Genomic DNA, 56,394 nt, shown 5'->3' with positions numbered 1-56,394 from the left:
GCGCAGCGCGGCCTCAGCGTGTTCGATGGCATTGCGTTGAGCGCGGAAGGCGGCATCACCCAAACGAGGCAAGGCCGGGCCACGCGGTTCGCGATCAAAACGCTCACCACCCCTGCCCTCACGCCCCTCCCCACGCGCACCGAAACCACCCCGCGCATCTCGGCTGTCGCGGCCCGCGGGGCCACGGCGGTCGTCTCGGCCAGCGGGCTCGGTTTTCTTCATGCCTGGGCGATCATCGCCGCGCACGGCCACAATCTTCTTCGGTGGAGCAACGGGTTTGGCAGGCACCACAGCTTCGGCGGTGGTTGCCTCAACTGGCACCGATTCGCCAGCAGCCTCGTCCATCAGTGACTCATCAGCAGATGCTGCGATTGGCTCCGCCGCAACAGCCTTGACGGCGGCCTCGGGTGCCGGCGCAGCAGCCGCAGCCAAAGCCTGCCCCCGCAACGCCGCTTCCAGCGCGGCCATCGCTGCACGGATCTGCGGGGCGTCGCCACTGGCAATGGCGGCATCCACAGCTTGCGAAGCATCCAGCACACTTTGGTCGTGCGCGTTCAGTGCGGTTGCGGCCTTCTCGCGCTCACTGCTCTTGCGGGCGAAGGCCTCGTCGATCGGCTGGCGGAAGGCCTCCCAGAGCTTTTGCTCCTGTTTGCGCTCCAACGGCACAGCATGGGCTTCGGCCTGCCAGCGCTGCTGCAGTGCCTTGACGGCATCGATTCGCAACTGCGGCGCAGCGCCCATGGTGGCGGCCTCTTCGATCAGTGCACGGCGCCGTGCGACGCTCTGCGCTTGTGCAGCTTCCAGCCCAGCGTGCGCCGTGTGCATGGCGCCTTTCCAGAGCGGCTGCATCTCGGCGAACGCCTTCTCGCTTAGGTGGCCGGCTTCTCGCCAGCGCTCCGAGAACGCATGCAACTCACGCACCTGGGCCTTCCAGTCGGTGTTGTCCGTATGAGCGTCGGTCCAAGCCTTGAGTTCTTCGATGATGGCCAGGCGCTGCGCCCTGTGCGCGTCGGCCTGCTGGCGCACCTGGATGAGCCAAATCTCGACCACTTTGTGAGCCTCGGAGCAGGCTTCGTCAAACCGTTTCCACAGCGCGTGATTGGCTTGGCCACCTTGGTCGGTGGTTTTCCATTGGTCGCGCAGGCTGCGCAGGGTCTCCTGCATCTTGCGCCCGCCGATGCGCTGGCCTTCGGGTGCCTGCAGCAAGGCTTCGGCTTTTTTCACCAGTTCCTCGCGCAGCTGGTCGGCGCGCCAGCGCTGCCAGTCCTCCAGATCGCCGGCCTGCGTGAGCGCGGCGTGGGCACGGGCTTCAAGTTCAGGGCCGATCAGGCGGCTGTGCGACTTGAGCACCGCACGCACATCGGCTGCGGCCTTGGGCGTGGCCTTGCCATGCCCTTCGGCGAGCTCGCGTTCCAGCACGCCCAGGGCGCGATCAAGTTCGGCCAGCACCTTGGCACGGCGCTCCTGAGCGGCCTGCGCATCGTGCGCGGCCTTTTCGGCCGGAACCGCAGCCGCCTCGCCCCTCGCCAAACGCAACTCGTCGGCCCACACAGGCACCGCAGGCAGCGGAGCCTTGGCATCGGCGTCGGCCGCCACGGCCTGGGCCAGTGCGGCTTCAAAGGCGTCCCACACCAGTTGGAGCTGGTTGCGCGAGGCGTCGAGCATGGGCGGAAACTTGGGTTCGACGCTGGGCCACTGGGCATCGTCGGCCAGACCGCTGGCCTGGCGCTGCCACTCCACCACATCGGCCTGCAAGGACGGCGCGCTCGCCAGGGCTTCACGCCATGGCTTTGTGGACAGCACTTCAATGCGCTGCGCCATCAACACCGCAGATTCACGCTCAACTTGTACCCGGTGCTGCAGATCTTCAATCGCTTTGACCCGCTCGGCGAGCGAGACCTTGAGCCCTGCCAGGGGCTCACGTGACAGCGGCGCACCCGCCCTTGCAGCGTCTCGCTGCCAGGCCATGGCATCGGCGAGATTCAGGCGGGGCTGCGCGATCAGGCTCTCGGCCTTCTGAGCCCATTCCACCGCGATGTGCTCCTGCGCCTTCTGACGCTTGTATTCATCCAGTTTCTCTTTCAGGGGCTTGGCGGCGCCCCGATCTCGCTGCGACAGCTCTTTGAACACCTCGTTCATCTGCTCCAACCCTGGCTCGGTGACCAGCCACTCACGGATGCGGGCAGCCCGCTCACCGGATGTGGGCGCCGAGAAAGCCCCGCCCGTCACCGCATCAAGGGGGTGTGGTTGAGAGGAAGAAGCACTTTTTGAGGAGACAGACGTGTTCACAGCAGGGGCGGGAGTATTGGACTGAACAGGGTTCTTGCGCAGAGAGAACAGCGACATACAGGTGGTTCGAAAAGAGAGGATGTGTCAGCACCGGGCCGGTGTCATGGACAAACCACTCTATTGTCGCTGGTGTTGCCAGGAACGCCCTTTCCGCCCGCGCACCCCCAAAAAGAAACCCCGGCGGGCAGGGCCCTCCGGGGTTGACGGCGGGCAATTTGCACTTGCCGTCGGTTTTGGCGGAGGGAGTTGGATGTCTCTCCAGCCTGGAAGCAAGAGATTGCTCCCGTTGGGGGCCAGTGAGCGGCTGCACCGCGTTGCTGGCTGAATGCCGGTCGTGATGACCGACAACCGCAGACTACGCTCGAATCCCTTGAACATCAAGCCTTCACCCTGGTCGTTACATTGGGTTGCGCCCACTGACAGAGAACATCCCTCAATACATCTGAACCCAGAGGAAACTTCAACCTCCACCCGATCAACGGTTCGATCCTGCCCTCGCCCGGCAAAGCCCAGCCTGACTAACGACCCTGCTAGAAAACTGCGACCGGACAGTCAACAACCCCTCCATATAACCAATTATTGTTTTAAACACCGTTTAAAACATTGACTTGGCATTAACCTGCACCTACCATTCGCTCCGCTTACCCATCCAGGGTAAACCCGCATCGCCATTGAATCCGTTTCAACCGACCGCGCGCCCCAAGGGTGCGTCGCCGATGGCGCCCCACCCAGTTGCCCCACCTCACACGGTCGGCGCAGCCTTGCAAGGAGCGAAAGCATGACAACGCAAACCTTATGGCCCTCCAAGAGCAACTCAGTTGCCACGGCCACCACCCTCCGCACCGCGCTCTCCGACATGTACCGCGGTTTTGTGGAGTTCACCCACAACGGCATGGCGCTCCTTGGCTGCGCGCTGGCCATCGCCGCCATTGCCTTGGCCGCACGCGGCGATCTACGCGACAGCGTCGAGCAAAAGGCCCTGGGCTGGTTGCTTCAGCGTCAGGACATGGGCATTCCAGTTGATCCGGTGGCGGCAGCCGAGCCGGAGTTGGTAGAGCGCGTCACGGCGGTCACCCCCAATCAGCTGCCGAAACAGCAGGCCAACGTGGCTCAGTGGCTCAGCCGAAAGTACCGGGTGGCCCCCGAACCCTTGAGCACCTTGGTGGCTGAAGCCTTCACCGTCGGTGAAAAGGTTCACATGGACCCCACGCTCATCCTCGCCGTGATGGCAATTGAGTCACGCTTCAATCCCTACGCCCAGAGTCCTGTGGGCGCTCAGGGGCTGATGCAGGTGTTGACCCGTGTGCACTCAGATAAATACGAAGATTTTGGCGGCCAGATGGCGGCGTTCGATCCCCTCTCGAACTTGCGCGTGGGTGTCAAAGTCTTGCAGGAGTGCATCAAGCGGGCCGGCTCCATTGAAGGTGGCCTGCGCTTGTACGTCGGCGCGGTGACCACAGACGGCAGTGACTACATCAACAAAGTGATGGCAGAACACCTGCGGATCCAGAGCGTGGCCCTGGGCAAACCCATGCCCACCACGTTTCCCATCTACTCGGCCATGCCTGTGCCGGCACCCGTCGAGCCCGAGCTTGCCCACCCCACACAAACCGGGTTCTTGGAAACAGCGCCAACAGAGAGGAACGTTGTTCATCCACAAACACCCGCTGTGGAGAACGACCTGTCCAGCTCCTGATTGCTTGGCAGCCCCCAAAGTCTCGGGGCCGGCGTGCAGTGCAAGGTGCCTCTCGGATAAACTCTCCCTGTACGCAACTGGCGATAGGCACATTCCAACATTGGAAGCAACGTGCTGACGTGGCCCCCCTGCCCTGCGACATCGCGGCGGCCGGGACAACCACTGGGAAGCGTACCGCCCATCGAAGGGCGTTCAGCCGTTCGCCTGGGCAGCCCCCATCCACCGGAACCGCCGGGCCATGGGGATCCACGTTACCCAAGACTGCCACCCATGTACGACCGCAACATCCTCATCGAGCAAACCGATCCCGAGCTGTTCAAGGCCATCCAGCTGGAAAACGCGCGCCAGGAACACCACATCGAGCTGATCGCCAGCGAAAACTACGCTTCGCCAGCCGTCATGGCCGCTCAAGGCACCCAACTCACCAACAAATACGCCGAAGGCTACCCGGGCAAACGTTACTACGGTGGCTGCGAGTACGTGGACGTGGCCGAGCAACTCGCCATCGACCGGGTCAAACAGATCTTTGGCGCTGACGCGGCCAACGTGCAGCCGCATTGCGGCGCATCGGCCAATGAGGCTGTGTTCCTGGCCTTTCTGAAGCCCGGCGACACCATCATGGGCATGAGCCTGGCCGAAGGTGGTCACCTTACCCACGGCATGGCGCTCAACATGAGCGGCAAGTGGTTCAATGTGGTCTCCTACGGTCTCAACGACAAGGAAGAGATCGACTACGAAGCCATGGAGCGCAAGGCCCAAGAGACCAAGCCCAAGCTCATCATCGCTGGCGCCTCGGCCTACAGCCTGCGCATCGACTTCGAGCGCTTCGCTAAAGTGGCCAAAGACGTGGGCGCCATCTTCATGGTGGACATGGCTCACTACGCCGGCCTGATCGCCGCTGGCGTCTACCCCAATCCGGTACCTCACGCCGACGTGGTCACCTCTACCACCCACAAGAGCCTGCGCGGCCCGCGCGGCGGCATCATTTTGATGAAGGCCGAACACGAGAAGGCCATCAACAGCGCGATCTTCCCCGGCCTGCAGGGAGGCCCACTGATGCATGTGATCGCCGCCAAGGCCGTCGCCTTCAAGGAAGCGCTGCAGCCCGACTTCAAGGTCTATCAAGAACAGGTGCTGACCAATGCGCGCATCGTCGCTGAAACCCTGGTTTCCCGTGGCTTGCGCATTGTCAGCGGCCGCACCGAGAGCCACGTCATGCTGGTCGATCTGCGCGCCAAAGGCATCACCGGCAAGGAAGCCGAAGCCGTGCTGGGCAGCGCCCACATGACGATCAACAAAAACGCCATCCCGAACGACCCTGAAAAGCCGATGGTCACCAGCGGCGTGCGCATCGGCACCCCCGCGATGACCACCCGCGGCTTCAAGGACGAAGAAGCCCGCCTCACCGCCAACCTGATCGCCGACGTGCTCGACAACCCGCGCGACCCGGCGAACATCGAGGCCGTGCGCGCCAAGGTGAACACGCTGACCGCCCGCTTCCCGGTCTACAAGTGATACCGGCTGGCCACGCTGCGCGATGAAATGCCCCTTCTGCGGCCACCTGGAAACCCAGGTCGTTGAGACCCGGGTTTCCGAAGACGCGGACTTCATCCGCCGCCGTCGCCAGTGCGGCCATTGCGAGAAGCGCTTCACCACCTACGAGCGGCCGGAAGTCAGCTTTCCGGCCGTGGTGAAGAAAGATGGCCGGCGCGTCGATTACGTGCCGGCCAAGTTACGCGCATCCTTTGCGCTGGCGCTGCGCAAGCGCCCCGTGAGCACCGAACAGGTGGATGCCGCCATCGAGCGCATCGAAGAAAAGCTGCTGAACCTCGGCGTCAGGGAGATACCCGCCGCCCGTTTGGGCGAAATGGTCATGCGCGAACTCAAGAAGCTCGACAAAGTGGCCTACATCCGGTTCGCCAGTGTTTACCGCAGCTTTGAAGACATTGATGAATTCCGGGCGCTGGTGGACGAAGTGCGACGCTGAATTCAGTCGAGCTTGTGGGATGCGCAGATCTGACAAGAGTACTTTTTGCCGCTTGTCGTATCTTTCCCAACCTTCATCGGAAGCATGCCAATGCTCTCGATTAAGACGATGCACACTCTTGTCATGTCGTCGAAATCCATGCACCCCAAAACCTCGCCGAGAGCACGCCAGGCTGGCTTCACGCTGATTGAGCTGATGGTCGTGGTTGCGCTCGTGGCAATTCTCGCGATGCTGGCAACGCCAAGTTGGACAGAAATGCGCATCCGCAACGCCTTGCGTTCATCGGTCAACGATTTCACCTCTTCACTTCAATTTGCAAGGTCGGAAGCCGTTCGTCTGAACAATCCCGTCACGATCTGCCCCAGCTCGGACGGTGTCAACTGCACCAACACTGGCTACAACTTGGGTTGGATCGTTCGAACCGGACCTCAAGCCAATGCTGCGGGACAAATCATTTTGCAAGACACGCTGCCAAACGCGTTGTTCCGGCTTGACGCAACCACGGCAGCCACACGCATCTTTACCTTTTTGCCAAACGGCCTTCCCGCCAGCAATTTCGCTGGTGCGACGATCCAAGCATGCCCAACTGACACCCATTTTGCAGCCATGACCCGGGCCATCACCATCAATCGGGCAGGAAGAATTACCCTTTCCACTCCAGGTAGTTGCTCAATATGAAGAAGACCCGGATTTCAGGCAGGCAATATCCCACTGCAGAGTCAGGGGCGATGCTGATCGAGGTGCTGATCACCATGTTTGTTGTGGCGATCGGCTTGCTTGGCGCCGCAGGGCTTCAACTCGCATCCACCCGTTTCCAGCAAACGTCATCCGCGCGAACTGAAGCGCTGCTCCAAGCCGATTTCATCATTGAAAAAATGCGGGTCAACAGTTCCATTTTGACCCGCACCAACCTCGCAGCCGCCACCATCACTCCTGAATCGGGGTATTTGGCCGCAGATGACTACGACAACGCGGATGACCTGCCTGCAAATCCAGGGTGTGGATTGAGCGGGCAACTTGTTTGCACCGCGGCCCAGGCAGCCCAACGTGATCTCCGCGAGTGGCGCGAGTCCTTGGCGCGCTCATTACCAGGAGGTCGGGGGTCCCTGTTCCCAGTGACAGACGGCGCTGCGGCGACCGAGGCAAACGCAAGACGTGTTGTCGTGATGTGGAGAGAGAAGGCGCAACTCGAAACAGACACACAGGCCAATTTGAACGTGGATCCCACCGATCCCTCTTGTCCTCCCCCTTTGGTGGATGGGGTTCGATGCCTCAATCTGTGGGTGACACCATGAACAATATTTCACGGCGCTCGCTTCAATCAGGCACTTCTCTGATTGAAGTCATGGTCAGCCTGGCAATCGGATTGATCATTCTCACTGCGATTGGAACGGTGTATGTCAATTCAAACAATTCACTTCGTCAACGCGAAGATCAGGCGCAACTGAACGATCCCGCGCGGATTGTGATGCGCCTTCTCCGGCAAAATTTGATGCAGGCCGGCTATGTTGATCTATTTGACTTGGATCTGGCGGGCAACCCACAGGCCGAATCATTGTTTGACGCGAAGAAAGTTTCTCTGTCAAACATTTATGTCAGGGATCCCGCCATTGGCACCATTGCCACACCCATCTCTCGTTTTTATGCTGGGTTGACACCTGTGTATGGTTGTGATGGTGCCATGAACAACACGCCTCAAGGCATCACATCAGCGGCTCCGCCACTTGTGCAAAGCTGTGGCGCGGCCAATGCCACACAGCACACGTTGCGCGTCGCATACCAAGGTGTTCCCATCACTGCGGCCAACGCAACCAACAGCCTGCTCCCCGCCGACACCAACACTGGCGATGGACTGGATTGCCTCCAGCAGGCCCCAGCAACACCCGGTTCCGCCGACGCAGGAACCACGGATGGCGACAGCTTGGTCATCAATCAATTCTCGGTGCGAGTGACAGGTGGAGTGTCCCAGTTGGGCTGCAGAGGATCCGGAGGCGCAGCTATTCAAGACATTGCCTCCGGCGTTGAAGAATTCATCCTTAGGTATCAGATGGCGGCTCCTGGACTTGCAGCCAACGAGGCGGCCGCTGGGGGCGCTCAATCGCAGTACATCAACGCCGCCCTGGTGTCAGCCAGCACCCAAGGGTGGGCGGGTGTGACGGCGGTTGAGATTTGCATCGTTTCTGCGACCGATCAAGTGAACCGGGGGCCGGCTGCGCAAGGCACCACCGTGCTTCAACCCACACGACCCACCTGCCAAAGAGACGGGGTAGGAGCCTTCTTGCCCAACATCGACCGGGTCGCGGGCGACACCCGTCTCTGGAAGCGCTTCACGTCCGTTGTCTCTCTCCGCAATGCGGTGTTTGCCACTCCGCTCTAGTTCGCCATGAACCACTCCCACCAACAAAAAGGGTTCGTGCTGGTCACGGCCTTGATTTTTCTTATCGTGTTGTCATCGCTTGGCGTCATGGCGCTGCGCGGATCCTTGTTTGAAGAGCGCATGTCCGCCAACGACAGAGACAGGGCGCTCGCCCGGGAATACGCCGAGATGGCGTTGCGTGATGCAGAGCGAGACGTTTTGGGTCTGCGATTTGACGGCCAACTTTGTGCGCTCGTCGCATGCAATCCGCTCCGACCCGATGGGACTCGTCCAAAAACAACGTCTGAAGCCGCTAATTTCTGGAATACAGATACAGCGACCAATCCAGAAGTAGCCTTTGCAGATGGGGGGCGGGGCCAAACCACTCCCTTTCAAGGCGTTTTCACATACAACGCTTCCACTGAATGCGGGCAACCCGTTTGGACCGGTGCTGATTGGCTGGACAATGCGGCGCCCGCCCGTGCGTGTGCGGGCACGATTGCGGCAGCCGTTCCCACAGTGGCATACGGCCAATTCACCGAAGCTCCATTCGTTGGACCGGATGGCAACGCCCCTCAAGGCGTGACGCCTCCTCGCTACCTGATTGAAGTCTTCCCCGCACCCAGCTTGTTGCAATCGAAAAGTCAAAAGGTGTTTTTCCGCATCACGGCCGTGGGATTTGGCCGCACATCCGGGCCCAACGGTCGAACTTCGGTCACGCTGCAGTCCATTTTTTCACCTGCATGACGTCTACACAGAGCACATCATGAACACCTCAGTCTTGCACCGCTCCAGCATCGCCTTGCTGACCTTGTTAATGGTCACGGCTGCGTCCGCCTTCACGCCCAGCACCCAACCGCCACAGAGCACCGCGGTTCCGGGCAATGTGATGCTGGCATTGTCGGTTGAGCATCCCACTGGTCTTCAGGTGTCGTACAGAAATCAAGACTACGTGGCATTGCAAAGTTATGACGGCTACTTCGACAACCGAAAGTGCTACACATACTCAACAGCCAATGAAGTGTTCAACCCTGCGAGTGCGGCGAACGCAGACCGATCCTGCCCGGCGAACACCCAATGGAATGGAAATCTGCTGAATTGGCTGACCATGACCAACCTGGACCAATTCAGGTCGGTCATGACGGGTGGCACGCGTGATGATTTCTCCACCAAGTCGGCCACACACCCTGGCGACAATACCACCCGCACCGTTTTGATCCGGTCTTTCAGTGACCGGAATGAATACAACGATATCAAACGGATCCTGACCACCACACCCGGCGTACCGGCTGCCATGAGGACAGTGAACAGATGGGTTCGGTCTGGGGGGTACGGTTCGAAGTTCGTCATCAACAACCGCAACGACAATTGGGCGAACTGGGATGCCACCGACCAGCGGGACACCTGTGCCAACTCACCGCTCCCTGGCGCTGCCAATACCAGCCAATGCTTCAACATCCGGGTTGAGGCCTGTATCGCTGTCGGTGGCGTGGCGAGGGAAGCCAACTGCCAGGCCAGATACACGGGTGTTGCCAAGCCCGAGGGGCTGATCCAGGAATACGCCAATGCCTTGCGCTTCGGCGCGTTTGGCTATCTCAATCAATCAGGCAATGACCGGAACGGTGGCGTGCTTCGCGCCGCCATGAAGAGTGTCGGCCCTTTGGCGGCCACCCAAACAGGTGTGATTACCAACCCCAATCCCGAGTGGAACAGCACCACCGGTGTCATTTGGGGTGATCCGGATCCTACCGATTCGGCTGCCAACGGTGTAACCAACTCAGGCTTGATGAATTACCTGAACAAGTTCGGCTACGCAGCAGGCTACAAAGGCAACGACCCAGTCAGTGAACTTTTTTATGCCGCTCAACTATATATGCGCGGATATGCCCTGCCCGCCGAATACACGAACAATCTGACACCTGCGCTCTTGGACGGGTTTCCGGTGATCACGGGCAATACATTGTTGCGCGGCAACAGCCGTGATCCGATGATCAATACCTGCCAGAAGAACTTCATGCTGGCGATCGGTGACATCTACACCCATTGCGATGGCGATCTGCCGGGCTCCACCAATTCCGGCTGTCCCGGGAATTTGCCCGCAGACCCCAATAACCTGAATGTGCAGAATCTCTGGAACATCACGAGAGGCTTGGAAAACATGCCGGATGCACGGGATGGATCCGGCGTCAACGGCTGGGCAGGTGGCGCTGGAACACCGACACCATATGTTGCTGGCCTCGCCCATTGGGCCAACACCAACGACATCCGCAGCGATTTGGCCGGTGACCAACGTATTTCCACCTATTTTGTGGACGTGCTCGAAAACGGCAACGGAGTAGGCGGTATGCCGAATGCGGGTACTTTGCGTTCACAGTATTGGCTGGCCGCCAAATACGGTGGCTTTGATACGACAGCTGTAGCCGGCAACAATCCCAATACGGCCGCTGCATCGTGGGATGCGAACGCAGACGGCGTGCCCGACACATGGTTTGCGGGCAGCACACCCTCCCTGATGCGGGCCGGGCTGTCTGCTGCGTTTGCAGACATTGCCACCAGATCCAGCGTCAACTCCGCATCGAGCGCGGCAGTGAGCTCCAGCCGTCAGACATCGGACAGCCAGATTCTTTACGCCGGCTACAACCCTCAAAACTGGAGTGGCACGCTGCGGGCTTGTGGTACTGCACAAACAGCCAGACAGTGCACAGACAACCCAGCATGGGAGGCATCAAGCTGGTTCAAAACCACTGCGCCCACGCTGCAGACCACTCCGTTGACCGCCACCACAAGAAAGATATTCACCTCCTGGCGCACCTCCGCCAGCTTTTCGAAGATGGCGTTTCAGTGGAACGATCTGAACACAGCCCAGCAGGCAGCGCTGCAACCCAGCGACACCTTGGGTCAAGACCGCGTCAACTACCTCAGGGGTGATCGGACCAATGAAAATGCCGGTGTTTTCCGCCGGCGCCACGAAAAGCTGCTGGGAGACATCGTCAACTCGGGTGTTAACTACGTTTCCGGCCCCGGGCCTGCGTTGTTCGGTGCGACATTCAACGGCCACGCTGCCTATCGGCTGACCAACAAGGACCGCCCGCCGGTTGTTTATGTGGGAAGCAATGATGGAATGCTCCATGCATTTTCGGGAACCAATGGCAAGGAACTGTTTGGCTACATTCCCAGCTCGGTGTATGCCAACCTGTCAGGCCTGTCCAACCTCAATTTTCAGCACAAATTTTTTGTCGACAGCACGCCCATGACCGGCGACTTCCAGAAAACAGCAAGCACATGGGGCACCATGCTCGTGGGCGGTCTCGGCGCTGGTGGCAGGGGGTTCTATGCACTGGACATTACCGATCAAGAGGACTTTGCAACTTTGACAGAGGCCGCGTTGAGCGCGATTCCGATGTGGGAATTCACGCCAGCCCAAGACGCTGATCTGGGGTACACCTTCAACGAACCTTCGGTAGACCCGGTCTCTGGTGCCTATCAGCAAATCGCCAAAGTGGCCGACGCAACCGTGCCGGGCGGCGTGTGGCGGGTGATCGTGGGCAATGGCTTTGGGGCGACCACTGGTGACGCCGTTCTGTTCATGCTGAACGCCGTGACGGGAGCGAGCGACATTAAACTGCAAGCCGCCAACGGCACCGACAACGGACTTGCCACGCCAACGCCTGTGGACACGGATCGGGATGGCTTGATCGACACGGTGTACGCCGGAGACCTCGAAGGCAACCTGCACAAGTTCCAGTTTTCCAAGTTGCAGGGTGGTGCCTACGTGGTCGCGGACCCTGCCGTTGCGGGCGGCGCCTGGCGCTATCTCGGGGTTTTGCTGGCCACCGGTCAACCCATCACCACGGCACCATCCATAGAAAAGGGCGACCAGGGCTGGATTGTTTCGTTCGGCACGGGCAAGTTGAACGAAGACAGTGACTACACCGACAGCACTTCGGTGACCGGCTTCTACAGTCTGGTTGACAACGAACCATCCACCTCTTTGACTGTTCTTCTGAACCAGTTGGAAGTGATTTCGTACAGCACCCAGAATCTTGGCGATGGTCTGATAGGAAGGAACTGGTCCAACCCCGATCTCACCGGTAAAAAGGGATGGCGCATGGCCTTCACTGGCGGTGAGCGGGTGCTGTCCAACTCGACCTTGCCGCCCGACACCGGTACCGTGCTTTTTGCCACGACCAGACCCTCGGGTGACGCGTGCGACCCCACAAACTCAGGATTCATCATGGGTGTGAAGCTGGAAACTGGAGGCGCCAGTACATTGTTGGTGAATGGTCAACTGACAGGCGGTCTGTCGGTGAACTCAACGGGTGTGGTCAAGGTCAGCAATACCTACTCGAACCCAGACAATGACCAGGTGGTGGTGTGCAATCAGGATGGATGCAAGCCCAAAGAACCTGAACCCTGTGACCCGGCGACGGATTCAACCTGCACATGCAGGGACAGCAGCAACAATCCGGTAACCTGCGAAGATCCCACCAACAAGGTCTTGGGCAGTGGTGCACCGAAAGGGCGCTACAACTGGCGTGAGATCCTGACCAAATGAACATGATGAAACATCACCGTCCCCCATCCGCCGCCAGGGGGTTCACACTGATCGAGTTGATGATTGTGGTTGCGGTCATTGGGATTTTGGCTGCTATCGCATTTCCCAGCTACAACGCCTATATATTGCGGAGTCACAGGGCGGAGGCCAAGAACTTCCTGCAGGCGATTGCACAACGCATGGAGCAAAACTACTCACTGTCTGGCAGCTACAACGCCACGCAGGATGGTGTTGCGGTGGGGGCCGCATTCATAGCGGCCACGGGAATGAGCGCAGTTCCGCTTGGCGGTGGCCCAGCGACCCGGTACAACATCAGCTTTGTCCTGGGCCAGCCAACCGCCGGCACATTCACCTTGCAGGCGGTACCAGTGGGAGCACAAGCGAGTGACACTTGCGGGACCTTGCTGCTCAACCAGCAAAACCTGAAGGGTGCCAACAACGTGTTGGACAACCGAGCGATGCTGACGATTGACTGCTGGGGTCGCTGAAAGGGCCCCTTGGACGAGACATCTCACCCATGGAATTCGGCGCTTGAAGCGGCAGCTTGCAGTCTTTCCCTGTCCAATCCCAACCCAAGAGTTGGCTGCATTCTCACCACAGCGGAAAGTCGTCACATCGGCACTGGCCACACCCAGCAAGCCGGCGGCCCTCACGCCGAGGTGATGGCCCTGCGAGATGCGCAAACGCGGGGTGAATCCACCGCAGGTGTCACCGCCTACGTCACCTTGGAACCTTGCTCTCACCACGGCCGCACACCGCCGTGCTGCGACGCCCTGATCGCCGCAAAGGTCGCCAAGGTCGTGGTGTCCACGCTCGACCCCAACCCGCTGGTGGCCGGCCAAGGCGTTGCGCGATTGCGGGCGGCGGGCATTGAGGTGGAGGTGCTCGCGGCAGACAGCGCCGCCGCTCGGGCATCGCGCGAACTCAACATCGGCTTCTTCAGCCGCATGGTCCGCAAGACCCCCTGGGTGCGCATGAAGGTCGCGGCATCGCTGGACGGCAGCACAGCGCTGGGCAAGGGCGTCAGCCAGTGGATCACCGGCGAAGCGGCTCGAACCGACGGCCACGCCTGGCGCGCCCGCGCTTGTGCGGTGCTCACCGGCATTGGCACCGTGCTCGAAGACGACCCCATGCTTGACGTGCGGCTGGTGGACACACCACGCCAGCCGCACCTGGTCATCGTGGACAGCCGGCTCGAGACGCCGCTGACCGCACGCCTGTTTCAGGCACCCGCTCACGGTTTGACCCGGAAAATCTTCATCTACTGTGCCGAGCCTGAGCCACGCAAGCAGCAGGCGCTAGAAGCCTTGGGCGCCACCGTGATCGCCCTGCCCAACCCCCAGGGCAAGGTTGATCTGAACGCCATGCTCCACGACCTGGCCAGCCGCGAGGTCAACGAGCTCCACCTGGAGGCCGGTCACAAGCTCAATGGGTCGTGGGTGCGCGAAGGTCTGGTGGACGAGCTGTTGCTGTACCTGGCCCCCACGCTGCTGGGCGTCGGCGGCATGGGCATGGCGGGTTTCGGGCCACTGCAGTCTCTGGACGAAGGCCTTGCACTGGCCTTTCAATCGGTGGACCCGGTGGGCGACGACCTCCGCGTCGTGGCACGGGTGCGCGGGCGAGACGATTTTCTGCGCGCCTGAACCCGTCTGGCGGCCCGTGAAGGCCGCCGCCATTCGTGCTTTTCATCTTTCGTTGGACGGCCCAGAGGAAGCCGGCCCAAACCCTGCGAAAATACGCCGATGTTTACCGGCATCATCACCGGCGTGGGGCGCATCGCCGACCTCCACGCCCAGGGCAGCTCTTTGGACCACGGCAAGCGTCTCTCGATTGAGGCGCCGCCTGGCTACCTGGACGACGTGTCCCTTGGCGACAGCATCGCGCTCAACGGCGCCTGCATGACTGTCACATCCCTGAACCCCGCCGAACGGCGGTTCTCCATCGACATCTCAGCGGAATCGCTCGCGCGCACGGCCGGCCTGTCTGAGCAAGGCCGCCAGGTGAACCTGGAAAAAGCCCTGCGCGCCAACGACCGTCTGGGCGGTCACATCGTGTCGGGCCATGTGGACGGTGTGGGTGAGGTCACCCGGTTCGCCCAGGTGGGCGAAAGCTGGGAACTGCGCGTGTTGGCGCCCGCCTCACTGGGCAAGTACCTCGCCTACAAGGGCTCGATCACCGTCAACGGCGTGAGCCTGACCATCAACAGCTTCGTGGACAGTGCCGCCGGCTGCGAATTCAGCATCAACCTGATTCCCCACACGGTGCAAAACACCTCGCTCGGTCAGTTGACCGATGGCAGCGCCGTCAACCTCGAAATCGACACCGTGGCGCGCTATGTGGAACGCATGCTGGGCACCCCGACCAACGCGGCCTGAAGACGGGCACCAGCCACGCCACCCAACCCTCCCATTCACTCCAACGACCACCGAGAGAGAACCACCCATGTTTGGCGCAGACAAAGGCACCTCCAACCTGCTCGACGGCAAGAAGCTGTCCATTGGCATCGTGCAGGCCCGCTTCAACGAAGGCATCACCAACGCGCTCTTTGATGCCTGCCATGCCGAGCTGCTGGCCCTGGGCGTGCTGGAGAAACACATCACCCACGTCACCGTGCCCGGCGCGCTGGAAGTGCCCATTGCCCTCAAGGCGCTGGCCGAGCGCGACGACTTTGACGCGCTGATCGCGCTGGGCTGCATCATCCGCGGCGAGACCTACCACTTCGAGCTGGTGGCCAACGAGTCCGGGGCCGGCGTCACGCGCGTCTCGCTGGACACCAACACGCCCATCGCCAACGCCATCCTGACCACTGAAAACCTGGAACAGGCCGTGGCCCGCCAGGTGGACAAGGGGCGCGACGCGGCCCGCGTGGCCATCGAGATGGCCCACCTGCTCGACGACATCGCATGAACATGACCGAACCCACCACCCTGACCCCCAAGCCGCGCAAAGCCGCCGACAAATCGGCCCGCACCCGCGCGCGCGAATTCGCTCTGCAGGCCCTCTACCAGCACATGGTGGGCCGCAACGACGCGGGGGACATTGACGCGTTCACCCGCGACCTCGCGGGCTTCCACAAGGCCGACAGCGTGCACTACGACGCGCTGCTGCACGGCTGCGTGGAACAGGCGGGTGCGCTCGACGCACTGATCACCCCGCTGCTCGACCGTCCGTTGGTCGAGCTCTCGCCCATCGAACGCGCGGTGCTGTGGATCGGCGCGTACGAATTCCAGCATTGCCTTGATGTGCCATGGCGCGTGGTGATCAACGAGTGTGTGGAGCTGGCCAAGTCCTTTGGCGGCACCGACGGTCACAAGTACGTCAATGGCGTGCTGCACAAGATCGCCGCGCAGTTGCGCCCCGATGAGGTGGCCGCGTCGCCCTCGCCAGCGCGCAAGCCCGCTTCGCGGCCCGCCTGAGGCCTGCCCAGACCGATGCGGATTTCACAACGCGCCCAACGCGTCGAACCTTTCTATGTGATGGAGCTGGCCAAGGCCGCCGCCGAGATGGCCCGCGAAGCGCGGCCCGGGCAGCGCCCCATGGTCTACCTGAACATCGGCGAGCCCGACTTCACCGCGCCGCCGCTGGTGCAGGCGGCCGCCGAGCGCGCCATCCACGACGGGCGCAGCCAGTACACCCCCGCCACCGGCCTGCCCGCCTTGCGCGAAGCCATCAGTGGCTGGTACGCCAGCCGCTTCGGGCTGGGCATCGCCCCCGGCCGCATCGTGGTCACGGCCGGTGCCTCGGCCGCGCTGCAGCTCGCCTGCCTGGCGCTGATCGAGGCGGGTGACGAGGTGCTGATGCCCGACCCCAGCTACCCCTGCAACCGCCAGTTCGTGCAGGCCGCCGAGGGCACGCCAGTGTTGATTCCTTCGGGGCCTGAGGACCGGTTCCAGTTGAGCGCCGAGCACGTGGCCGCGGCCTGGGGCCCAGCCACGCGCGGGGTGCTGCTCGCCTCGCCGTCCAACCCCACCGGCACCTCCATTGCCCGCGACGAGCTGGAGCGCATCGCGCGTTTTGTGCGCGACAAGGGCGGTGCCACGCTGGTCGATGAAATCTACCTCGGCCTGTCTTACGACGAGGCCTACGGCCACAGCGCACTCGGCCTGCCCGACGGGCTGGGCGACGAGGTCATCAGCATCAACAGCTTCTCCAAGTACTTCAACATGACCGGCTGGCGCCTGGGCTGGCTGGTGGTGCCACCCGCGCTGGTGCCCGCCGTGGAGCGCCTTGCGCAAAACCTGTTCATTTGCGCCAGCACCATTGCGCAACACGCCGCCCTCGCTTGCTTCGAGCCAGCAAGCCTGGCGGAGTACGAACGGCGACGCGCCGAATTCAAGGCGCGCCGAGACCATTTCATTCCCGCACTCAACCGGCTCGGCCTCACGGTGCCGGTGATGCCCGACGGCGCGTTTTACGCCTGGGCCGACGTGCGTGGCCTGTGCGAACGCTGGGGCATTCCACCCCAGGGCGGCCGGCCCGACGAAGGCGGCAGCTGGGCACTGGCCTTCGAGCTGATGCGCCGCTGCCAAATCGCCACCACGCCCGGCCGCGACTTCGGCCTCGCCGACCCCGGCCGCTACCTGCGCTTCTCCACCGCCAACGCCCTGCCCCAGTTGCAGGAAGCCGTGGCCAGGCTGGAGGCTGCGCTGTGAGCGAGCCAAGGCTCGCAGCACCGCCGCCGGGCCGCCCCAAGGCGGGGCCAGCCCCCTCGGGGGGCAGCGACACCAGCGCAGCGGGGAGCGTGGGGGCGATCTTCAGCTGGCCTGTGCGCATCTACTGGGAAGATACCGATGCCGGCGGCATCGTGTTCTATGCCAACTACCTCAAATTCTTCGAGCGTGCCCGCACCGAATGGCTGCGCCACCTGGGCGTGGGGCAGCAGGCGCTGCGCGAGCAGGTCGGTGGCATGTTCGTCGTGACCAGCACACAACTGCGCTACCACCGCCCTGCCCGGCTCGACGATTTACTTCTGGTGACGGCGCGTGTGACCGAATCGGGCAAGGCCTCACTCACAATCGAGCAAAGTGCGCTCTTGCAACACGAAGGCGCAACCCCCACGGTGCTCTGCGAAGGCAGCATCCGCATCGGCTGGGTGGACGCCGCCACCCTGCGACCCCAACGCATTCCCGCCAGCGTGATCCACGCGCTGTCCGCCGGGAACCTTTGACCTCTGAACCTGTCCCAACCGCAACGCCAACATGCCTCAAGAACTTTCCATTGTCCAGTTGCTGCTCAACGCCAGTTGGGTCGTTCAAGCCGTGGTCGTCCTGCTCGGGGTGGTGTCCATCATCAGCTGGGCCGCCATCATCCGAAAGGTGTTTGCCATCCGGCGCGTGAACTCGCACAACGAAGACTTCGAGCGCGAGTTCTGGTCGGGGGCCAACCTCAACGACCTGTACGCCGCCGCCGCCCAGAGCGCGCGCCACGGCGGCCCGATGGAACGCATCTTCGCCAGCGGCATGCGCGAATACCAGAAGCTGCGCGAGCGCCGCATCACCGACAACGGCTCCTTGCTCGACGGCGCGCGCCGCGCCATGCGCGCGAGCTTTCAGCGTGAGCTGGACGCCTTGGAAACCAACCTCTCCTTCCTCGGCACCGTCGGCTCCGTGGCGCCCTATGTGGGTCTGTTCGGTACGGTCTGGGGCATCATGCACGCCTTCACCGGCCTGGCCGCGTTGGCCCAGGTGACGCTGGCCACCGTCGCACCGGGCATCGCCGAAGCGCTGGTGGCCACCGCCATCGGCCTGTTTGCCGCCATCCCGGCCGTGGTCGCCTACAACCGATTCGCCACCGACATTGACCGCGTCGCGAACCGCATGGAGACCTTCATGGAAGAGTTCTCCAACATCCTGCAGCGCAACCTCGGCAACCAATCCGCCTCGGGACACTGACCATGGCCGCCACTTCACGAGGGCGCGTGCGCCGCACCAAGAACGAGATCAACATGGTCCCGTTCATTGACGTCATGCTGGTGCTGCTGATCATCTTCATGGTGACCGCGCCGCTGATTTCGCCGAGCCAGATCAGCCTGCCCAGCGTGGGCCAGGCCGACGTGCAGCCCAAGAGCTTCGTGCAGGTGGTGATCGACAAGGACGAGAGCATCCAGGTGCGGCTGGGGTCGTCGAGCAAGAGCAGCCCCAGCATCAAGATGGCACAACTGGCCAGCGAGGTGAGCCGCTTGCAAGGCTCGGCCGCCGGCGACGCCGAGCCCGCCAAGGTGCCGGTGGTGATCAGCGCCGACAAGGGCATCAAGTACGAAACCGTGGTCAAGACCATGGACACGCTCAAGCGCGCGGGCGTCGAGCGCGTGGGTCTGGCCGTCCAGTCCAGCCGCTGAACCATGCAGGTCACCGCCGACACCCTCGACCTCAAGCCGCCGCGCTCAGGCCGCTGGACCGTGCCCGTGGGGTTGGCACTGGTCGCGCACGCGCTGCTGATGGCCGCGCTCACCTGGGGCGTGCACTGGAAGAAGGACGAAGAGCCGGTCAGCTTCGAGGCCGAGATCTGGTCGGCCGTGCCGCGCGAGGCTGCGCCGCGCGCCGTGCAGCCCCCCCCGCCTCCACCGCCGCCCGAGCCGGAGGTCAAACCCGAGCTGAAACCAGAACCCAAGCCAGAACCCAAACCGGCGCCGCCCCCTCCCGAACCGGTGGTGAAGCAGGCCGACATCGCGACCGCGCAGAAGAAAAAGCAGGAAGAGAAAAAACGCGAGCTCGAAGAGAAGAAGGCCGAAGAACTGAAGAAAAAGCTCGCTGAAAAGAAACAGGAAGAGCTGGAGCGCAAGCAGGAAGAGAAGAAACTCGCCGACGCGAAGAAGAAGGAAGACGCTAAGAAGCTGGCCGAGAAAAAGAAACAGGACCAAGAGCGCAAGGCCGCTGAAGACCTCAGGGCTGATCGTGCGGCTGCGGCTGCACGCGAAGACCAGATGCGCCGCATCATGGGCCAAGCTGGCGCCAGCGGTGGCCCGGAGGCGCGCGGTTCCGCCCAGCAGTCCAGTGGCCCGTCGTCGGGCTATGGAGGACGCGTGGCTGCTCGGGTAAAGCCCAACATTCGATCACCCATTGAATATCCAAGCAATCTTGTGACAGACATTGAGGTGCGCTCTTCACCCGACGGCAACATCGTCAGCCGCCGTGTGTCCAGGTCAAGCGGGAATGATGCATGGGATGACCAAGCGCTCCGCGCCATTGACAGAATGGGATCTATGCCAAAGGACGTAGATGGACGGGTACCGTCTCCTTACACCATCGGGATTCGGCCAAACGATTGACACTCGATCATTCAATCCGTCAGCTGGCTCAAAAATGCGTCCGTCACTGCGACCTACGCACTCTGCACCACCCCCTGCAACACCCGGTCCAGTTCGGCCGCATCCACCGGCTTGTGCAACACGGCCGCAAACAGCGTCTTGAGCAGCTCGGGGCTCACTTCATCGACATGACCGCTCATCAGCACCACCGGCGGTGGTGACTGGGTGGCCCGAATGCGTTGGGCCAGCCCCACGCCATCGAGCCGAGGCATCGACTGGTCGGTGAGCACCACGTCCCAGTGCTTGCCGGTCTGCGAGAACTGCGCCCAGGCCTCTTCGCCGTCGCGCGAACGGGTCACGTGCCAGCCTTTGCGATCCAGCAGCGCGCTCCAGGCATGGCGCACCGACTGGTCGTCATCGACAAACAGCAGTTGCCGACCCTGGCCAGGCCCGCCGGGCGAGGTGGCGGGCGTGATGGCCTCGTCGCGCCGGCTGACGGGCAAGTACAGGTAAAAGCACGCACCGTCGGAGCCGCTGACCAGGCCAATGGTGCCGTGGTGGCGGGCCATGATGCCCTGCGCCACCGAGAGGCCCAGACCGGTTCCGCGCCCCTTGGCCTTGGTGGTGAAGAAGGGTTCGAACACGCGGTCCAGAAGCTCCACCGCGATGCCTGGGCCGTGATCGCGCACGCTGAGCACGAGGTAGCGCCCCGGCTTCAGCACGGCGGCACCGGGCGGCAGCGGCAACCCCTCACCAGTCGGCATCACCAGCGCGTTGAGCCTGAGCTCGATGCGCCCCTTCCCTTGCATGGCGTCGGCCGCGTTGATCAGCAGGTTCACCAGCACCTGCTGCATTTGCGTCGGATCGGCATCCACCTCGTCGTCGTCCACCTCGTAGGCCACTGAGACGTCGCACTCGCGCGCCAACCCGGAGGTCACCATCTGGCGGGTTTCCTCAATCAGGCTGGACCAATGCAGCCGCCGCAGCTTGGGTGCCGATTGCCGGCCAAACGCCAGCAGCTGCCGCATCAGACCATCGGCATAACGCGTGGCCTTGAGCGCCTGTTGCAGTGCTTCCTGGCTGGGGTGTTCGGTGGCCACGTCTTCGGCCGCGAGCCGCACCCAGCCGGTGATGGCGGCCAGCGAGTTGTTGAAATCGTGCGCAATGCCACCGGTCAACCGGCCCAGCGCCTCGGTCTTCTGGCTCTGCATCAGCTGGATCTGCAGCGCCTCATGGCGCTCATGGGCTGCGTGCTGATGCTGTGCATCGGCCCGCACGCGGGCCAGCAGCAGGTTCACCCCTTCACCCAGGCGGCCGAGTTCATCACGACCTTCCACCACCACCTCACCGGCGGCCGTCGGACCCCGTTCGGTGATGGCCTGCACCTCGCCCAGGAGGCGTTGCAAACGGCGCAAAACCCACCGGTCCAGCAGCACCACGAGCACCACACTCGCCAGCAGCCCCGCCACCAATGACAGCCCCATACCCTGCCACGCGAGGGCGCTGCCCACCCGCTGCAGATCGCGGTCCAGGCTCAGCACCAGCTCGACGACCGCGCGCCCGTCGGCGTCTTTCACCACCGCGTGGAGCTCATCCCGCTCCCCGTCCGTCGGAACCAGGTGGGCACTGTTCGTTTCATGGTCCGGGGTATCAAAAGACAGTTTCACCGGCACCATGAGCACGTCGCTGAAGCGCTGGAGCTCGGTATCGTCGAAATGACGCACCATCAGGATGGCCCCGTGTGGCACATCGCCGGGCTGGCCGGGGTCACGGATCGCGGCGGCGGTCAGCATTTCCAGACGGCCGGTCTCGGCGCGGTAGGTTTGCAGTGTGGTCTGAGCGCTCACATCGGCCAGCACCGGCGCGACCAATCCAGAAAGTTGCGTGGCCCGCTCGACTGGCACGGTCCCCAACCCGCCATCGGGCGTCAAGGTGATGCTGGACAGCAAGCGCCCCTGCGTGTCGAACACCATCACCTCTGAAATGCGCAGGTAGCCCAGGTTGCTGACTTCAAAGTTGTCATCCATGAACGTGGGGGCCCGCCCCTGGGCGAAGCGCACGGCATCCGCCCAATGGGCGTAGTCCTTGACGGTCGAAGACAGTCCCATCAGCTGTTGGTTGAGCACGCGGCGCGCGCGCTCACCCTCCCGCGTGGCCCGCTCGGATTCCAGTTGGCGGAAGGAGTCGGCGACGATGTGGCGTGCACCAAACATCGTGCCCAGGGCTGACAGGCCGACGATCACGAGCACGAGCGCCCAAGCCTTGTGTTGGAGTTTCATGGTTCATTAGATCATCGGCGTGCCAGAACCCGCCTTGAACCAGGAGATCGGCCTTCGCGTGACAGGCTTGGCGCAACCGGCCGATTTGAGGCACCGGGAGGAACCCACCGGTTCAATCGAACACGATTTCGGCCCGCCGGTCGTGGGCCTGCGCCATCCAGTTCGCCAGGGCCGCGTCGGTGGGAAAGAACAGCGCCCGGTCGTCCAGTTGCAACTCGCATTGCGCGCTGGGCCGGAGCAGCGCAAGCCGCACCGGCAGCCCGCGCGCCACCTCGCCCAGCTCGGTGACCTCGCGCCGAGGCGGGAACGCCTTGACCAGCTCGGCCACGGCGGGCGGGTGCCCGTTGACCGCCACCCGCAGGTACTTGCCGAAGCGGCAGCGCGCGGCGGCCAGGTCCCAGATGTGCTGGATCTTGAGCCGCAGGCCGCCCGAAAACCGGTCGGGCTGGGCCACCGCCTGCACCACGATCAGTTCATCGTCTTTCAGCAGGTTGCGGTGCAGATTGATCAGGTTCTCGTCGGCGCTGACCTCCAGCACCGCCGTGCGGTCGTCGATCTTGAACAGCGCGAGCTTGCCGCGCTGGCCGTTGATGATGCGGAAGTCGGTCACGATGCCGGCCAGGATCACCGGGTCGCGGCTCTCCTTCACATCGCCCAGCTCGGTGCGCGCGAAGCGCCGCACCTCGCGCCGCACCTCGTCAAACAGATGGCCTGAGAAATAAAACCCGATGGCGGTCTTTTCCAGCGTCAGGCACTCCTTCACACCCCAGGGCGTGGTGGGCACCAGATCGGGCTCCTGGGTGCTGGATCCGTGGTCGTCGCCACCCAGCATGTCGAACAGACCGCCCTGGTTGGCGTTGGCCTGCGTGGCGGCGGCGTATTCAAAAGCCACGTCCACCGAGGCCAGCAGCTCGGCACGGTTGAGGTGCAAGGCGTCGAAGGCGCCGGCCTTGATCAGCGCCTCCACCGTGCGCTTGTTCATGCGCTGGCGGTCCACGCGCAGACAGAAATTGAACAGGCTGGTGAACGGGCCTGACTCGCTGCCGTTCGGGCCTTCGCCTCGCCCTTCGCGCGCCGCGACGATGGCCTCAATGGCCTGCTGGCCCGTGCCCTTGACGGCGCCCAGGCCGTAGCGGATCAGCTTGTCGGTCACCGGCTCGAAACGGTAGCGGCCGCGGTTGACGTCCGGTGGCTCGAAGGCCAGGCCCATCTTCTGCGCGTCTTCCCACAACACCTTGAGCTTGTCGGTGTCGTCCATTTCCACCGTCATGTTGGCGCAGAAGAACTCGGCGGTGTAGTGCACCTTGAGCCAGCCGGTGTGGTACGCCAGCAGCGAGTAGGCGGCGGCGTGCGACTTGTTGAAGCCGTAGCCCGCGAACTTCTCCATCAGGTCAAAGACCTCGTCGGCCTTTTCTTCGCTGATGTTGTTCTTGGCCGCACCGGCGCGGAAGATGGCGCGGTGCTCGGCCATCTCCTCGGCCTTCTTTTTGCCCATCGCCCGGCGCAGCATGTCGGCACCACCGAGCGAATAACCGCCCAGGATCTGCGCGGTCTGCATCACCTGCTCCTGGTAGACCATGATGCCGTAGGTCTCGGAGAGCATCTCGGCCACCAGCGGGTGCGGGTACTCGATGGGCTCCTTGCCGTGCTTGCGGTTCACGAAGCTGGGGATCAGGTCCATCGGGCCCGGACGGTACAGCGCGTTGAGCGCGATCAGGTCTTCCAGCCGCGAGGGCTTGGCGTCGCGCAGCATGCCCTGCATGCCGCGGCTTTCAAACTGGAACACGGCCTCGGTCTGGCCGCGCGAGAACAGCGCGTAGACCCGCTGGTCGTCGAGCGGAAGGTCTTCGAAGCGGAAGTTTTCCTGGCCCTTGTGCCGCTGCATGATGAACTCGCGCGCGATCTCCAGGATGGTGAGCGTGGCCAGGCCCAAGAAGTCGAACTTCACCAGCCCGATGGCCTCCACGTCGTCCTTGTCGAACTGGCTCACCGCCGAATCGCTGCCCGGCTGCATGTAGAGCGGGCAGAAGTCGGTGAGCTTGCCCGGCGCGATCAGCACGCCCCCGGCGTGCATGCCGATGTTGCGCGTCATGCCTTCGAGCTTCTGCGCCAGCTCGATCAGGGTCTTGACGTCTTCTTCCTTCTGGATGCGCTCGGCCAGCACCGGCTCCATCTCGATGGCGTAGTTGTTCTTGTCGCCTTCCACCTTCGGGCTGGGCGGGTACTGCAGCGTGACGCTCATGCCCGGTTTGTTGGGGATGAGCTTGGAGATGCCGTCGCAGAAGCCGTAGGAAAAGTCGAGCACGCGGCCCACGTCGCGGATCGCCGCACGCGCGGCCATGGTGCCGAAGGTGGCGATCTGGCTCACGGCGTCCTTGCCGTAGAGGTCCTTCACGTAGTCGATCACGCGGTCGCGGTTGGACTGGCAGAAGTCGATGTCGAAGTCAGGCATCGAGACGCGTTCGGGGTTCAGGAAGCGCTCGAACAGCAGGTTGTACTGCAGCGGGTCGAGGTCGGTGATCAGCAGCGCGTAGGCCACCAGCGAGCCGGCACCGGAGCCCCGGCCCGGGCCCACCGGGCAGCCGTTTTCCTTGGCCCACTTGATGAAGTCCGACACGATGAGGAAGTAGCCCGGGAAGCCCATCTTCAGGATGGTGTTGAGCTCGAACTCCAGGCGCTCCACGTAGCGCGCGCGCACCGCTTCGCGCTTGGCTGCGTCGGGGAAGAGGTGCTTCAGCCGGCCCTCCAGCCCTTCGTGCGAGACGTGACGGAAGTACTCGTCGACCGACATCACCACTCCATTGACCGGCGGGATCGGGAAGTTGGGCAGTTGTGGCTTGCCCAGCACCAGCGTGAGGCTGCAGCGTTTGGCGATCTCCAGCGTGTTGGCGACGGCGCTGGGGATGTCGGCGAACAGCGCCTCCATCTGCGCGGCGCTTTTGAAATACTGCTCGCGCGTGAAACGGCGCACGCGCCGGTTGTTGCTCAGGATCTCGCCGTCGGAGATGCAGACCCGGGCCTCGTGCGCCTCGTAGTCGTCGGTCTCGAGGAACTGCACCGGGTGCGTGGCGACCACGGGCAGATGCAGGCGGGCGGCCAGTTGCACCGAGGCGACCACGTGGCGCTCGTCGTCGGGACGGCCCGCGCGCTGCAGCTCGATGTAGAAGCGGTGCGTGAACAGGCTGGCCAGCTGCAGGGCGATGTCGGCGGCGCGCTCGGTGTCGCCCTGGATCAGCGCCTGGCCGACCGGTCCGGCCTGCGCGCCCGAGATCATCAGCAAACCGGCGTTCAGCTCCTGCAGCCACTCGCGGTGGACCAGCGCGCCGCTGCGCCCTTCGCTGCGGGTCCAGGCGCGGGCCAGCAACTCGCTCAAGTTGAGGTAACCCTGCTTGTCCTGCACCAGCAGGATCACGCGCGGCGCGGCCGGTTGGTGGCTGCCGGGCATGGCGCCTGGGGTGTCTTCGGCAAAGCCCTGCAGCATCACCTCGGCGCCCAGCAGCGGCTTCACGCCTGCGCCGCGTGCGGCCTTGTAGAACTTGACCGCGCCAAACAGGTTGTTCAGGTCGGTGATGGCCAGGGCGGGCTGGCCGTCGGCGGCCGCCGCGGCCACCACATCGTCGATGCGGTTGGTGCCATCGACGACAGAAAACTCAGTGTGCAGACGAAGGTGGATGAACATCGGTGAATCTTGTCTCGGGGGAGGGTCTGCGAGCGGGAGGTGCGTGCGGCGTCAGAGGCTGAGAGGGAATTGGGCATGCCCGAAAGGGCGTCCCAAAGCGCTGCTGGCAAGGCGCAAAGCACAGCCGTAGCTCGGGCTACGGCGCGCATTTGCAACGCGGCTGGCGGTGGTTGGGGGCGTCAAGGCGGGCATGACCGATTTCCTCTCAGCCTCTCATCGAGCCTTGTCCGAGCGCTGGGCCTTCCAGGCGCGCACGGCATCGGCCATCGAGGCCGGCTTTTCTTCGGGCAGCACGCGGCGGCGCCAGAGGTATTCCCCCACGAACATCAGGGCGATCAGCGGACCGCCGAGCAGGTTGGCGAACGTGGACCAGACCACGATGGGGGCCAGCAGGAACAGCAGCGTGGATACCAGCGCCATGCCGGCAAAGAAAACGCACCAAGCCAGGGTGACTTTCCGGGTGTAGACGGCCTGCGCGGGCGACAGCACGCCACCGTGCACGCTGCGGGCCATGCGCGTCACCAGCGACTCTTCGGGGCCCGACAGCGTGCGCCCGAAGAACACCGACAGCAGCAGGTACACGCCCAGGTGCTCCAGGTAGTACAGCAGCGCCACCTGCCCCTTCAGAAACGGCCAGAACCAGACCAGCCCGGCCAGCACCACCGCACCCAGCAAGGTGCCGAGCCAGCGAGCGGGCATGCGCCACAACACCACCGCCAAGGCGGTGCTCATGGGCGTCAGCGCCAGCAGAGCCCCCCAACCCGAGGACTCCTGATGGGCGCTGGTGAAATGGGCCGTCAGCGCCCAGGCAACGGCCAGCACGGCCAGCCCGACCCCACGAACCCAGTGCCACACCGAGGACCTCGGCTCGGCGATCCCGTCAGGCGGCAGAACTTCGGTGACGGCAGGCAGGTGGGGTGGCATGGGTTGCGCTTGATCGAGGAAAGGGGGAGCACTCCCCGAGGTGGTGGGCGCGCGGTACGGATGCCGTGCCGGCGACTCAGAAGGTGCGCGGCAGACCCGGTGGGGAAGCTGTCGATTTTAACGAGTCCCTTGCCGTCGGCAGCAGCATCCGACGCCCGCTCCCCCGGCCGCCGTTTGAGGCGATACTTCCGCCCATGGTCCATACACCCCCTCTTCACGACGTCGTCATCCTCGGTGGCGGGCTGGCCGGCCTCACGCTGGCCCTGCAGCTGAAACAGCGCGACCCCGACATTCGCATCCTGGTGCTGGAGCGGCGCGCGCTCCCGGCCCCGGAAGCGGCGCACAAGGTGGGCGAGTCGTCGGTGGAGATCGGCGCCCACTACTTCGACAAAGTGCTCGGGCTGGGTGACCACCTCCAGAACAAGCAATTGCGCAAGTTCGGCTTCCGGTTCTTCTTTTCCGAGGGCCGCCGCGACATCGATCAGGTGACCGAGATCGGCGCGAGCCGCTTCCTGTCGGTGACCAGCTTCCAGATCGATCGCGGCATCTTCGAGAACTTCCTGGGGGCCGAGGTACAGCACCGTGGCATCGAGCTCATCGAAGGCGCCATGGTGCGGCAAATCGAGTTGACCGACGATCAGACAGGTCCTGATGCAAGGCACCAGGTGGTGTACGAACACGAAGGCGTGTCGCATACCGTCAACGCACGCTGGGTGGTGGACGCCTGCGGCCGCGCGGGCCTGCTCAAGCGCAAGCTCAACCTGGCCGAGCCCAACGGTCACGCGGCCCACGCGGTGTGGTTCCGCATCAAGGACCGCATCCACCTCGACCAATGGAGCGACAACATCGAGTGGCGCGAGCGCTGCAATCCACAGGCGCGCTGGCTCTCCACCAACCACCTCGTGGGCGCGGGCTACTGGGTCTGGCTGATTCCCCTGGCCTCGGGCTCGCATTCGGTGGGCATCGTGGCCGACCCGGCGATCCACCCGCTCGCCGCCATGGACAGCTTCGACAAGGCCATGACCTGGCTGGAGCGCTACCAGCCGTTGCTGTTCGACGAACTGGACCCCAAACGCGAGTTGCTGCAGGACTTCGCTTTCTTCAAGCGCTTTTCCTATGGCTGCAAGCAGGTGTTTTCCGCCGACCGCTGGGCGCTCACGGGGGAGGCTGGCCTGTTCCTTGACCCGTTCTACTCGCCAGGCAGCGACTTCATTGCCATCAGCAACACCTACATCACTGAGCTGATCGCGATGGACCGCCGGGGCGAGCGCCTGGGCGCGCGCGCGCAGATCTTCGACCAGCTGTTCCATTCGTTCTACGACAGCACCATGGCGCTGTACCAAGACCAGTACCCGCTGTTTGGCGACCCCGAAGTGTTGCCGGTCAAGGTGATCTGGGACTACACCTACTACTGGGGCGTGCTGGCCCAGTTCTTCTTCCACCAGCGCTTGACCGACCTGTCGGTTCTCGCGTCCCTGCGCACCGAACTGGCCGAGTGCCAGCAGCTCAACGTGGCGGTGCAGAACTTCCTGCGCCAGTGGTCCACGCTGAGCCTGAAGCGCAACCCGGCGGTGATGCTGGACCAGGCCGCGATTCCCTGGTTTGCCGAACTCAACCGCAGCCTGAACGACGATCTGGACACCGAAGGCTTCGTGGCCCGCATCCGTGGCTCCCACACGCAGCTGCAACGGCTCGCCACCGACATTCTTCAGCGGGCCCAGAGCGATCACCCGGGGCTGAAGGCCGACGAACTGGTGTTGTTGCTCCCGGCCAGCATGCTCGACGGCGGGCCGTCCGACATGGCCCGCATGCTGCCCGAAGCGGTCAACTGAACATCGTCTGAGTGGGGTCGACCACGACCCAGCTTCCGGGCCTGCCCAATGCCTTCAGCGACACCGAAGCGACTATCATTTGGGGCCATTCGCCTCGTATCAACGCCGACCGATCGGTCGGCCTTTCAGAGTCCCATCCCATGAATCCAAAGGCCCAGGGCGAACCCGGCCCAAGCTGTGACGTGCTCGTGATCGGTGGCGGCCCCGCTGGCTCCACCGTGGCCAGCCTGCTGGCCGAGAAGGGGCACCACGTGGTGCTGCTCGAAAAAGCCCACCACCCGCGCTTCCACATCGGCGAATCGCTGCTGCCGGCGAACCTGCCTCTGTTTGAAAAGATGGGCATCGCCGAACAGGTCAAGGCCATCGGCATGCACAAGCCCGGCGCCGAGTTCGTGTCGCCCGATCACGATTGGACACAGACGTTTCATTTCGCAGGCGCCTGGGACAAATCCATGCCCGCCGCCTACCAGGTGCGCCGCGCCGACTTCGACGACATCCTGTTCCGCCACGCGGCAGCCAAAGGTGCCGAGACACACGAAGGCGTCAAGGTCACGGCGGTGGATTTTCTGGCCGATGGTGGCGCCGACATCACCGCGCGCGGCGACGAAGGCCATGAGAAACGGTGGCGGGCGCGCTTCGTGATCGACGCCTCGGGTCGCGACACCTTTCTCGCCAACCGCTTCAAGATCAAGCAGCGCAACCCGCGCCACAACAGCTCGGCGGTCTACGCCCACTTCGACGGCGCGCAGCGGAGGGCAGGCAGCGACGAAGGCAACATCAGCATCTTCTGGTTCGCCCACGGCTGGTTCTGGTTCATCCCGCTGACCAACGGCACCACCAGCATTGGCATGGTCACCTGGCCGTACCACATGAAAACGCGTGGGCAGCGCAGCCTGCAGCAGTTCATGATGGACAACATCGCAACCAGCCCACAGCTGGTGGAGCGCCTCAAGAACGCCACCCAGGTGAGCCCGGTCGAGGCCACCGGCAACTTCTCCTATGTCTCGCAGAGCAACCACGGCACCAACTACCTGATGCTGGGCGACGCCTACGCCTTCATCGACCCGGTGTTCTCATCGGGCGTCTGGCTGGCCATGCACAGCGCGGTGGTGGGGGCGGACACCGTTGACACCTGCCTTCGCGAACCGAAGAAGGCTGGCGCCGCGCTCAAGCGCTTTGACCGCGTGATGCGCCACGGCCCCAAGGCGTTTTCGTGGTTCATCTACCGCGTGACCAACCCCATCATGCGGGACTTCCTGATGGGCCCCCGAAACATCTTCCGTGTCGAAGAAGCCATCCTGTCGGTGCTGGCGGGCGACGTGTTCGGCAAGACGCCGATCTGGCGTTCGATCCTGTTCTTCAAAGCGCTGTACTACACCGCCAACATCCTGCAACCCAAACGCGCGTTCATGGCCTGGCAACGACGCCGCTTCAACATCCGCCGGGTGGACGACCACGCTCTGTACAACGCATGACCCCCACCCACAGCCCTCTGCCGATGTCTTCCTTCAAACGGACGGCTGCTGGCGCCCTGCTGTTGTGCGCCGTCGGCCAGTCCGCCCTAGCGGCCGAAGAAAAGCCCCTGTGGGAGGCTGGTGTCGGCGTCGCCGCGGTCAGCTTCCCCGCCTACCGCGGGTCCGACCAGCGCCACAACTTTCTTTTGCCCTCGCCCTACTTCGTCTACCGGGGTGAGTTCCTCAAGGCCGACCGCGACGGCGTGCGCGCCGAGCTGTTCGACTCGGACCTCGCGGAACTGACCTTCTCAGTGGCGCTGTCGCCGCCCGCCTCCAGCGACGACATCCGCGTGCGCTCCGGTATGCCCGACCTGAAGGCCAACTTCGAGCTCGGGCCTCAATTGAACCTGACCTTGTGGCGCACCGAGAACCGCGCCCGCCAGCTCAAGCTGCTGCTGCCCATGCGCGCGGCCTTCACGCTGGAGAAGAATTCCAGAAGCCTGGGCTGGGTCGTGCACCCCAAGCTCAACCTCGACATCGGCGACCTGTCCGGCCTGCCCGACTGGAACCTGGGGATGCAACTCGGCCCGCTCTTCGGCGACCGCAAGCAGCACCACTACTTCTACGGCGTCGATGCCGCCTATGCCACCGCCAATCGCCCGGCCTACGCCGCTGGCGGCGGCTTCGCGGGCATGCAGTACGTCGTGGGCGTGTCCAAGCGCTACCCGAAACACTGGGTCGGCGCCTTCCTGCGCTACGACAACCTGAGCGGGGCGCGCTTCGCCGACAGCCCGCTGGTGCGCACCAAGAACTACGTCGCCGCCGGTGTGGCGGTCTCCTGGATCCTGGGTGAATCGGCAGAGCGCGTCGTGGTTGATGAGTGAGCAAAGCCTGCGCCGCAGCGGCCCCTTGTGGGCCCTGTACGAGCGCGTGGCCATGCACATCGGCCTGGGCAGCCTGGCGGCGCTCTGCCTCGCCTGGCTGCCCTTCGCGATGCTGCTCCACCCCCTGCTGCCGGCGCCGCTGGGCCAGCGTGTGGGCCGGCGCGTCATCATGCACGGCTTCCGTTTTTACCTGCGCATCCTGAGCACGCTGTGCGCCTGCCGCTTCGACCTGAGCGAACTCGACGGCCTGCGCGATCAAGGCCCGCTGGTCATCGCGGCCAACCACCCTTCCCTGCTCGACGCGGTGCTGATCATCTCGCGCCTGCCCAACGTGATCTGCGTCATGAAGGCCGGCCTGATGGACAACCTGCTGTTCGGCTCGGCCGCCCGGCTGGCGCGCTACATCCGCAACGACGGCGTGATGCAGATCGTCGGGCAGAGCCGCGAGGGGCTGCAAGCGGGCGGGCAGGTGCTGATCTTTCCCGAGGGAACCCGCACCACCGCGTTCCCGATCAACCCCTTGACGCTCACGCTGGGCATGATCGCCAGCCGCGCCAAGGCCCCGGTGCAGACCGTGATCCTGGAGTTCTCCACGCCCTACCTGGGCAAGGCCTGGCCGCTGTTCCGCCGGCCGGTGCTGCCGCTCCATGTCCGTGCCCGCCTGGGCCGGCGCTTCGACGCCCCCGCCGACTTCACCGCTTTCACCCAGGAACTGGACGCGTATTTCCGCCGCGAGATCGTCCCGCCCGCCCCACCTGCCCAAGATGACTGAGCGCACCACGCCCACCCCCTCCACCACCCACCTGGTGCTGATCCCTAGTTACAACCCCGGTCCCGGCGTGCTGGAAACCGTGCGCCAGGCGCGTGCGCAATGGGCTCCTGTCTGGGTCGTGGTCGATGGCAGCACCGATGGCACCGACCAAAGCCTTCAGGCGCTGGCACAGGGCGACCCGGGCCTCAAGGTCATCGTGCTCCCGCAGAACCAGGGCAAGGGTGCCGCCGTGCTCGAAGGCATCTCCCTGGCGGCCCAGGCCGGTTTCACGCACGCGCTCACAATGGACTCCGACGGGCAGCACCCGGCCGACCTGATCCCCACCTTCATGGCCGCCTCGCAGCGCGACGCTGGCACCATGGTGCTGGGCAAGCCGGTGTTCGGCCCGGAAGCGCCCGCGCTTCGCGTCAACGGCCGCAAGGTGTCCAACGGCTGGGCCAACCTGGAGACGCTGTGGATGGGTGTGGGCGACTCGCTCTACGGTTTTCGCGTCTACCCGATCGCGCCGCTGATCAAGGTCATGCGCGGCAACCGCTTCATGCGCCGCTTCGACTTCGACCCCGAGGCCGTGGTGCGCCTGTGCTGGGCGGGCGTGCGGCCGGTCAACATCGACGCGCCGGTGCGCTACCTGAGCGCCGAAGAAGGCGGTGTGTCGCACTTCAAATACCTGCGCGACAACACCCTGCTGACCTGGATGCACACCCGGCTGTTCATCGGGTTTGTGTGGCGGCTGCCGTTGTTGATCTGGCGCCGGTTGAGCGCGACGGGAGCTTGAGATGAGCGAACCCGAAGCGCACCGCAGCGGTGCACTCAAGGCCGATCCGCGCCTGCAGACCTATTTCCACAACGAAGACGAGCGCCGCCGCGTCACGCAGGCGATGTTCGACGAAGCGGCCACCGGCTACGACAGTGCCGAAGCCCTCACCGCCCTGGGCAGCGGCGCCTGGTACCGCCGCGAGGTGCTGCGCCGCAATGGCCTGCGTGAGGGCATGAGCTTGCTCGACGTGGCGGCCGGTACCGGCCTGGTGACGGTGGCGGGCGTCGAGTTGGTGGGACCGAAGGGGCGCGTGATCGCGCTCGACCCTTCCCCCGGCATGCTCGCCGAGCTGCGCAAGAAAGTGGCCGTGGACACCCTGGAGGGCTATGCCGAGTCGATTCCCCTGCCCGAGGCGCAGGTGGACTTTGTCTCCATGGGCTACGCCCTGCGCCATGTCGGTGACCTCAGCAGCGCGTTCGCCGAGTACCTGCGCGTGCTGCGCCCCGGCGGCAAGGTCTGCATCATGGAAATCAGCCGCCCGCGCAGCCGCCTGCTGCGGGGCGCGTTGTGGTTTCACATTTCGGTGCTGGTGCCGTTGCTCGCCCGCTTGACCGGCCGCCACGCCGACGTGAAGCGCCTCTGGGCCTACTACGGCGACACCATCGAAGCCGCGCTCGACCCCGACACCATTCTGGACGCGCTGCGCCACGCCGGCTTTGCCGACGTGGACTGCTCGGTCAGCCTGGGCATTTTTCGCGAATTCACCGGAACCAAACCTTGAACGCCACCGAACTCTTCCTCATTGCGATGCTCATCATTTTCAGCCTGCCCTGGCTGGTGTGGCGGGTGTTCAAGACCGACTACTTCGCGCCTCTGGTGGTGGTGCAGATCCTCATGGGCATCGTGCTCGGCCCTGGGGTGCTCGGCCAATGGTTTCCCGAGTACTACCAGTTCGTGTTCACCCCGCCCGTGGTGCAGTCGCTGAACGGCGTGGCCTGGTGGGCGGTGATGCTGTTCGTGATGATCGCCGGCATCGAGCTGGACCTCGGCCAGGCCTGGAAACACCGCCGCGAAAGCGGCATCACCGCTGGCCTGGCGCTGGGTGCACCGCTGCTGCTGGGCTGCGGCGCGGCGGTCGTGCTGCTGGGGTTCGACGGCTGGATCGGCCCCAAGGCGCTGGGCTGGCAGTTCGTGGTGGGCATTGGCATGGCCTGCGCGGTCACGGCCCTGCCCATCCTGATTTTGCTGATGGAGAAGCTCGACATCCTGCGTGCCCCGCTGGGCCAGCGCATCCTGCGCTACGCGAGCCTGGACGATATCGCGATCTGGGGGGTGTTGGCTCTGATCCTGATGGACTGGAGCCGCATCGGCAAGCAGGTGGTGTTTCTCGTGGGCTTCGTGGTGCTGGGCTGGGCGTTTCGCCGCCTCATGGCCTGGCTGGACGAGAAAGACCGCTGGTACGTGGCGCTGATCTGGCTGGCGCTGTGCGGCTTCGGCGCTGACTGGTCGGGCCTGCACTTCATGGTCGGTGCATTCCTCGCGGGCGCCATCATGGACGCGCATTGGTTCAACCAGGAAAAGCTCGATCAGCTGCGCCACCACGTGCTGCTGGTGATGATGCCGGTGTTTTTCCTTTCCACCGGTTTGCGCACCAACTGGGCGGTCGGGGGTGTCGAGGTGTTTGCGGCGGCTGCCTTGCTGCTGGTGGTGTCGGTGGCGGGCAAGCTGATCGGTGTGCGCATCGCCGGCAAGGTGCTGGGCTGGGGCCAGGGAGAGGCGTCGCTCATCGGCTGGCTGCTGCAGACCAAGGCGCTGATCATGATCATCTTCGCCAACATCCTGCTGGACAAACAGATCATCACCAACGAGACCTTCACCGCCCTGCTGTTGATGGCCGTGGCCAGCACCATGCTGACGGTGCCGGTGGTGGCGCCGAAACTGCGGCGCATGGGTCAGACGCCAGGCGGCTGACCCCGAACAGAAGCGGGCATCATACGGCTTTGCATTCAAGCGTAGAACAAGGCGCGAAGCCGCAGACAGTGCTACAGCACGGCAAGGCGAAGCAACGAAGTTATACGTTTGAAGGCAAAGCCGTATCAGGTGTCCGGGCAACCGACCCGCTCAACCGTGATCGCGCCCATCACCGTCACCCCCTTGGCCGCGTTGTCACCGCCCCAGACGGTGGTGCCACCCGAGGCCGAGGCCAGGCGCGCGCGGCAGTGCAGCTTGATGTCCATGCCCCCCATCACGTTGACGGCCGAACGCAGGCAGTACCAGCCGTTGGGGTTGAGCAGCTCGATCTCGGAAGCACCCATCACGTTCACCCCTGGGTTGACCAGGATCAGCGCGGGCGTGTCGGTGACCTCGCGGTCGGCGGTGCTGGGACCGCGCCCGAACACCTTCACCGAGGTGGCCAGGGTTCGGTAGGTGGGGCGGCTGCCGAAGGGGTGGTTGTTGCCCCAGGCCTGCAGGCAGGCTTCAAGCGCCGGGCTGTCTGCCTGGGCCTGGGCCAGACCGGGGGCCATCAGGCCTGCCCATGCCACCACCAGACCCCAGAACACCTTGCGTTGCTTCATGACTTGAACTCCTTGCCGCCGGTTGATGGCAGCGTTGGCGCGCTCAGATCATCGCGCCGTTGATCGAAATCACCTGCCCGGAAATATAGCCCGCCTGATCGGAGGCGAGGAAGGCCACGAGGTCGGCCACCTCTTTCGGCTGGCCGACCCGCTGCATCGGCACCATGCGCTTGACCATGTCCGCATCGAACGTGCCCTCGATCATGCCGGTGGCGATGAGCCCGGGTGCCACGGCGTTGACCGTCACACCCCGGCTCGCCAGCTCCAGTGCGAGTGACTTGCTCGCGGCGTGCAGGGCGCCCTTGGCCGCCGAGTAGTTCACCTGCCCCCGGTTGCCCGCCACGGCCGCAACCGACGAGATGCTGACGATGCGGCCCCAGCGGGTGCGCATCATGGGCATGGTCAGCGGCTGGGTGACGTTGAAGAAGCCGTTGAGCGACACGTCGAGCACGCGGTCCCACTGCTCGCCGCTCATGCCGGGGAACACCGCGTCGTCGTGGATGCCGGCGTTGTTCACCAGGATCTGGATGGCGCCCACCTCGGTCAGCGCTTCGAGCGCGGCAGCGGTCGCGGCACGGTCGGTGATGTCGAAGGCCACGGCCTCGGCACTGCCGCCCTCTGCCACGATCTGCGCCGCGATGGCCTGCGCCTTCTCCAGGCCCCGGTTGGCGTGCACGATGACGTGGTGGCCGTCGGCGGCCAGGCGCTGGCAGATCGCGGCGCCGATGCCGCCACTGCCGCCGGTGACCAAGGCGCGCCTGCTTTTCGCTGAAAAAGTCATAGGGTCTGTGCGTCGAGCACCACCGAAGCTCGGCCTTCGATCAGGCAGCGCTCACCGTGGTGGATGTGGAATTGGTAGAGGATGAGCCGCGCGTCGCCTGAGAGGCGCTCGGCGCTGATGCGCAGCGGCCCGACCTGGTCGTCCAGCCGGTCCACGTGCAGGCTTAAGGCCCGCACGCTGGTGAGGTAACCCTGGGTGGGCGCAGCGGCCGACTGCGCGAGCAAGGCGCCGTGCACCGCCATGGCCTGCGCGGCGTACTCCACACCGGTGGCCGCGCCCAGGCGGTCCGCCGCGCGCAGCGGGTTCAGGGGGTCGGTGTGGCTCAGCGCCTCGCAGACGATGCGCTGCTCGCTCCACTCGAGCACGTTCTCCAGCAGGCACATGCTGCCCTGGTGGGGAATGTGCGCGGCGATCCAGTCTCTGTTCAACACGGTTGCAGGTCCACCTGAAGCTGCATGGGCACGAGGTAGTCGAGCACCACCGGGCCGGCCGTGCCGCGCGCCAGGCGCTGCAGCAGGGGCAAGGCGCGCAGGGCCGGGATGTTCTGGCGCAGCCCTTCCATGGCGGCGTCGCCCAGCACCTCCGCTGCCACCCGGCTGGGCGTCACCGTGATCGACGCCAGCGAAGCGGCGCCGCGTTGGGCGCTCAGCAACAAGGCCACGCCGCCGCAGTCGGGCGTGTCGCGCTTGGCGTGCAGCGGTTCGGGGTACTCGCTGTCGTAGGCCACCAGCAGCACCGGTTGGCCGTCCATCGCCACCTGGGCCAATGCGTCGAGCAGGCCGGCGCCGAAGCTGGCGTCGAACGCGCCCAACACTTGGCACGGCGCCATGCTGTGCATGGCGATGCCCCAGTAGCCGGCGGCGGCGTTGTGCACCGAGTTGTGGAAGCGCGTGGGCGAAATCTGGCGGTCTTCGCCCGCGAGCTGCTCGCACAGGGAATGGCAGTTGTGGCCGTCGGCGCCAGAGGCGGCAAACACGGTGGCCAGCGCGGAGGCGTCGGCACCGGCATGCGTCACCGCCTCCAGGCCCACGCCCAGGCTGAGCCGGATGACGCGGCTGGCACGGCGGCGCTCGGCCGGGGGCAGCAGCAGCGGCACGGGCAGCACACTCGGTGCCGACACGTAAGCCGCCTCACCGCGCAGCACCGCCGCTGCGGTGGCCCAGTCGGGCAGGCCGGGCGCAATCAGGCCGATGCCGTTGATCCAGGCTTGCAGAGGTTGGGCGTTCATTCCGTGATCCCCAACACGAGGCTGCAGTTGCTGCCGCCGAACCCGAACGAATTGCTGAGCGTGTAGCGCAGTGAGGCGTCTCCCCCCTTGAGCTGGTAGCGGATCGGTATGGCCGGGTCCAGCGCGCCAGTGCCCGGGCTGCCGGGCAGTCGCCCGTCGGTCAGCGCCATGGCGCAGATGATCGCTTCGATGGCGCCCGCAGCGCCCAGGGTGTGGCCCATGTAGCCCTTGGTGGAATTGCCCGGCACGCTGTCGCCGAACAGCGCGCTCACGGCCTGCCCTTCGGCCGAGTCGTTGGCGGGCGTGGCGGTGCCGTGCAGGTTGATGTAATCGATGTCGCCAGCGGCCAGGCCCGCCGAGCGCAGCGCGGACTCCATCGCCAAACGCGCGCCCAGTCCCTGCGGGTGCGGCGCCGACATGTGGTACGCGTCGCTGGACTCGCCCACGCCGAGCAACATCACCGTGCCAGGCACGGGTTGTTCGGCACGCTCCAGCAGTGCAAAGGCCGCACCCTCGCCGATGGAGATGCCGTCGCGCGCCGCGTCGTAGGGCCGGCAGGGTTGTGACGAGGTGAGTTGCAACGAGGCGAAGCCGTAGAGCGTGGTCAGGCAGAGCGAATCGACACCGCCCACGATGGCCGCGTCGATGGTGCCCAGCGCGAGTTGGCGCGCGGCGGCAGCGAACACCTTGGCGCTGGACGAACACGCGGTGGAGATCGCCATCGCCATGCCTTCCAGCGCGAAGTGGTCGCGCGTGAACTCGGCGAGCGAGAAAGCGTTGTGCGTGGTGCGGTAGTGGAAGTCGTCGGGCAGTGTGCCGCTGGTCGGGTCGCGCCGCCGGTAGGCCAGCTCGGTCTGCAGGATGCCGGCGGTGCTGGTGCCGAGGAACACGCCCACGCGATCAGCGCCATACCGGGCAACCGCCTCACGCACACGCTCGGCAAACCCATCGGTTTCCAGACCCATCAGGGTCAGGCGGTTGTTGCGGCAGTCGTAGCGGGCCAGCGCCTCTGGCAGCGCCTGGGCATCCACACCCTGAACCTCGCCGACCCAGGTGTTGAGTTCCACCGATTCGAACGCACAGGGTGCGAGGGCAGAGCGTTCGGCGCGCAAGGCCTCGCGAGTGGCCTCCAGCCCGCGCCCGAGGGCGGTGGTCAGTGTGTAGGTGGAGAGTTGCAGAGGGGTCACGTGGGGCGGCGGGTCGTCAAAACCCGCAGTGTAGAGGAAGGGTTCAAACGAACGCGTTCAAGCCGGAGCGCGGCACACCAGCATCACGTTCGCGAAGGTCTTGCCCTCGCTCATCGGTTCGGTGTCGACCTCGAAACCCAGCCCGGTCAGCAGCGCCTGCCACTCGCCCAGGCTGCGGCAAAACAGGTGCGGCGGCTGGTGGCTGCGCGCCAGGGTCACGGCGCGATCAACCCAGTTCGACATCCTGAACGACCACCCCGCGCTGGCATCGCCCACACGGGTCAGGAACAGGCCGCCGGGCGGCAGCGCGGCGCGAATGCGTTGCAGCAAGCGCTCCTGGGCGGCGTGGTCCACGTAGTGCAGTGCATCCAGGATGGTGACGGCGTCCACCGACCCGATATCCACCTGGGTCATGTCGCCCTGCTCCACCTGCACCAGCGGGTGCCCGCCGAACGTCGCTGCCGCGCGCTCCACGTCGCGCGGCAGCAATTCGACACCGCGCAGATACTGGAAGCTCGGTGCGGGCGGCCAGTCGGGAAGCCACTGCCCCCGCTCAGACAGGCTTTGAGCGGCCAGCAACCAGGCAAACAGGCAACCCTGCCCGCAACCCAGATCGAGCAGCCGGGCACCCGAGGGCAACAGGCCGCGCCGGAGCAGCTCCCGAAAGATCGGGTCACCGCCCAGCTTGCCCCAGGCATGGAAAAAAGCGAAACGGCCTCCCGCCCAGAAGCGGCGGCTCGCGTCGGCCCGCAGGGTTTTCAGAAACGCCCGGGTCGCTGGCTCAGCGTCGCCTTGTGTTTCGCTCATGAGAGCGCCTGCTGCAGCGTCACGGCCTGCAAGGACTCGGCCTTCAGCCGCTGAAGCAGCAGTGGCAAGGTGGCCAGGATGACGGCTTGCCCCTCGGGCGTGAGGGCGGCGTGGCCGTCGTGCATGAGCAGGATGTCGCCGGGGCCCAGACCTCGGGTCAGGCGTTGCAGCACCTGCTGCGGGCGACCGTCGCGGGTGTCGTAGGGCCGGCGGGTCCAGGCCGCGAGCCGCAGATCGAGGCTGGCAAGCACCGGCTCCAGAAACGGGTTGCGCAGGCCGGCGGTGGGGCGGAAAAACAGCGGTGCCTGGCCGGTGATGTCAGACAGCGTGGCCTGAGCGGCTGCGACGTCGGCATGCATGCGCCGGGGACCAAAGAGGGAGAACGCGTTGGAGTGCGAGTCGCCATGGTTCTCGACCCGGTGACCGCGCGCCACGATCTCACGGCACAGCGCAGGGCTCTGGCGTGCGCGCCAGCCGATGCAGAAAAAACTGGCCTGGGCGCCGGCGGCGTCCAGCAGGTCGAGCACGCGCGGCGTGATCTGTGGGTCGGGGCCGTCGTCGATGGTCAGCGCCAGCTCGCGCCGCGCTTGCGCCGCTGCCGGCAGGCGGGTGAGGTTGGGGCCGAGCAGGCTGGTGCGCGGCAGCAGGCCCGCGCCGGTGATCACAGCGTGGTTCAGCGCCACTGCGCCCAGTGCCCATGGCCAGAGGGCCGGCACCGCCAGGGCGCCGACCACAGCGCCTGCGTGCAGGACGGCAGACGCCTTGAGCGCGGGAGACACGGTCCAGGGGCGGCTCATGGCAGGGTGGAAAAGTGGCCCAGGTCGAGGAAGCGCTGCCAGAGCGGCAACCAAGCCGCCCAGTCGTGCTCGCCCGGCACGGTGAGGTGGGTCGCATCGGGCAACTGCTCGGCCAGCATCTGCATGCCGTCAGCGAAACGGTCTTGTGCGCCATAGCCCATGAAGACCGGCACCGAGGGCAGTGGTTCTTTCAGCCACTGCCAGAGGCGCACGTCGGGATCGGTTTGTTGGGCAGCTCCTGCCTGCCAGGCGTGCAGCCCACCGGCCCGCCGGATCGCATTGGTGGTGATGCGCCCACCGGCATAAGGGGCGAGCAGGCACAGGCCGTACATCTCACCCTGGCGCCCCGCCAGGCACGACAAAGCCAGCTGGCCACCGCGTGAGATGCCACCCAGCCACACCCGTTGGTAGCGTTCGCGCGCAGGGGCGAGCCAATCGGTTTCGAGGGTGCGCAACGCCAGTTGGTTGTCGGCGCCTTCGGCGTGCAGGTCGGGCGCGATGAGGTCGAGCGCCAGCGCCCTCTGCTTCACCTCGGCAAACAACCCGGCCGCCACCATGTGCTGGGGCGTCATGAGGGCACCAGGCAGCATGATCAGCACGCTGTCGGCGCCGCATTTATGGCGCTCCGTGGAGCTCACTTCCCACCTTTGGGGTACACCAGCACGGCCGACAACAGCAGCGCCAGCAACGCGCCCGGCCCGACCGTGATGCCCACGGCCTGCAGCACCGGCACGCTGGAACTGGCGAGCGTGCCAAACCCGATCACGGTGGTGAGCACGGCCACGGCCATGGACATCAGCGTGGCCTCGTCCAGCGGTTCTCCCGCTGCGGCGCGGTCAAAGAACAGTGCGTAGTTGGAGCCCACGGCCACGATCAGCAGCATGCCCACCAGGTGCAGCAGGTGCAGGCGCGCGCCCGAGAGGTGCAGCAGGGCAATCACGCAGGCCACGGTCAGCGCCAGCGTGAACAACACCCGCGACAGCCTCGCGGCCGAACGCATCGTGAACCCCAGCAGCAGAGCGATCGCGGCCACACCCGCCAGCGACAACTGCACCGCCTCGCTCACGTAGCCACCGTAGAGGGATTCAAATTCGGTCTTGAGATCGACAAACACCGCCCCGCTGCCGGCCAGCGTGGTGCGAAGCCGGTCGGCCGGCAGGCTGGACTCGTCAGCATCCGCCGTGGGGCGCAGCGGCATCATCGCGCTCCATCCACCGTCCTTGGTGCGGGTCAGCATCGAGTCCACCGCCAGCGCCAGGGCGCTGCCCTCCAGATCGGCTCGGCGCATCACGCCTTGTCCACGGGCCGCCGCCACGTCGCTCAGGAACGGTCCGAGCTTGCTGGCCGATAAAGGCGAGTCGACCAGCGCCCGCTCCAGCCGGGCCTGCAATTCGGCCGGCTCGGGCAGGCTGGACAGGCGCTGGCGCTGCAGCTGTTCGCTGGGCAGGAAACGGGCGGGGCTGTCATAGCCCCCGATCACGCCCTGCTCCACCAGCTGGTCCAGCCGCTCACCCGCGCGTTCCGCTGCCTGCAAAGCGCCCTCCTGATCGGGCGCCGTCACGGTCACCAGGTAACGCGCATCGGGCGCGGCCAGGTCCGTCCGCATGCGCGAATCGGCCGAGGCTTCGGCCTCGCTCACGGTGGACAGCGCCGAGAGATTGCCGTCCCACAGACCGTCGCGCACCTGCCACAGGTAGGCGCCCACCACCACGGCCAACACCAACGCGACCCAGCGCAGGTGGTGGGCCTGGTTCAACAGCGACAGACCCTTCTTTACCCAGGGCCCGGACTGCGGCACGTTGACGCCCGCACCGGTCAGCGCGGGCAGCACGAAACGGGTCACCAGGGCCGCAGTGACCACGCCCGACAAGGCGTACAGGCCCAGCTGCGAGAGGCCCGGAAAACCCGAGAACAACAAGGCACCGAAACCAATGGCGGTGGTCATGACGCCCAGCCGGATGGTCGGCCAGAACACCCGGCGCCATTGATCGACCCCCTGGTGGCCGGCCTGCACGAAATAGTAGATGGCGTAGTCGACCGCCTCGCCGATCAGCGCCGACCCGAAGCCGACGGTGATGCCAAACACCGTGCCGTGCACCAGGCTGACCATCACGATGCCGGCGAGCGTGCCGCTGAGCACCGGGATCAGCCCCAGGGCGAGCAGGCGAAACGACCGGTAGACCCAGAACAGCACGAGCCAGATGGCCACGGAGCTGATGAGCGACAGCCGAGCGACCTCTTCCTTGATGGTTTCGCGTGACTGCACCGCGAACTGGCCCGGCCCGGACAGGTTGAGCGTCAGCGCCGAATGGCCGGTGGTCTGCAGCGCCTGGGCATAGACCTGGCGCACGGTGTTGATCGCTGCGGCCTGACCGTCGGTGTCGGAACCGAGCGCGCGCGTCTGCAACAGCAGCATGGCGCGTTCGCCATTGCGCGAAGCCCACACGCCCGCACGGGTCTGCGGCTGCGTCGCCGGGTTCAGCTGCCCCAGCACGGCCAACACCTCACCCGTGGGATCGTTCGCCAGATAAGGCTTGAGCAACACGCCCGCTGGCGACGACAGCAGATCGATGGTATCGGTCACCGCTGACCTCAGGCCCTCTTCCGTGAAGCGCTCGGGCGAGACCGCCGGGCTGAGCTGGTACCGGTGGCGCAGCAGCACATCGCGCTCGCTCTCCAACCCGCCCGCCTCACCGTTCTGCACCGACACAAAGGCCGGGTCGCTGGCCAGGCGTTTGCGCAGCTCGCGCGAGACCGCCGCGCGCTGGGGCGCATCGCCACCCTCGATCGACAGCATCAGCAGGCGCGAGACCGTGCCGTCCTTCAGCTGCCCCACCAGCGCCTGTTGCTCCGCCGTGGGCTTGGATGGCAGAAAGAACGACATGTCCGCCGAGAAGCGGCTGTTCCACACCACGGCCACCCCAGCCAGCATCAGCGCCAGCCAGACCAGAAACACCTTGACCGCAGACGACCTCACTGGAGACCCTCCGTCCGGCGGACTGCGGTGCGAGCCCCTTCGGGCGGCCGGGCGGGGCCTATTGAGACCTCCGTCCGGCGGACTGCGGTGCGAGCCCCTTCGGGCGGCCGGGCGGGGCTCATTGCGCCTCGATCGGTTCGATGCTGATCTCCGAACGGTCGCCGTCCACCTGCAGATACTCGATGTGGCGAACCTGGCTCTTGCTCCCTGTCACGGTGATGCGCTGGAGCAGCGCCGCGATGGCGGGCTCGCTCGGCACCAGGGTCAGCACCCACTGGGCGCTCTCACCCTGCAGCTTGAGCGCGTAGTTCTGCTCCAGCGACTTGCGGTTGCCAGCGAGCGTGCTGCGGATGCTGTCGACGAAAGCCAGCGCCTCCGGGCGGCTCTGCAGGTTGATGGTGAGCTTGCGCTGCCCGCGCTCCATGCTGAGCGTGTCTTTGTCCAGGACCATGGTTTCCGCCTTGGGCAGCAAGGTGCGCTTCTCCAGCCTGTCGGGTGGGCTGTACACCATCTCGCCGCTGGCCTGCACCGGCTTGTCGAGCAGGGCCACGTGGCGCTTTTCGACAAAGCGTGCCCGCCCGCCCTTTTGCCCCGCCAGATCGGTCATCAGCTGATCGATGTCGTACGCCGCGTGCGCGGCCGTCAAGACACCCAACCCCGCCAAAGCCAGCACGACGGAGCGCAGAAGCACCCCCCAGGGCGCCCGTGGAACCGGCTTCGCCGGGCCACAGGGTGCGTCCCCCTTCGCAGAAGGGGGGAGGGCGCGAAGCGACGCAGGGGGGTTTCTCATGGTTTCCAGAAGTCGAAGAAGTTGAACCAGTTGTACGGCGCCAGTTTGCACAGGCGGGCCAGGCTGTTTGCGTAGGCCTGCACAGCGCCCTTGATCGCCGCGTCGCGCCCGCCGCGCTCGATCTGGGAAAAATCGGCCAGCGGCTCGAAGTGCAGCTGGTAACGGTTGCCGCCCAGGTACAGCCCCGCCATCAGGAACACCGGGCGCTTGAGCATCGCCGCCATGCGCCAGGGGCCGAGCGGAAAGGCCGCCGTTTCACCCAAAAAATCGACATTCAGCGTGGCGTCATCGCCCAGTGAGCGGTCGGCCAGCATGCCCACCAGAAAGCCTTCGTCGAGCTTGTCGCGGACCTCCAGCATCGACTCCAGACGCCCGAGAGCGATGATATCTTGCATCGCCTTGGGGTTGATGGCGGAGAGTGTGGCATTGAGCTTGCGCGCGTTCTGCTCGTACATCAGCATGGCCACCCGCAGCCCCTTCTTGCCACGCCCCATGGCGCGCAGCACCTCGAAGCTGCCAAGGTGGGCACCCATGAGCAGCGCACCCGGCTGCTTCTGAAGCTGCTCCAGCAAGGCTTTGTCGCCCACCACCTCCACGTCGAACACATCGAAGCGGTCATTGAGGAGGTAGATGCGGTCGTGGATGGTGCTCGCAAAACTGAACACGTGGCGGTAACCGTCGCGCCATCCCGCCCAGCGCCCCAGCACCTTGCGCAGGTAGGCACGGCTCGCCCGACGCGCGGCCGGGGCAAACAGCACGAAGTAGGTGGCAATGCCGTGCAACACGATCCGACCCGCACGGCGGCCGAACGAGAGTGAAATCCAGACCATCAGACGGAGGATGGCCAGGTTGCTGCGCTCCTGGCGCCGCATCCACTCGGGTTGCGCTTCGGTCGGGTGGGAGGCGCCCTTCATGGGATCGAGGGCTGCAGGTTGCCCGAAGCGACATCACGATCGCCACAGCGCACCACAAACGACACCCCGCCACGCACGCCGTCCTGAAGCAAGAACACCAACTCGTCCCCAGGGCCGCTGGGGCTGAGAAACTTGGCTTGGGTCACCTGCCAGGCACCCCCCTGACGCCCCAGGTGCTGCTGAGCCAGCAACACGGCCTGGTCCAGCAACAGCACACCAGGCACGATGGGGTGCCCAGGAAAGTGGCCGGCAAAGGCCGGGTGGTCCAGTGGCACCTGCCAGGCCCGCTCAAACACGGCCATGCGCCACGCGCTCCTGGTACAGCGCCTGCAGCGTCGTGCGCAGCAGCTTGCCCGTGCTGTTGCGAGGCAGTGCATCGACCAGCACCAACGGGCGTGGCTGAAACACGCGGTCGATGCGTTGGCGCAGCGCGCGCTGCAGCGCATCCGCCGCCAGACCGGGCGCGACCACGAACGCGGTCAAACGGGTAATGCCACCAGCGTCTTCTGCGGTGTCATCGGGCAGGAAAAAAGCACCATCAAGCACACCCTCGATGGCGCACAACTGGTGGTTCAGATAAGCCAGCGAACTGCGTTTGCCGGCGATGTTGATCAGATCGGCATGCCGACCGTGCAGAAGGAAGCTCCCGGCATCTTTCAATTCGATGATGTCCGACAACGGCACCCGGCCTTCCACATGGCCCTCACGGGCGTAGGTGGTGTCGTTCTCCTGCTCCAGCACCACACCGGGCAACAGCTTCCACAGCGGGCCATCGGTGGTGCGCCGGCAGGCCAGCTGACCCGACTCGGTGGAACCGTAGATTTCATGGACCGGCGCCCCGCCCCGGGCTTCAGCGCGCGCGGCCAGCTCGGCGCCCAGCGGCGCGGTGGCCGACAGGCAGGTGTCCAGTGCTGGCCACGTCACATCGGACGCCAGCAGGGCCGAGAGGTGGTAAGGCGTGGTCACCAGCATGCGCGGGCGCGGCACGGCGTTCAGCGCGTCCACCACGTCTTGTGGGTAAAACGGCTTGCCGCTCCAGAAACTGCAGCCACCGTGGAGTGCCATCAGGAAGGTGGACTCGAACCCGTAGCTGTGTTGCGCCGGCACGGTGCCCACGAGCACGGGCGGCCGCTCCGTCAAACCCAGACCGATGGCCTCGGCCCGGCCGTTTTGCACCAGCCGACCCCAGGTTTTGGCGTGCGGCTGCGGCAGCCCGGTGGAGCCCGAGGTGAACAGGATCGCAGCCACGCGGTCAGCGTCCACCATGGGCATCTCGACCACACGAGGACGGGGCAGCGTGGCCAGATCAGGGAAATCGATACAGGCCAGCCCGGCCGATTCAAACGCGCCATCCACGACGCCGAACGAATCGGGCTGGTCGAGCACGAGCCGTTGCAGGGTTTCGGCCGAGTGAGAAGCCGGTTGCAGGCTGGTCTTGCCGGACAGCAAACAGGCGGCAAACAGCACCGCGAAGTGGTAGCGGTCCTCGCACAGGTTGAGCACCCCGTCGCCTGCAGGAAGCACCGCCGCAAGTGCCTGGGCATCGGCCACAAACTCGCCCACCGTCACGGGGCCAGTGGGGCGCCAGGCCAGGATGTCGTCCAGACCGCGGTCGCTGATCAGCGGTAGGTAACTCATGGGAACGCCTTCAAGCAAGGAGCCCCTGCGCCGAACACCCCTGGCCACCCCGCTGCTGGGACCCGCAAAACGCCCAAGGTCATTTGGTGCGTTGGCTGGCGACGTGGGTTGAGAGCGCACGCAACGACGCGTAAATCTTGTCGTTGTTCTCGTTGTCCGAACGCAACTGGAAACCGTAGTGTTTCGAGATCACCAATGAGATCTCCAGCATGTCGATGGAGTCCAGGCCCAGCCCCTCGCCGTAGAGCGGATCGTCGGGCTTCACATCCTGGGGCTGCACCTCCAGGTTGAGGGCCTCCACGATCAGCGCGGCCACCTCAGCCATGAGGTCGTCGAAAGAAATATCAGGTACTTGGGACATGTCGTGGTTCTCGGAATCAGGGGTGAGGCGCAGCACGGAAGGCCAACACGGCGTTGCTGCCACCAAAGGCAAAAGAGTTGGACAAGGCAGCACCCAGCGGGACACCTCGTCGCCCTTCAAAGACATGATCGACCCCTTCGCAGACCGGATCGAGCCGGCCCCGAAGATGGGCCGTCGGGGGAATGGCCTGCTCGCGCAGCGCCAGCACCGTGGCCAGCGCCTCGATGGCACCCGCCGCTCCCATCAGGTGACCGTGCATGGACTTGGTGGCGCTCACCGCCAGCGAAGAAGCATGTTCGCCAAACACCGTCTTGAGCGCGCTGACTTCGATGGGGTCCCCCTCCACGGTGGCGGTGCCGTGGGCATTGACGTAGCCGATGTCGCTGGTGACCAGACCGGCGTCCGCCAGCGCCGCCCGCAACGCACGGGCTTGGCCCTCCGCCTCGGGACGAACCAGGTGACTGCGGTCGCAGCTGGCGCCGTAGCCCACGATCTCTGCGTGAATGCGGGCCCCTCTTGCCATCGCATGGTCCCAGTCCTCGAGCACCATGGCGGCACCCCCTTCGCCCAACACCAGCCCAGCGCGATCCGCCGCAAAAGGTCGACAGGCCATGGGGGCTGTATCGACATTGCCCGGCGCCACCAACCGCATGGCCTCCCAGGCCTTGCCCACGGCATAAGCCTGGGTGGCATCGGATCCCCCGGTGATGGCCACTGTGGCCTCGCCTGAGCGCACGCGGCGAAAGGCCTCACCGATCGCCACCGTGGACGAGGCGCAAGCCACCGTGTGGCTCATGCTGATCCCACCCAACCCGAGCTGAATGGACAGATGGGCATTGACCGCGTTGTTCATGCCCATCACCACCGACAGCGGCGAGACGCGTTCGCGCCCGTTTTGCCACATCTCTCGGTAGCCCTTTTCAAAGGCCAGAATGCCGCCCAGCGCGGTGCCCCAGATGCAAGCCCAGTCATTGCGGTCTTCGGGGTTGGATGGCAATCGTTCAAGACCCGCGTCTTGCCAGGCGTCAAAGGCCGCCGACACGCCGAGATGGGCAAAGCGATCCATCATGGCCGCGAGCGGCTTGCCCAGCGCGGCAGCGGGGTCAAACTCACTGCAGCTCACGAACGGCATGGACAAGGGCCGTGGCTTGTCTTCGGTCAGCAGGTAACGCACCGCAGAGCGACCGGTAAGCAGGTGCTCGAAGAAAGCGTCCACGCCTCCTCCGTACGGGCTGACCATTCCCAGGCCCGTGATGGCCACACGGTGGCGGATCATGATTGCGCGGCTTTGGCTGCTTTGGCCGCGAGCAGGTTGTCGATCAACCGAACCATTTCGCCAACCGTTTTCGGAATGGTCACACTGGATTCGATGGAGATGCCCAGGCGGTCTTCGGCTTCGAACATCAACTCGGCGAGCATCAGCGAGTCAACACCGAGATCGGCAAGCAATGCCTCATTGACCACCTGGTCTGGCTGGATTCCCACACGCTCATGGAGAAATTGGCGAATCAGTTCGGTCGATTGCATGGCATACATTTCATGATGGGCTGTCTTGCTTCGACCCTGCCTCCGCTCACACATGCTGAGCAGGTGCGAAGGGCCAGCAAAGCGCCGGAGGCCCGGCTCACACCGCCGATCAGCACAGAATTTTCAGCTTTTGATTGTACAGCCGGCACAATGCACGAAGCCGCTCTCCCATTGCCACCATGACCCACCCACAGCGCGACCCCGCGTGCGTCCAACGAGCCCCTTTTGATCCGCTACCCACCGATGCAGCCCAGGGTCCGCCCGACACATCGGGATGGCTCGGCCGGCTGGGCCGCCGGTTTGTCGTCTATTGGCCGCTGAAGGGCGTGGGCACCACCACCTTCATGTTCCTGTTTTTCTGGAGCTACTTCTGGATCCTGAAAAACCCGCGCACCGATGCCGTGGTCATGCCCGAGATCTGGCTTGATCGCTGGATCGAATTCACACCGACCGCGTTCCCGGTGTATCTGAGCCTGTGGCTCTATGTCTTTCTGCCACCGGCGGTGCTGGGAAATTTGCGTGCCCTGGTGTGGTTTGGCGTGTGGGTGGGGGCCATGTGCCTGTTCTGCCTGGCCTTGTTCTGGTGGTTTCCGACCCAGACGCCGGTGTTCGACATGGACTGGAGCCTCTATCCGGGCGTGTCTTTCGTCAAAGACATGGATGCGCCGGGCAACGCGTGCCCATCGCTGCACGTGGCTTCGGCGGTGTTCAGCTTCTGCTGGCTTCAGCGCATCCTCCGACAGCTGCGAACCCCTGCCGTGCTGCAATGGATCTCGGCGGTGCAGTGCGTCGCCATCATTTGGTCCACCATGGCGACTTTGCAGCACGTCGCGCTGGACGTGTTTGCGGGTATCGCTGTGGGCCTGGTGTTCGCGGCCGCATCGCTGGCCCACGTGAAAAACACGGCCTGAGCCAGCGCTCAGTCCCGAAGCACCCGCAACACGTCAGAGTGAAACTCGCGGCTGTAGAGAATGGCCACCACCGTGAGCGTGCCCATCACCATGATGAGAGGCGACACAAACCAGGCCAGCGCGGCAAACGAAAAGTAGTAGGCCCTCAGGCCGTCGTTGAAGGTTTCTGCCGCCGCTCCCACCATGGCGGCGGCTCGGTCTGCGTACTTCAGCGCGTCGAATTTGCCCGACTTGAACTCCGCTGGCGGCGGCATGGCGCCGATCACCAGGGCCACAAAGGTGTACTGCCGCATGCACCAGGAAAAGCGGAAGAAGGCGTAAACAAAGATCGCCACCAACACCAAGATCTTGAACTCGAACACCACCAGTGAGGTCGTCTGTGCGAAAGGGATTTCGCTCATGAGCTCGGTGACCTTGTCGTTTGTGCCCAGCAGCGCGAACAATCCGCCGATCACGAGGATCGAGGTGGAGGAAAAAAAGGCGGGGGTGTTCGACAGCGTCTGCGTGATCAGGCCATCGAGCATGCGCGGATCGCGCATGGCCGCCTGGCGCATCCAGTACCCCCGATAGCGGTTGGTGGTGACCAGCAGCGACGAGCGCCGCTGCCCCCACACCCTCGCAAACCAGGCGTACCCGATCCACAAAGCAAAAAAGCAGACCAGCGCCAGCCAATCTGCCCAGGGAAGGAGCGAGAAGATTTTCATGTCTCGGATGTTACCCATCCGGGACATGCACCGCGCTCAGACCACATCAGCCTTTGAACTGAGCGGTCACGGCAGCCACGCGGGCACCAAACTGGCGCGCGGTTTCCAGGTCACCCGGGAGCATCTCGTTGGCGCCCGCATCGGACGGGCTTTGCGCCATGGCGCCACTGAACGAGCCCACGTAGTTCAGGTCGTTGCGCTGGGCCGCCTTGCTGTTGCTGGGCATCATGCCCGTGCCGACCCAGATGCCGCTGTGCTGCATGGCCAGCGTGAACAGGTAGTGCAGCGTGGACAGCTTGTCGCCGTTCATGGTGGCGCTGTTGGTGAAGCCGGCGAAGACCTTGTCTTTCCAGGCTTGCGTGAACCAGGGCTTGCTTGAGGCGTCAGCAAACTTTTTGAACTGCCAGCTGGCCATGCCCATGTAGGTCGGCGAGCCCATGATGATCGCGTCGGCCGCGTTCAGCGTGTCCCAGCCGCCTTCGGGCAGGTTGCCTTCGGCGTCGATCACGATCAACTCCGCGCCAGCGCCTTCGGCCACCGATTGCGCCATGCGCTGGGTGTGACCGTAACCTGAGTGATAGACCACCACAACATTTGCCATTTGATAACTCCAGAAAGAGAGCGCCAGGGCGCGGGTTTGAAACGACGGGGAAAACGGTTCAGTTCGTGCGACGGGCATCCAGACTGAAGGCGCCGGCACCGAAGGCCGCCAGCGCGAGCAGGCCACCGGTCACGCCAATGTTCTTCATGAACAGCATCTGTTGCATGAGCTGCTGTTCAGCGGGCACCGCCCAGAAGTTATGAAAGAAGAACGAGGCAGCCAGCGTGAACAGCGCCAGCGCCAGCGCCGCCCAGCGCGTGCCGAAGCCGACCAGCAGCGCCAGGCCACCGAGCACTTCAACCACGATGGCAACGACAGCGCCGAGTGTCGCCATCGGCAGGCCCACCGAGGCGATGTAGCCCACGGTGCCTTCGAAACCGGTGATCTTGCCAATGCCAGCGGGCAGAAACACGGCGGCAAGCAGCAGGCGGGACACCAGGGCGAGAGGGTTTTGCAGCGCATTCATGGAAATCTCCTTGGGAAAAAGTTGACAGGGTTGACAGGAAAAAAACAGGGATATCAGGCCGCGAGATCAAACACCAGCACCTCGGCATCTTCGCCGTGGGCCAGCTGAAGCTGTGTTTCGCCTTGCAACAGCGCGGCGTCGCCGGTGTTCAGACGCTGGCCATTCACGTCCAGCGTGCCGCGCACCATGTGCACATAGGCCTTGCGTTGCGGATCCAGCGCCAGTTCGGCATTGTCTTCCGCGTCCAGCAGCCCGGCGTACAGCGCCGCGTCTGCGTGGATGCTCACCGAACCTAGCGCGCCATCGGGCGAGGCCACCAGCTTGAGCTGACCGCGCTTGTCCACGTCAGCAAAGGTCTTCTGCTCGTAACCGGGTGCGATGCCCCTCACGTTGGGTTCGATCCAGATTTGCAGAAAGTGCGTGGTCTGCTCGGGCGCGTGGTTGAACTCGCTGTGCATCACACCCTTGCCCGCGCTCATGCGCTGCACGTCACCCGGCGGGATGCCCACCACGTTGCCCATGCTGTCCTTGTGTGCCAGGTTGCCCTGCAGCACGTAGCTGATGATTTCCATGTCGCGGTGGCCGTGGGTGCCGAAGCCGGTACCCGGAGCAATGCGGTCTTCGTTGATCACGCGAAGGTTCCCCCAGCCCATCCAGGCGGGATCGTGGTATCCGGCGAACGAAAAGGAGTGGTGGCTCTTGAGCCAGCCGTGGTCGGCGTAGCCCCGGTCCTGTGAGCGGCGAATCTGCATCATGGTGGGTCTCCGATAGGGTCAGCAAGGCGCTGACTTGGTACCTATTGTGGGCAGCGCTGGGCGGTTGTGGTTGGCATGATTTTGATGGCATCATTCAATCCGTTTGAATTAAAACCCCGATCAACCTCCATTTTCTGCACCCATAGAACCATGGCCACCCACACACCTCGCTCCGCCCTGTCGCCGGAAAACCTGGGCTTGCTGGAAACCGTGGCACGGCTGGGCAGCATGGCGGCCGCAGCACGCGAACTGGGCATGGTGCCCAGCGCCCTGACCTACCGTGTGCGGCTGATCGAAGACGCGCTGGACGTGCTGCTGTTTGATCGCAGCGCGCGCCGCGCCCAGCTCACACCGGCTGGCGCCGAACTGCTGCGCGCCGGGCAGTACCTCTTGGGCGAGCTGGACGCCGTCGCTCAGCGCGTCAAACGGGTCGCCACCGGCTGGGAACCGCAGCTCACCATTGCGGCAGACGCCATCATGGCGCGCGGCACCCTGTTCGAGCTGTGTGAAGCCTTCTACGCGACCGGCGCACCCACGCGCCTCAAGCTGCGCGCCGAAACGCTGTCAGGCACGCTGGAAGCCTTGCAGAACGGCCTGGCCGATCTGGCGTTGGGGGTGTTTGCCGAGGTCTCGCTGCCCGACATCCAGACCGCGCCGTTGGGCCAGATGCGCTTTGTGTTTGCGGTGGCCCCCCACCACGCGCTGGCCGCGCTGGAGCACAGCCTGTGCGACGACGACTTGCGCCACCACCGCGCGGTGGCGGTGGCCGACAGCACCCAGCGCGGCAATGGCCAGTCGTTCAACATCCTGCCGGGGCAGGACGTGCTGACCGTTCCCACCATGCAGCACAAACTTGAAGCCCAGCTGCGCGGCCTGGGCTGCGGTTTCCTGCCGCTGCCGCTGGCCCAGCCCTACATCACGGCGGGCCACCTGGTGGTCAAGGCCGTGCAGCGCCCCAACCATGTGATTCGCCTGGCCTACGCTTGGCGACGTTCGCGCAACGCGGCCGACACGGGGCAGGCGCTGCGCTGGTGGCTCGACCGCCTGCAACACCCCACCACACGCAGCGCCCTGCTGGAAAACCATCACCTCGGCTGACGTGAATCAGAGCGTCGGGCGCACGAGGACTGCTAAAGTGCAACCATCCCATCCAACCATCGCACAGCGCCATGAAAAACAACAAGACGTCACGCTCCCGCCCCCCTGTTTCCATCGCACGTGCGCCCAAGGCCAAGGCCGCCGACCGTCCAGGCACCTTGCATTTTGCGGTGGTCGGGGCGGGCATGGCCGGCGTGGTCTGTGCGCGCACCCTGGTCCAGGCCGGGCACCGCGTCACCCTGTTCGAGAAGAGCCGCGGCTTTGGCGGACGCATGTCCACGCGCCGCACCGAATTCGGCGGTTTTGACCACGGTGCGCAGTACTTCACCGTGCGCGACAAGCGCTTCGCCCGAGCCTTGCTCACCGCGCAGGCCATGGTGCGGCCCTGGAGCGTGAGCACGGTGCGCGTGCTCGATGAACTGGGTCATGTGCTGGCCAGCGCGCCGCCCCCGACAGAGCCCCATTTCGTGGCGGTACCCGGCATGAGCGGGCTGGTCAATCACTGGGCCCAGCCGCTGGCCCATCCCGAACTTTTCGGCAAGCTGAAAGCGCGCACCTTCACCGAAACACGCGTCACCCACATCGAGCGCGATGTGCTGCACCCCGAACAATGGCAGCTGCGCGCAGAGGACGCGGAAGGCGGGCAACACGTGATGGGCGGTTTTGACCGCGTGCTGCTGGCCCTGCCGCACCTGCAGGCCCACGACCTGCTGCTGGCCTCCGGCCACGCGCCGCACCTTCGGCACCAGCTGTCCTCGGTGCAGGTCGCGCCCTGCTGGACCCTCATGGTCGCCTACCCCAATGCGATGCAGCCCGGTCTGCCGCACCTGGGACCGCAGTGGAACGCGGCGCGCAGCACGCACCACCGCATCAGCTGGCTCGCCCGCGAAAACAGCAAGCCCGGCCGCGAACCCATCGAGCGCTGGACCATCCAGGCCAGCCCCGCCTGGTCGACCAAGCACCTGGAAGACGACGCCGATCGCGTCAAGGCCAAGCTGCTCAAGGGCTTCGCCGAGATCACCGGCATCCGCGCCACGCCCAGCCATGCCGTGGTGCACCGCTGGCGCTTTGCGCAAACCCAGCAAACGCTGGGTCATTCCTACATCTTCGACAAGGAACTGGGCATTGGCCTGTGTGGCGACTGGTGCCTGGGCCACCGGGTCGAAGACGCCTTTGTCTCCGGGCTGGAGCTGGCGCTCGCGGTGATCTGACCCCCTGCGGTCCGGTGAAGCCGGTTCCGCGGTGTCTGCTGGCACAGTCACGCGCTCCGGAGACATTCTTTTGTCAGCCGATCCAGTCCTTCCCTACCGCGGCCGCTTCGCTCCTTCCCCCACCGGTCCCTTGCACGCTGGATCGCTGGTGGCGGCGCTGGCCAGCTGGCTGGATGCGCGCGTCCACGGCGGCACCTGGATCGTCCGCATCGAAGACGTGGACACACCGCGTTGCGTGCCAGGGGCCGATGAAATCATCCTTCGGCAACTGGCCACCTGTGGCCTGGTCAGCGACGAGCCCGTGGTCTGGCAGTCGAACCGCAGCACCCTGTACCAGGCCGCACTCGACCGGCTGATCGCCACCGATGCGGTTTACCCCTGCGCCTGCTCGCGCAAAGACATCGAAGCCGCCCTGAACGCCGCCGGACTGGCGCGTGAGCGCCACCATGCAGCGGTCTACCCGGGCACCTGTCGACCCGAGCGCGGTGGACTCCATGGCAGAGAAGCGCGGGCCTGGCGATTTGAGGTCAAGCCTGGCGTGCTTCGCTGGAGTGATCGCCGACTGGGCCCGCAATCGCAGGACGTGGCAGCAGAGGTGGGCGATTTCGTGCTGCGGCGCGCCGACGGCCTGTGGGCCTACCAACTGGCGGTGGTGGTGGACGACGCCGAGCAGGGCATCACCCAGATCGTGCGCGGTGAGGACCTGATCGACAACACGCCGCGCCAGTGGCTGCTGCAACAGGCACTCGGCTTGCAGGCGCCGGGCTGCCTGCACACACCGCTGGTCATGGGTGACAACGGCGAAAAGCTGAGCAAGCAGAACGGGGCGCAAGCGCTGGATCTCACTGACCCTTTGGCGGCCCTGAACCAGGCGGCAGTGCACCTGGGCCTGCCGGCGGCCACCGGTTCGCTGCCCGATGCGCTGGCGCAGTGGGTCAACGCCTGGCCATGGAGAAACTTGGTGCCGGTTTGAAAGCGCTCAGGTCCGGATCTTGCCGTCACCCGTCAGCATCGACAGCTCGACGAACGACGAGGCCACGTGATCGCGGGCACTCAGCGACACCGAGTACCCGCCCAACGACTGCTCGCCCAGCGCCTCCAGCCCGCTGATCAGCGAGTCTCGGGTCACACGCGACCCGGCGCGCCGCAAGCCCTCGGCCACCAACTTGGCGGCGAGATAGCCCTCCATGCTGGAGAAGTTGGGTTGCACCTTGTTGCCACCTTCGGCGATCGCGTCACGGAACTCGCGTGTGATCGGCTTGGAACCCGCGTAGGGGTTGGGCATCACCTGGGACACCACCACGCCGGCACCGTCTTTGCCCAGCTCGTCGGCCAGTGCCTGCGTGCCCACGAAAGACACGTTGTAGAAGCTGCCGCCGTATCCCGCCTTGCGAGCGGCGCGAATGTACGCGGCGCACGATCTGTAGGCGCTGATCTGTACCACCGCCTGTGGGTTGGCGGCGTTGATCGTTGTCACCGCGCTGGCCACGTCCACCGAGTTGCGCTCGACCGTGGCGGTCGCCACCGGCTTCAGGTTGCGCGACGACAGCGCCAGCGTCATGCCGTCGAGCCCGGCCCTGCCGTAGGCGTCGTTCTGGTGAAACACCGCGACCCGGGTCAGGCCCAGGTTGTGCAGGTTGCGCACGATCAACTCGGTCTCGTCGTTGTACGAGGCGCGCAGGTGAAAGGCCATGCGGTTGAACGGCTGACGCAGCGACATGGCGCCGGTGAAGGGCGCGATGAAAGGCACCTCTTCTTTGGTCGCCAGCGGCAGCGCTGCCACGCTGGTGGGCGTGCCGATGTAGCCGAACAGCGCGAACACGTCGTCAGCCAGCAGTTTGCGGGTGTTTTCAGCGCAGCGGTCCGGCTCGTAACCGTCGTCCAGTTGCACGATCTCCACCCGCTGGCGACCCGAACCCCCTAGCGCGTTGTACTGGTCGAAAAACAGCTTGGCGCCGGCATGGAACTGAATGCCCAACTGGGCCGCCGCGCCGGTAAACGCGGCCGACTGACCCAGCACGATGCGGTTGGACGACTGCGCATGCAGCGCTGGCACAGCGAAAGCCGCAACGCCGGCCGCGCAACGGGCGAATTCGCGACGGGACCATCCCAAAGATGGAGAAAGAAGTTTTTTCATGAGGGCAACGACAGGGCCTCAGTCAGTCAAACCAAGGCCAGTTTCAGAGTGGATTTGGTTTGCATGCTAACCGGCCCCCTGCCTTGTGACAGGGCCATTTCAGACCCCTCAAACGACCACCCATCGTTTGCGGCATTTCTCATTACAAGGGCCGGCGGTTCGGCCCAGGCACCAGCCTACAATTTGCCACCTTTTTTGCCCCCTGCCATGAACCCCGC

Annotated in this window: 53 protein-coding genes, 1 pseudogene and 1 riboswitch (1 of these 55 only partly in view); of the genes and pseudogenes, 29 read left to right on the top strand and 25 right to left on the bottom strand. The window is 64.8% G+C overall.

The genetic code is table 11. The features are described 5' to 3' along the window. Positions 1 to 2,346: the 5' portion of a DUF349 domain-containing protein gene (locus tag B0E41_RS23895; RefSeq protein WP_077335211.1), read on the bottom strand. Its footprint begins 393 nt before the window's first position; the window shows 2,346 of its 2,739 coding nt (coding positions 1-2,346); its start codon is at positions 2,344 to 2,346; its stop codon lies beyond the left edge, outside the window. Between the two features lie 721 nt (positions 2,347 to 3,067). Between B0E41_RS23895 and B0E41_RS23890 the strand changes: the two genes are divergently transcribed. The 18 genes and pseudogenes from B0E41_RS23890 (at position 3,068) to tolA (ending at position 20,150) form a co-directional block, all read left to right on the top strand. After that, positions 3,068 to 3,985: a lytic transglycosylase domain-containing protein gene (locus B0E41_RS23890; protein ID WP_077335209.1), complete on the top strand. Its 918-nt coding sequence runs from the start codon at positions 3,068 to 3,070 to the stop codon at positions 3,983 to 3,985. A gap of 63 nt (positions 3,986 to 4,048) precedes the next feature. Continuing rightward, positions 4,049 to 4,202: riboswitch (ZMP/ZTP riboswitch) on the top strand. A gap of 53 nt (positions 4,203 to 4,255) precedes the next feature. After that, a complete protein-coding gene (glyA, locus tag B0E41_RS23885; RefSeq protein ID WP_077335207.1) occupies positions 4,256 to 5,500 on the top strand; it encodes a serine hydroxymethyltransferase in 1,245 nt (414 codons plus the stop codon). 22 nt (positions 5,501 to 5,522) lie between these two features. Beyond that, positions 5,523 to 5,972, top strand: coding sequence for a transcriptional regulator NrdR (nrdR, locus tag B0E41_RS23880; RefSeq protein ID WP_077335205.1), 450 nt, complete (start codon positions 5,523 to 5,525; stop codon positions 5,970 to 5,972). A 90-nt stretch (positions 5,973 to 6,062) separates the two neighbouring features. After that, complete coding sequence (locus B0E41_RS23875) at positions 6,063 to 6,650, top strand: GspH/FimT family pseudopilin (RefSeq protein WP_171984860.1); 588 nt, start codon at positions 6,063 to 6,065, stop codon at positions 6,648 to 6,650. Beyond that, complete coding sequence (gene pilV / locus B0E41_RS23870) at positions 6,647 to 7,267, top strand: type IV pilus modification protein PilV (protein WP_077335201.1); 621 nt, start codon at positions 6,647 to 6,649, stop codon at positions 7,265 to 7,267. Before B0E41_RS23875 ends, pilV begins: the two co-directional genes overlap by 4 nt. After that, positions 7,264 to 8,349 carry a PilW family protein gene (locus B0E41_RS23865; protein ID WP_171984859.1) on the top strand — a complete coding sequence of 362 codons (1,086 nt, stop codon included), beginning with the start codon at positions 7,264 to 7,266 and terminating at the stop codon, positions 8,347 to 8,349. The genes pilV and B0E41_RS23865 overlap by 4 nt, the downstream gene beginning before the upstream one ends. A 6-nt stretch (positions 8,350 to 8,355) precedes the next feature. Then, on the top strand, positions 8,356 to 9,075 hold the full coding sequence (locus B0E41_RS23860; RefSeq protein ID WP_077335197.1) for a PilX N-terminal domain-containing pilus assembly protein: 720 nt from the start codon (positions 8,356 to 8,358) through the stop codon (positions 9,073 to 9,075). Between the two features lie 19 nt (positions 9,076 to 9,094). After that, positions 9,095 to 12,883: a PilC/PilY family type IV pilus protein gene (locus tag B0E41_RS23855; RefSeq protein ID WP_077335195.1), complete on the top strand. Its 3,789-nt coding sequence runs from the start codon at positions 9,095 to 9,097 to the stop codon at positions 12,881 to 12,883. 5 nt (positions 12,884 to 12,888) lie between these two features. Beyond that, complete coding sequence (locus B0E41_RS23850; protein ID WP_171984858.1) at positions 12,889 to 13,371, top strand: type IV pilin protein; 483 nt, start codon at positions 12,889 to 12,891, stop codon at positions 13,369 to 13,371. 9 nt (positions 13,372 to 13,380) lie between these two features. Next, positions 13,381 to 14,526, top strand: a complete 1,146-nt coding sequence (gene ribD / locus B0E41_RS23845; RefSeq protein WP_077335191.1) for a bifunctional diaminohydroxyphosphoribosylaminopyrimidine deaminase/5-amino-6-(5-phosphoribosylamino)uracil reductase RibD — start codon at positions 13,381 to 13,383, stop codon at positions 14,524 to 14,526. A gap of 99 nt (positions 14,527 to 14,625) precedes the next feature. Beyond that, positions 14,626 to 15,258, top strand: coding sequence for a riboflavin synthase (locus B0E41_RS23840; protein WP_077335189.1), 633 nt, complete (start codon positions 14,626 to 14,628; stop codon positions 15,256 to 15,258). 67 nt (positions 15,259 to 15,325) lie between these two features. Then, a complete protein-coding gene (gene ribH / locus B0E41_RS23835) occupies positions 15,326 to 15,790 on the top strand; it encodes a 6,7-dimethyl-8-ribityllumazine synthase (protein ID WP_077335187.1) in 465 nt (154 codons plus the stop codon). Between the two features lie 35 nt (positions 15,791 to 15,825). Continuing rightward, positions 15,826 to 16,299, top strand: a pseudogene (nusB, locus tag B0E41_RS23830) (transcription antitermination factor NusB); the annotation flags it as partial. Positions 16,300 to 16,314: 15 nt separating this feature from the next. Further along, positions 16,315 to 17,535 (top strand): pyridoxal phosphate-dependent aminotransferase, encoded by a 1,221-nt coding sequence (locus B0E41_RS23825; protein ID WP_077335183.1) that lies wholly within the window; start codon positions 16,315 to 16,317, stop codon positions 17,533 to 17,535. A 98-nt stretch (positions 17,536 to 17,633) separates the two neighbouring features. Next, complete coding sequence (ybgC, locus tag B0E41_RS23820; protein ID WP_077335261.1) at positions 17,634 to 18,050, top strand: tol-pal system-associated acyl-CoA thioesterase; 417 nt, start codon at positions 17,634 to 17,636, stop codon at positions 18,048 to 18,050. A 31-nt stretch (positions 18,051 to 18,081) separates the two neighbouring features. Beyond that, positions 18,082 to 18,774, top strand: a complete 693-nt coding sequence (tolQ, locus tag B0E41_RS23815) for a protein TolQ (protein WP_077335181.1) — start codon at positions 18,082 to 18,084, stop codon at positions 18,772 to 18,774. A gap of 2 nt (positions 18,775 to 18,776) precedes the next feature. Beyond that, positions 18,777 to 19,220, top strand: a complete 444-nt coding sequence (locus B0E41_RS23810) for a biopolymer transporter ExbD (protein ID WP_077335179.1) — start codon at positions 18,777 to 18,779, stop codon at positions 19,218 to 19,220. Positions 19,221 to 19,223: 3 nt separating this feature from the next. Beyond that, entirely contained in the window at positions 19,224 to 20,150 is a 927-nt protein-coding gene (gene tolA / locus B0E41_RS23805) for a cell envelope integrity protein TolA (protein WP_077335177.1), read from the top strand. A 53-nt stretch (positions 20,151 to 20,203) separates the two neighbouring features. Here the strand turns inward: tolA and B0E41_RS23800 are convergent, their stop codons facing one another. The 3 genes from B0E41_RS23800 to B0E41_RS23790 all read right to left on the bottom strand — a co-directional run bounded on the left by B0E41_RS23800 (position 20,204) and on the right by B0E41_RS23790 (position 27,011). Further along, positions 20,204 to 22,408: an ATP-binding protein gene (locus tag B0E41_RS23800; protein ID WP_077335175.1), complete on the bottom strand. Its 2,205-nt coding sequence runs from the start codon at positions 22,406 to 22,408 to the stop codon at positions 20,204 to 20,206. 112 nt (positions 22,409 to 22,520) lie between these two features. Next, positions 22,521 to 26,087: a DNA polymerase III subunit alpha gene (gene dnaE, locus B0E41_RS23795; RefSeq protein ID WP_077335173.1), complete on the bottom strand. Its 3,567-nt coding sequence runs from the start codon at positions 26,085 to 26,087 to the stop codon at positions 22,521 to 22,523. A gap of 213 nt (positions 26,088 to 26,300) precedes the next feature. Beyond that, the gene (locus tag B0E41_RS23790; RefSeq protein WP_077335171.1) at positions 26,301 to 27,011 is read right to left on the bottom strand and encodes a hypothetical protein; all 711 of its coding nucleotides are present in this window, start codon (positions 27,009 to 27,011) and stop codon (positions 26,301 to 26,303) included. A gap of 194 nt (positions 27,012 to 27,205) precedes the next feature. On the opposite strand from B0E41_RS23790, the gene B0E41_RS23785 reads away from it, so the two are divergent. The 7 genes from B0E41_RS23785 to B0E41_RS23755 all read left to right on the top strand — a co-directional run bounded on the left by B0E41_RS23785 (position 27,206) and on the right by B0E41_RS23755 (position 34,681). Beyond that, entirely contained in the window at positions 27,206 to 28,843 is a 1,638-nt protein-coding gene (locus B0E41_RS23785; protein ID WP_077335169.1) for a tryptophan 7-halogenase, read from the top strand. Between the two features lie 140 nt (positions 28,844 to 28,983). Further along, positions 28,984 to 30,318, top strand: coding sequence for an NAD(P)/FAD-dependent oxidoreductase (locus tag B0E41_RS23780; protein ID WP_077335167.1), 1,335 nt, complete (start codon positions 28,984 to 28,986; stop codon positions 30,316 to 30,318). Between the two features lie 23 nt (positions 30,319 to 30,341). Continuing rightward, positions 30,342 to 31,181 carry a MipA/OmpV family protein gene (locus B0E41_RS23775; protein ID WP_077335165.1) on the top strand — a complete coding sequence of 280 codons (840 nt, stop codon included), beginning with the start codon at positions 30,342 to 30,344 and terminating at the stop codon, positions 31,179 to 31,181. Then, on the top strand, positions 31,174 to 31,953 hold the full coding sequence (locus tag B0E41_RS23770; protein WP_077335163.1) for a lysophospholipid acyltransferase family protein: 780 nt from the start codon (positions 31,174 to 31,176) through the stop codon (positions 31,951 to 31,953). The genes B0E41_RS23775 and B0E41_RS23770 overlap by 8 nt, the downstream gene beginning before the upstream one ends. After that, positions 31,946 to 32,728: a glycosyltransferase family 2 protein gene (locus B0E41_RS23765; protein ID WP_077335161.1), complete on the top strand. Its 783-nt coding sequence runs from the start codon at positions 31,946 to 31,948 to the stop codon at positions 32,726 to 32,728. The genes B0E41_RS23770 and B0E41_RS23765 overlap by 8 nt, the downstream gene beginning before the upstream one ends. Position 32,729: 1 nt before the next feature. Beyond that, positions 32,730 to 33,491: a class I SAM-dependent methyltransferase gene (locus tag B0E41_RS23760; protein ID WP_077335159.1), complete on the top strand. Its 762-nt coding sequence runs from the start codon at positions 32,730 to 32,732 to the stop codon at positions 33,489 to 33,491. Further along, the gene (locus B0E41_RS23755; protein ID WP_253195131.1) at positions 33,488 to 34,681 is read left to right on the top strand and encodes a cation:proton antiporter; all 1,194 of its coding nucleotides are present in this window, start codon (positions 33,488 to 33,490) and stop codon (positions 34,679 to 34,681) included. Before B0E41_RS23760 ends, B0E41_RS23755 begins: the two co-directional genes overlap by 4 nt. A 125-nt stretch (positions 34,682 to 34,806) precedes the next feature. On the opposite strand, the gene B0E41_RS23750 is transcribed toward B0E41_RS23755, so the two are convergent. The 16 genes from B0E41_RS23750 to B0E41_RS23675 form a co-directional block, all read right to left on the bottom strand. Further along, on the bottom strand, positions 34,807 to 35,286 hold the full coding sequence (locus B0E41_RS23750) for a hypothetical protein (protein WP_077335157.1): 480 nt from the start codon (positions 35,284 to 35,286) through the stop codon (positions 34,807 to 34,809). Between the two features lie 43 nt (positions 35,287 to 35,329). Beyond that, a complete protein-coding gene (fabG, locus tag B0E41_RS23745) occupies positions 35,330 to 36,067 on the bottom strand; it encodes a 3-oxoacyl-ACP reductase FabG (protein ID WP_077335155.1) in 738 nt (245 codons plus the stop codon). Further along, positions 36,064 to 36,450 (bottom strand): 3-hydroxylacyl-ACP dehydratase, encoded by a 387-nt coding sequence (locus tag B0E41_RS23740; RefSeq protein WP_077335257.1) that lies wholly within the window; start codon positions 36,448 to 36,450, stop codon positions 36,064 to 36,066. The genes fabG and B0E41_RS23740 overlap by 4 nt, the downstream gene beginning before the upstream one ends. A gap of 41 nt (positions 36,451 to 36,491) precedes the next feature. After that, positions 36,492 to 37,295: a beta-ketoacyl synthase chain length factor gene (locus B0E41_RS23735; protein WP_077335153.1), complete on the bottom strand. Its 804-nt coding sequence runs from the start codon at positions 37,293 to 37,295 to the stop codon at positions 36,492 to 36,494. Then, a complete protein-coding gene (locus tag B0E41_RS23730; protein ID WP_077335151.1) occupies positions 37,292 to 38,482 on the bottom strand; it encodes a beta-ketoacyl-[acyl-carrier-protein] synthase family protein in 1,191 nt (396 codons plus the stop codon). Before B0E41_RS23730 ends, B0E41_RS23735 begins: the two co-directional genes overlap by 4 nt. 57 nt (positions 38,483 to 38,539) lie before the next feature. Further along, entirely contained in the window at positions 38,540 to 39,289 is a 750-nt protein-coding gene (locus tag B0E41_RS23725) for a class I SAM-dependent methyltransferase (RefSeq protein ID WP_077335149.1), read from the bottom strand. Beyond that, positions 39,286 to 40,086 (bottom strand): polysaccharide deacetylase family protein, encoded by an 801-nt coding sequence (locus B0E41_RS23720; protein ID WP_077335147.1) that lies wholly within the window; start codon positions 40,084 to 40,086, stop codon positions 39,286 to 39,288. Before B0E41_RS23720 ends, B0E41_RS23725 begins: the two co-directional genes overlap by 4 nt. After that, the gene (locus tag B0E41_RS23715) at positions 40,083 to 40,658 is read right to left on the bottom strand and encodes a hypothetical protein (RefSeq protein WP_216350814.1); all 576 of its coding nucleotides are present in this window, start codon (positions 40,656 to 40,658) and stop codon (positions 40,083 to 40,085) included. Before B0E41_RS23715 ends, B0E41_RS23720 begins: the two co-directional genes overlap by 4 nt. Positions 40,659 to 40,720: 62 nt before the next feature. Then, positions 40,721 to 43,063 carry an MMPL family transporter gene (locus B0E41_RS23710; protein ID WP_253195129.1) on the bottom strand — a complete coding sequence of 781 codons (2,343 nt, stop codon included), beginning with the start codon at positions 43,061 to 43,063 and terminating at the stop codon, positions 40,721 to 40,723. Between the two features lie 118 nt (positions 43,064 to 43,181). Continuing rightward, positions 43,182 to 43,754: a LolA-related protein gene (locus tag B0E41_RS23705; RefSeq protein ID WP_253195127.1), complete on the bottom strand. Its 573-nt coding sequence runs from the start codon at positions 43,752 to 43,754 to the stop codon at positions 43,182 to 43,184. 95 nt (positions 43,755 to 43,849) lie between these two features. Then, positions 43,850 to 44,767 carry an acyl-CoA synthetase gene (locus B0E41_RS23700; RefSeq protein ID WP_216350813.1) on the bottom strand — a complete coding sequence of 306 codons (918 nt, stop codon included), beginning with the start codon at positions 44,765 to 44,767 and terminating at the stop codon, positions 43,850 to 43,852. Continuing rightward, the gene (locus B0E41_RS27660) at positions 44,764 to 45,069 is read right to left on the bottom strand and encodes a hypothetical protein (RefSeq protein WP_077335143.1); all 306 of its coding nucleotides are present in this window, start codon (positions 45,067 to 45,069) and stop codon (positions 44,764 to 44,766) included. The genes B0E41_RS23700 and B0E41_RS27660 overlap by 4 nt, the downstream gene beginning before the upstream one ends. Further along, complete coding sequence (locus tag B0E41_RS23690; protein ID WP_077335141.1) at positions 45,056 to 46,405, bottom strand: AMP-binding protein; 1,350 nt, start codon at positions 46,403 to 46,405, stop codon at positions 45,056 to 45,058. The genes B0E41_RS27660 and B0E41_RS23690 overlap by 14 nt, the downstream gene beginning before the upstream one ends. Positions 46,406 to 46,484: 79 nt before the next feature. Beyond that, positions 46,485 to 46,766, bottom strand: coding sequence for a phosphopantetheine-binding protein (locus tag B0E41_RS23685; RefSeq protein WP_077335249.1), 282 nt, complete (start codon positions 46,764 to 46,766; stop codon positions 46,485 to 46,487). A 16-nt stretch (positions 46,767 to 46,782) separates the two neighbouring features. Beyond that, entirely contained in the window at positions 46,783 to 48,042 is a 1,260-nt protein-coding gene (locus B0E41_RS23680; RefSeq protein WP_077335139.1) for a beta-ketoacyl-[acyl-carrier-protein] synthase family protein, read from the bottom strand. Further along, the gene (locus B0E41_RS23675) at positions 48,039 to 48,293 is read right to left on the bottom strand and encodes a phosphopantetheine-binding protein (RefSeq protein ID WP_077335137.1); all 255 of its coding nucleotides are present in this window, start codon (positions 48,291 to 48,293) and stop codon (positions 48,039 to 48,041) included. Before B0E41_RS23675 ends, B0E41_RS23680 begins: the two co-directional genes overlap by 4 nt. Before the next feature lie 179 nt (positions 48,294 to 48,472). On the opposite strand from B0E41_RS23675, the gene B0E41_RS23670 reads away from it, so the two are divergent. Continuing rightward, entirely contained in the window at positions 48,473 to 49,204 is a 732-nt protein-coding gene (locus B0E41_RS23670) for a phosphatase PAP2 family protein (RefSeq protein WP_216350812.1), read from the top strand. 8 nt (positions 49,205 to 49,212) lie between these two features. Here the strand turns inward: B0E41_RS23670 and B0E41_RS23665 are convergent, their stop codons facing one another. The 4 genes from B0E41_RS23665 to B0E41_RS23650 are packed head-to-tail and all read right to left on the bottom strand — an operon-like array spanning position 49,213 to position 51,730. Continuing rightward, complete coding sequence (locus tag B0E41_RS23665; protein WP_077335135.1) at positions 49,213 to 49,908, bottom strand: DUF599 domain-containing protein; 696 nt, start codon at positions 49,906 to 49,908, stop codon at positions 49,213 to 49,215. A gap of 46 nt (positions 49,909 to 49,954) precedes the next feature. Beyond that, positions 49,955 to 50,509: a flavodoxin family protein gene (locus B0E41_RS23660; protein ID WP_077335133.1), complete on the bottom strand. Its 555-nt coding sequence runs from the start codon at positions 50,507 to 50,509 to the stop codon at positions 49,955 to 49,957. A 58-nt stretch (positions 50,510 to 50,567) separates the two neighbouring features. Continuing rightward, positions 50,568 to 50,975 (bottom strand): DoxX family protein, encoded by a 408-nt coding sequence (locus B0E41_RS23655; RefSeq protein WP_077335131.1) that lies wholly within the window; start codon positions 50,973 to 50,975, stop codon positions 50,568 to 50,570. Between the two features lie 53 nt (positions 50,976 to 51,028). Beyond that, positions 51,029 to 51,730: a pirin family protein gene (locus B0E41_RS23650; protein WP_077335129.1), complete on the bottom strand. Its 702-nt coding sequence runs from the start codon at positions 51,728 to 51,730 to the stop codon at positions 51,029 to 51,031. A 150-nt stretch (positions 51,731 to 51,880) separates the two neighbouring features. Between B0E41_RS23650 and B0E41_RS23645 the strand changes: the two genes are divergently transcribed. The 3 genes from B0E41_RS23645 (at position 51,881) to gluQRS (ending at position 55,012) form a co-directional block, all read left to right on the top strand. After that, entirely contained in the window at positions 51,881 to 52,828 is a 948-nt protein-coding gene (locus tag B0E41_RS23645; RefSeq protein WP_077335127.1) for a LysR family transcriptional regulator, read from the top strand. A 71-nt stretch (positions 52,829 to 52,899) separates the two neighbouring features. After that, positions 52,900 to 54,039, top strand: coding sequence for an FAD-dependent oxidoreductase (locus B0E41_RS23640; RefSeq protein WP_077335125.1), 1,140 nt, complete (start codon positions 52,900 to 52,902; stop codon positions 54,037 to 54,039). Positions 54,040 to 54,109: 70 nt separating this feature from the next. Continuing rightward, positions 54,110 to 55,012, top strand: coding sequence for a tRNA glutamyl-Q(34) synthetase GluQRS (gluQRS, locus tag B0E41_RS23635; RefSeq protein ID WP_077335123.1), 903 nt, complete (start codon positions 54,110 to 54,112; stop codon positions 55,010 to 55,012). A 6-nt stretch (positions 55,013 to 55,018) separates the two neighbouring features. Here gluQRS and B0E41_RS23630 read toward each other — a convergent pair whose 3' ends face one another. Beyond that, positions 55,019 to 56,176 carry an ABC transporter substrate-binding protein gene (locus B0E41_RS23630; protein WP_077335120.1) on the bottom strand — a complete coding sequence of 386 codons (1,158 nt, stop codon included), beginning with the start codon at positions 56,174 to 56,176 and terminating at the stop codon, positions 55,019 to 55,021. Positions 56,177 to 56,394: the final 218 nt, after the last annotated feature.

The organism is Hydrogenophaga sp. A37 (assembly GCF_002001205.1).
Lineage (GTDB): Bacteria > Pseudomonadota > Gammaproteobacteria > Burkholderiales > Burkholderiaceae_C > Hydrogenophaga.
This window is presented reverse-complemented; position numbering and strand designations above follow the sequence as displayed.

What these genes read in the sequence shown, in the direction of transcription:
- B0E41_RS23890 (WP_077335209.1), top strand. Translation starts at nt 3,068, where the DNA reads ATGACAACGCAAACCTTATGGCCCTCCAAGAGCAACTCAGTTGCCACG.
- glyA (WP_077335207.1), top strand. Translation starts at nt 4,256, where the DNA reads ATGTACGACCGCAACATCCTCATCGAGCAAACCGATCCCGAGCTGTTC.
- nrdR (WP_077335205.1), top strand. Translation starts at nt 5,523, where the DNA reads ATGAAATGCCCCTTCTGCGGCCACCTGGAAACCCAGGTCGTTGAGACC.
- B0E41_RS23875 (WP_171984860.1), top strand. Translation starts at nt 6,063, where the DNA reads ATGCTCTCGATTAAGACGATGCACACTCTTGTCATGTCGTCGAAATCC.
- pilV (WP_077335201.1), top strand. Translation starts at nt 6,647, where the DNA reads ATGAAGAAGACCCGGATTTCAGGCAGGCAATATCCCACTGCAGAGTCA.
- B0E41_RS23865 (WP_171984859.1), top strand. Translation starts at nt 7,264, where the DNA reads ATGAACAATATTTCACGGCGCTCGCTTCAATCAGGCACTTCTCTGATT.
- B0E41_RS23860 (WP_077335197.1), top strand. Translation starts at nt 8,356, where the DNA reads ATGAACCACTCCCACCAACAAAAAGGGTTCGTGCTGGTCACGGCCTTG.
- B0E41_RS23855 (WP_077335195.1), top strand. Translation starts at nt 9,095, where the DNA reads ATGAACACCTCAGTCTTGCACCGCTCCAGCATCGCCTTGCTGACCTTG.
- B0E41_RS23850 (WP_171984858.1), top strand. Translation starts at nt 12,889, where the DNA reads ATGAAACATCACCGTCCCCCATCCGCCGCCAGGGGGTTCACACTGATC.
- B0E41_RS23840 (WP_077335189.1), top strand. Translation starts at nt 14,626, where the DNA reads ATGTTTACCGGCATCATCACCGGCGTGGGGCGCATCGCCGACCTCCAC.
- ribH (WP_077335187.1), top strand. Translation starts at nt 15,326, where the DNA reads ATGTTTGGCGCAGACAAAGGCACCTCCAACCTGCTCGACGGCAAGAAG.
- B0E41_RS23825 (WP_077335183.1), top strand. Translation starts at nt 16,315, where the DNA reads ATGCGGATTTCACAACGCGCCCAACGCGTCGAACCTTTCTATGTGATG.
- tolQ (WP_077335181.1), top strand. Translation starts at nt 18,082, where the DNA reads ATGCCTCAAGAACTTTCCATTGTCCAGTTGCTGCTCAACGCCAGTTGG.
- B0E41_RS23810 (WP_077335179.1), top strand. Translation starts at nt 18,777, where the DNA reads ATGGCCGCCACTTCACGAGGGCGCGTGCGCCGCACCAAGAACGAGATC.
- tolA (WP_077335177.1), top strand. Translation starts at nt 19,224, where the DNA reads ATGCAGGTCACCGCCGACACCCTCGACCTCAAGCCGCCGCGCTCAGGC.
- B0E41_RS23800 (WP_077335175.1), bottom strand. Translation starts at nt 22,408, where the DNA reads ATGAAACTCCAACACAAGGCTTGGGCGCTCGTGCTCGTGATCGTCGGC.
- dnaE (WP_077335173.1), bottom strand. Translation starts at nt 26,087, where the DNA reads ATGTTCATCCACCTTCGTCTGCACACTGAGTTTTCTGTCGTCGATGGC.
- B0E41_RS23790 (WP_077335171.1), bottom strand. Translation starts at nt 27,011, where the DNA reads ATGCCACCCCACCTGCCTGCCGTCACCGAAGTTCTGCCGCCTGACGGG.
- B0E41_RS23785 (WP_077335169.1), top strand. Translation starts at nt 27,206, where the DNA reads ATGGTCCATACACCCCCTCTTCACGACGTCGTCATCCTCGGTGGCGGG.
- B0E41_RS23780 (WP_077335167.1), top strand. Translation starts at nt 28,984, where the DNA reads ATGAATCCAAAGGCCCAGGGCGAACCCGGCCCAAGCTGTGACGTGCTC.
- B0E41_RS23775 (WP_077335165.1), top strand. Translation starts at nt 30,342, where the DNA reads ATGTCTTCCTTCAAACGGACGGCTGCTGGCGCCCTGCTGTTGTGCGCC.
- B0E41_RS23770 (WP_077335163.1), top strand. Translation starts at nt 31,174, where the DNA reads ATGAGTGAGCAAAGCCTGCGCCGCAGCGGCCCCTTGTGGGCCCTGTAC.
- B0E41_RS23765 (WP_077335161.1), top strand. Translation starts at nt 31,946, where the DNA reads ATGACTGAGCGCACCACGCCCACCCCCTCCACCACCCACCTGGTGCTG.
- B0E41_RS23760 (WP_077335159.1), top strand. Translation starts at nt 32,730, where the DNA reads ATGAGCGAACCCGAAGCGCACCGCAGCGGTGCACTCAAGGCCGATCCG.
- B0E41_RS23750 (WP_077335157.1), bottom strand. Translation starts at nt 35,286, where the DNA reads ATGAAGCAACGCAAGGTGTTCTGGGGTCTGGTGGTGGCATGGGCAGGC.
- fabG (WP_077335155.1), bottom strand. Translation starts at nt 36,067, where the DNA reads ATGACTTTTTCAGCGAAAAGCAGGCGCGCCTTGGTCACCGGCGGCAGT.
- B0E41_RS23740 (WP_077335257.1), bottom strand. Translation starts at nt 36,450, where the DNA reads ATGTGCCTGCTGGAGAACGTGCTCGAGTGGAGCGAGCAGCGCATCGTC.
- B0E41_RS23735 (WP_077335153.1), bottom strand. Translation starts at nt 37,295, where the DNA reads ATGAACGCCCAACCTCTGCAAGCCTGGATCAACGGCATCGGCCTGATT.
- B0E41_RS23725 (WP_077335149.1), bottom strand. Translation starts at nt 39,289, where the DNA reads ATGAGCGAAACACAAGGCGACGCTGAGCCAGCGACCCGGGCGTTTCTG.
- B0E41_RS23720 (WP_077335147.1), bottom strand. Translation starts at nt 40,086, where the DNA reads ATGAGCCGCCCCTGGACCGTGTCTCCCGCGCTCAAGGCGTCTGCCGTC.
- B0E41_RS23715 (WP_216350814.1), bottom strand. Translation starts at nt 40,658, where the DNA reads ATGACGCCCCAGCACATGGTGGCGGCCGGGTTGTTTGCCGAGGTGAAG.
- B0E41_RS23700 (WP_216350813.1), bottom strand. Translation starts at nt 44,767, where the DNA reads ATGAAGGGCGCCTCCCACCCGACCGAAGCGCAACCCGAGTGGATGCGG.
- B0E41_RS27660 (WP_077335143.1), bottom strand. Translation starts at nt 45,069, where the DNA reads ATGGCCGTGTTTGAGCGGGCCTGGCAGGTGCCACTGGACCACCCGGCC.
- B0E41_RS23690 (WP_077335141.1), bottom strand. Translation starts at nt 46,405, where the DNA reads ATGAGTTACCTACCGCTGATCAGCGACCGCGGTCTGGACGACATCCTG.
- B0E41_RS23685 (WP_077335249.1), bottom strand. Translation starts at nt 46,766, where the DNA reads ATGTCCCAAGTACCTGATATTTCTTTCGACGACCTCATGGCTGAGGTG.
- B0E41_RS23680 (WP_077335139.1), bottom strand. Translation starts at nt 48,042, where the DNA reads ATGATCCGCCACCGTGTGGCCATCACGGGCCTGGGAATGGTCAGCCCG.
- B0E41_RS23675 (WP_077335137.1), bottom strand. Translation starts at nt 48,293, where the DNA reads ATGCAATCGACCGAACTGATTCGCCAATTTCTCCATGAGCGTGTGGGA.
- B0E41_RS23670 (WP_216350812.1), top strand. Translation starts at nt 48,473, where the DNA reads ATGACCCACCCACAGCGCGACCCCGCGTGCGTCCAACGAGCCCCTTTT.
- B0E41_RS23665 (WP_077335135.1), bottom strand. Translation starts at nt 49,908, where the DNA reads ATGAAAATCTTCTCGCTCCTTCCCTGGGCAGATTGGCTGGCGCTGGTC.
- B0E41_RS23660 (WP_077335133.1), bottom strand. Translation starts at nt 50,509, where the DNA reads ATGGCAAATGTTGTGGTGGTCTATCACTCAGGTTACGGTCACACCCAG.
- B0E41_RS23655 (WP_077335131.1), bottom strand. Translation starts at nt 50,975, where the DNA reads ATGAATGCGCTGCAAAACCCTCTCGCCCTGGTGTCCCGCCTGCTGCTT.
- B0E41_RS23650 (WP_077335129.1), bottom strand. Translation starts at nt 51,730, where the DNA reads ATGATGCAGATTCGCCGCTCACAGGACCGGGGCTACGCCGACCACGGC.
- B0E41_RS23645 (WP_077335127.1), top strand. Translation starts at nt 51,881, where the DNA reads ATGGCCACCCACACACCTCGCTCCGCCCTGTCGCCGGAAAACCTGGGC.
- B0E41_RS23640 (WP_077335125.1), top strand. Translation starts at nt 52,900, where the DNA reads ATGAAAAACAACAAGACGTCACGCTCCCGCCCCCCTGTTTCCATCGCA.
- B0E41_RS23630 (WP_077335120.1), bottom strand. Translation starts at nt 56,176, where the DNA reads ATGAAAAAACTTCTTTCTCCATCTTTGGGATGGTCCCGTCGCGAATTC.